Source organism: Escherichia sp. WS33, assembly GCF_046486385.1.
In the GTDB taxonomy this organism is placed as follows: Bacteria; Pseudomonadota; Gammaproteobacteria; order Enterobacterales; family Enterobacteriaceae; genus ECMA0423.
Genome location: NZ_JBJQLJ010000009.1, coordinates 1 through 57,671, shown reverse-complemented (window position 1 = coordinate 57,671; position 57,671 = coordinate 1). Strand labels below are relative to the sequence as shown.

At 48.0% G+C, this 57,671-nt stretch carries 45 protein-coding genes, 7 tRNA genes and 1 pseudogene (1 of these 53 running past the window's edge); 24 read left to right on the top strand and 29 right to left on the bottom strand.

The window, feature by feature from the left end; all coding sequences use genetic code 11:
- From ACJHXA_RS09875 to ACJHXA_RS09855, 5 genes are all read right to left on the bottom strand, one after another.
- Positions 1 to 283, bottom strand: partial view of a fimbrial protein gene (locus ACJHXA_RS09875; RefSeq protein WP_000033328.1) — the 5' portion only. 281 nt of this gene lie to the left of the window's left edge; the window shows 283 of its 564 coding nt (coding positions 1-283); it begins with the start codon at positions 281 to 283; its stop codon lies off the left edge, out of view.
- 674 nt (positions 284 to 957) lie between these two features.
- Complete coding sequence (sixA, locus tag ACJHXA_RS09870; RefSeq protein ID WP_001195819.1) at positions 958 to 1,443, bottom strand: phosphohistidine phosphatase SixA; 486 nt, start codon at positions 1,441 to 1,443, stop codon at positions 958 to 960.
- A 202-nt stretch (positions 1,444 to 1,645) separates the two neighbouring features.
- Entirely contained in the window at positions 1,646 to 3,790 is a 2,145-nt protein-coding gene (gene fadJ / locus ACJHXA_RS09865) for a fatty acid oxidation complex subunit alpha FadJ (RefSeq protein WP_000426154.1), read from the bottom strand.
- Positions 3,790 to 5,100: an acetyl-CoA C-acyltransferase FadI gene (fadI, locus tag ACJHXA_RS09860; RefSeq protein ID WP_000531990.1), complete on the bottom strand. Its 1,311-nt coding sequence runs from the start codon at positions 5,098 to 5,100 to the stop codon at positions 3,790 to 3,792. Before fadI ends, fadJ begins: the two co-directional genes overlap by 1 nt.
- A gap of 179 nt (positions 5,101 to 5,279) precedes the next feature.
- Complete coding sequence (locus ACJHXA_RS09855) at positions 5,280 to 5,564, bottom strand: YfcZ/YiiS family protein (protein WP_000030901.1); 285 nt, start codon at positions 5,562 to 5,564, stop codon at positions 5,280 to 5,282.
- 371 nt (positions 5,565 to 5,935) lie between these two features.
- On the opposite strand from ACJHXA_RS09855, the gene fadL reads away from it, so the two are divergent.
- Complete coding sequence (fadL, locus tag ACJHXA_RS09850) at positions 5,936 to 7,276, top strand: long-chain fatty acid transporter FadL (protein ID WP_001296861.1); 1,341 nt, start codon at positions 5,936 to 5,938, stop codon at positions 7,274 to 7,276.
- A gap of 366 nt (positions 7,277 to 7,642) precedes the next feature.
- Entirely contained in the window at positions 7,643 to 8,701 is a 1,059-nt protein-coding gene (gene yfdF / locus ACJHXA_RS09845) for a protein YfdF (RefSeq protein WP_000937838.1), read from the top strand.
- 181 nt (positions 8,702 to 8,882) lie between these two features.
- Here yfdF and mlaA read toward each other — a convergent pair whose 3' ends face one another.
- On the bottom strand, positions 8,883 to 9,638 hold the full coding sequence (gene mlaA / locus ACJHXA_RS09840; RefSeq protein ID WP_000776768.1) for a phospholipid-binding lipoprotein MlaA: 756 nt from the start codon (positions 9,636 to 9,638) through the stop codon (positions 8,883 to 8,885).
- A gap of 293 nt (positions 9,639 to 9,931) precedes the next feature.
- Between mlaA and ACJHXA_RS09835 the strand changes: the two genes are divergently transcribed.
- A complete protein-coding gene (locus ACJHXA_RS09835) occupies positions 9,932 to 10,864 on the top strand; it encodes a formate/nitrite transporter family protein (RefSeq protein ID WP_160523144.1) in 933 nt (310 codons plus the stop codon).
- Positions 10,865 to 10,939: 75 nt separating this feature from the next.
- Positions 10,940 to 11,014: transfer RNA gene (locus ACJHXA_RS09830), tRNA-Arg, on the top strand.
- A gap of 441 nt (positions 11,015 to 11,455) precedes the next feature.
- Here ACJHXA_RS09830 and ACJHXA_RS09825 read toward each other — a convergent pair.
- A complete protein-coding gene (locus tag ACJHXA_RS09825; protein WP_001197023.1) occupies positions 11,456 to 12,703 on the bottom strand; it encodes an oligosaccharide MFS transporter in 1,248 nt (415 codons plus the stop codon).
- A 71-nt stretch (positions 12,704 to 12,774) separates the two neighbouring features.
- Complete coding sequence (locus ACJHXA_RS09820; RefSeq protein WP_001274887.1) at positions 12,775 to 13,689, bottom strand: aminoimidazole riboside kinase; 915 nt, start codon at positions 13,687 to 13,689, stop codon at positions 12,775 to 12,777.
- A gap of 215 nt (positions 13,690 to 13,904) precedes the next feature.
- Here ACJHXA_RS09820 and cscA point away from each other — a divergent pair, with 215 nt between their 5' ends.
- Positions 13,905 to 15,338, top strand: a complete 1,434-nt coding sequence (gene cscA / locus ACJHXA_RS09815) for a sucrose-6-phosphate hydrolase (RefSeq protein ID WP_000194515.1) — start codon at positions 13,905 to 13,907, stop codon at positions 15,336 to 15,338.
- Positions 15,339 to 15,345: 7 nt separating this feature from the next.
- Here the strand turns inward: cscA and ACJHXA_RS09810 are convergent, their stop codons facing one another.
- Complete coding sequence (locus ACJHXA_RS09810; RefSeq protein WP_001315771.1) at positions 15,346 to 16,341, bottom strand: LacI family DNA-binding transcriptional regulator; 996 nt, start codon at positions 16,339 to 16,341, stop codon at positions 15,346 to 15,348.
- A gap of 230 nt (positions 16,342 to 16,571) precedes the next feature.
- Here ACJHXA_RS09810 and ACJHXA_RS09805 point away from each other — a divergent pair.
- Positions 16,572 to 16,790 (top strand): annotated as a pseudogene (locus ACJHXA_RS09805) (D-serine transporter DsdX); the annotation flags it as partial.
- Positions 16,791 to 16,807: 17 nt separating this feature from the next.
- Complete coding sequence (dsdA, locus tag ACJHXA_RS09800) at positions 16,808 to 18,136, top strand: D-serine ammonia-lyase (protein ID WP_000426426.1); 1,329 nt, start codon at positions 16,808 to 16,810, stop codon at positions 18,134 to 18,136.
- Between the two features lie 107 nt (positions 18,137 to 18,243).
- On the opposite strand, the gene emrY is transcribed toward dsdA, so the two are convergent.
- Both emrY and emrK read right to left on the bottom strand, forming a co-directional pair.
- On the bottom strand, positions 18,244 to 19,782 hold the full coding sequence (gene emrY, locus ACJHXA_RS09795) for a multidrug efflux MFS transporter permease subunit EmrY (protein WP_001018713.1): 1,539 nt from the start codon (positions 19,780 to 19,782) through the stop codon (positions 18,244 to 18,246).
- A complete protein-coding gene (gene emrK, locus ACJHXA_RS09790; RefSeq protein ID WP_000435166.1) occupies positions 19,782 to 20,945 on the bottom strand; it encodes a multidrug efflux MFS transporter periplasmic adaptor subunit EmrK in 1,164 nt (387 codons plus the stop codon). Before emrK ends, emrY begins: the two co-directional genes overlap by 1 nt.
- 415 nt (positions 20,946 to 21,360) lie before the next feature.
- Between emrK and evgA the strand changes: the two genes are divergently transcribed.
- Positions 21,361 to 21,975 carry an acid-sensing system DNA-binding response regulator EvgA gene (gene evgA / locus ACJHXA_RS09785; RefSeq protein ID WP_000991370.1) on the top strand — a complete coding sequence of 205 codons (615 nt, stop codon included), beginning with the start codon at positions 21,361 to 21,363 and terminating at the stop codon, positions 21,973 to 21,975.
- A gap of 4 nt (positions 21,976 to 21,979) precedes the next feature.
- Entirely contained in the window at positions 21,980 to 25,573 is a 3,594-nt protein-coding gene (gene evgS / locus ACJHXA_RS09780; protein ID WP_001317243.1) for an acid-sensing system histidine kinase EvgS, read from the top strand.
- 55 nt (positions 25,574 to 25,628) lie between these two features.
- Here the strand turns inward: evgS and yfdE are convergent, their stop codons facing one another.
- The 5 genes from yfdE to ACJHXA_RS09755 all read right to left on the bottom strand — a co-directional run bounded on the left by yfdE (position 25,629) and on the right by ACJHXA_RS09755 (position 32,005).
- Positions 25,629 to 26,774: a CoA:oxalate CoA-transferase gene (yfdE, locus tag ACJHXA_RS09775; RefSeq protein ID WP_001296867.1), complete on the bottom strand. Its 1,146-nt coding sequence runs from the start codon at positions 26,772 to 26,774 to the stop codon at positions 25,629 to 25,631.
- A gap of 73 nt (positions 26,775 to 26,847) precedes the next feature.
- A complete protein-coding gene (yfdV, locus tag ACJHXA_RS09770) occupies positions 26,848 to 27,792 on the bottom strand; it encodes a transporter YfdV (RefSeq protein ID WP_000955028.1) in 945 nt (314 codons plus the stop codon).
- Positions 27,793 to 27,861: 69 nt separating this feature from the next.
- Entirely contained in the window at positions 27,862 to 29,556 is a 1,695-nt protein-coding gene (gene oxc / locus ACJHXA_RS09765; RefSeq protein WP_001283499.1) for an oxalyl-CoA decarboxylase, read from the bottom strand.
- 53 nt (positions 29,557 to 29,609) lie between these two features.
- Positions 29,610 to 30,860, bottom strand: coding sequence for a formyl-CoA transferase (frc, locus tag ACJHXA_RS09760; RefSeq protein ID WP_000106759.1), 1,251 nt, complete (start codon positions 30,858 to 30,860; stop codon positions 29,610 to 29,612).
- A 512-nt stretch (positions 30,861 to 31,372) separates the two neighbouring features.
- Positions 31,373 to 32,005 (bottom strand): YfdX family protein, encoded by a 633-nt coding sequence (locus ACJHXA_RS09755; protein WP_000825604.1) that lies wholly within the window; start codon positions 32,003 to 32,005, stop codon positions 31,373 to 31,375.
- A 333-nt stretch (positions 32,006 to 32,338) separates the two neighbouring features.
- On the opposite strand from ACJHXA_RS09755, the gene ypdI reads away from it, so the two are divergent.
- Positions 32,339 to 32,614, top strand: a complete 276-nt coding sequence (gene ypdI, locus ACJHXA_RS09750) for a colanic acid biosynthesis lipoprotein YpdI (RefSeq protein WP_000867637.1) — start codon at positions 32,339 to 32,341, stop codon at positions 32,612 to 32,614.
- Between the two features lie 76 nt (positions 32,615 to 32,690).
- On the opposite strand, the gene ACJHXA_RS09745 is transcribed toward ypdI, so the two are convergent.
- Complete coding sequence (locus tag ACJHXA_RS09745; protein ID WP_000639883.1) at positions 32,691 to 32,933, bottom strand: YfdY family protein; 243 nt, start codon at positions 32,931 to 32,933, stop codon at positions 32,691 to 32,693.
- A 352-nt stretch (positions 32,934 to 33,285) separates the two neighbouring features.
- On the opposite strand from ACJHXA_RS09745, the gene lpxP reads away from it, so the two are divergent.
- Positions 33,286 to 34,206 carry a kdo(2)-lipid IV(A) palmitoleoyltransferase gene (lpxP, locus tag ACJHXA_RS09740; protein WP_000484404.1) on the top strand — a complete coding sequence of 307 codons (921 nt, stop codon included), beginning with the start codon at positions 33,286 to 33,288 and terminating at the stop codon, positions 34,204 to 34,206.
- 355 nt (positions 34,207 to 34,561) lie between these two features.
- Positions 34,562 to 34,633, top strand: coding sequence for a membrane protein YpdK (ypdK, locus tag ACJHXA_RS09735; RefSeq protein ID WP_010723117.1), 72 nt, complete (start codon positions 34,562 to 34,564; stop codon positions 34,631 to 34,633).
- A 64-nt stretch (positions 34,634 to 34,697) separates the two neighbouring features.
- On the opposite strand, the gene alaC is transcribed toward ypdK, so the two are convergent.
- Entirely contained in the window at positions 34,698 to 35,936 is a 1,239-nt protein-coding gene (gene alaC, locus ACJHXA_RS09730; protein ID WP_000785931.1) for an alanine transaminase, read from the bottom strand.
- Between the two features lie 376 nt (positions 35,937 to 36,312).
- Between alaC and ypdA the strand changes: the two genes are divergently transcribed.
- From ypdA to ACJHXA_RS09715, 3 genes are read left to right on the top strand one after another with little or no spacing between them, the layout of a single operon-like run.
- On the top strand, positions 36,313 to 38,010 hold the full coding sequence (gene ypdA / locus ACJHXA_RS09725) for a two-component system sensor histidine kinase YpdA (RefSeq protein ID WP_000544359.1): 1,698 nt from the start codon (positions 36,313 to 36,315) through the stop codon (positions 38,008 to 38,010).
- Between the two features lie 14 nt (positions 38,011 to 38,024).
- Complete coding sequence (gene ypdB, locus ACJHXA_RS09720; RefSeq protein WP_001295458.1) at positions 38,025 to 38,759, top strand: two-component system response regulator YpdB; 735 nt, start codon at positions 38,025 to 38,027, stop codon at positions 38,757 to 38,759.
- Between the two features lie 12 nt (positions 38,760 to 38,771).
- A complete protein-coding gene (locus tag ACJHXA_RS09715) occupies positions 38,772 to 39,629 on the top strand; it encodes an AraC family transcriptional regulator (RefSeq protein ID WP_000646844.1) in 858 nt (285 codons plus the stop codon).
- 2 nt (positions 39,630 to 39,631) lie between these two features.
- Here ACJHXA_RS09715 and ptsP read toward each other — a convergent pair whose 3' ends face one another.
- The 6 genes from ptsP to glk all read right to left on the bottom strand — a co-directional run bounded on the left by ptsP (position 39,632) and on the right by glk (position 47,068).
- Positions 39,632 to 42,127, bottom strand: coding sequence for a phosphoenolpyruvate--protein phosphotransferase (gene ptsP / locus ACJHXA_RS09710; RefSeq protein WP_000955938.1), 2,496 nt, complete (start codon positions 42,125 to 42,127; stop codon positions 39,632 to 39,634).
- A 24-nt stretch (positions 42,128 to 42,151) separates the two neighbouring features.
- Complete coding sequence (gene ypdE, locus ACJHXA_RS09705; RefSeq protein WP_000366033.1) at positions 42,152 to 43,189, bottom strand: aminopeptidase; 1,038 nt, start codon at positions 43,187 to 43,189, stop codon at positions 42,152 to 42,154.
- Positions 43,189 to 44,274, bottom strand: a complete 1,086-nt coding sequence (ypdF, locus tag ACJHXA_RS09700) for an aminopeptidase (RefSeq protein WP_000173281.1) — start codon at positions 44,272 to 44,274, stop codon at positions 43,189 to 43,191. The genes ypdE and ypdF overlap by 1 nt, the downstream gene beginning before the upstream one ends.
- A gap of 14 nt (positions 44,275 to 44,288) precedes the next feature.
- Positions 44,289 to 45,536 carry a PTS fructose transporter subunit IIC gene (locus tag ACJHXA_RS09695; protein ID WP_000985336.1) on the bottom strand — a complete coding sequence of 416 codons (1,248 nt, stop codon included), beginning with the start codon at positions 45,534 to 45,536 and terminating at the stop codon, positions 44,289 to 44,291.
- Positions 45,537 to 45,557: 21 nt separating this feature from the next.
- Positions 45,558 to 45,884, bottom strand: a complete 327-nt coding sequence (locus tag ACJHXA_RS09690) for a PTS fructose transporter subunit IIB (RefSeq protein WP_000038456.1) — start codon at positions 45,882 to 45,884, stop codon at positions 45,558 to 45,560.
- Between the two features lie 218 nt (positions 45,885 to 46,102).
- On the bottom strand, positions 46,103 to 47,068 hold the full coding sequence (gene glk / locus ACJHXA_RS09685; RefSeq protein WP_000170349.1) for a glucokinase: 966 nt from the start codon (positions 47,066 to 47,068) through the stop codon (positions 46,103 to 46,105).
- 203 nt (positions 47,069 to 47,271) lie between these two features.
- Between glk and ACJHXA_RS09680 the strand changes: the two genes are divergently transcribed.
- On the top strand, positions 47,272 to 48,528 hold the full coding sequence (locus tag ACJHXA_RS09680; RefSeq protein ID WP_000903148.1) for an ion channel protein: 1,257 nt from the start codon (positions 47,272 to 47,274) through the stop codon (positions 48,526 to 48,528).
- Positions 48,529 to 48,642: 114 nt separating this feature from the next.
- The gene (gene ypeC, locus ACJHXA_RS09675; RefSeq protein ID WP_000490072.1) at positions 48,643 to 48,969 is read left to right on the top strand and encodes a DUF2502 domain-containing protein YpeC; all 327 of its coding nucleotides are present in this window, start codon (positions 48,643 to 48,645) and stop codon (positions 48,967 to 48,969) included.
- 140 nt (positions 48,970 to 49,109) lie between these two features.
- On the opposite strand, the gene ACJHXA_RS09670 is transcribed toward ypeC, so the two are convergent.
- Positions 49,110 to 50,348 (bottom strand): Nramp family divalent metal transporter, encoded by a 1,239-nt coding sequence (locus ACJHXA_RS09670; protein ID WP_000186369.1) that lies wholly within the window; start codon positions 50,346 to 50,348, stop codon positions 49,110 to 49,112.
- A 335-nt stretch (positions 50,349 to 50,683) separates the two neighbouring features.
- On the opposite strand from ACJHXA_RS09670, the gene nupC reads away from it, so the two are divergent.
- Positions 50,684 to 51,886 carry a nucleoside permease NupC gene (gene nupC, locus ACJHXA_RS09665; RefSeq protein ID WP_000376337.1) on the top strand — a complete coding sequence of 401 codons (1,203 nt, stop codon included), beginning with the start codon at positions 50,684 to 50,686 and terminating at the stop codon, positions 51,884 to 51,886.
- Positions 51,887 to 51,934: 48 nt separating this feature from the next.
- Here the strand turns inward: nupC and ACJHXA_RS09660 are convergent, their stop codons facing one another.
- From ACJHXA_RS09660 to ACJHXA_RS09650, 3 genes are all read right to left on the bottom strand, one after another.
- Entirely contained in the window at positions 51,935 to 54,124 is a 2,190-nt protein-coding gene (locus ACJHXA_RS09660; protein ID WP_283512299.1) for a sensor domain-containing phosphodiesterase, read from the bottom strand.
- 208 nt (positions 54,125 to 54,332) lie between these two features.
- Positions 54,333 to 54,408: transfer RNA gene (locus ACJHXA_RS09655), tRNA-Ala, on the bottom strand.
- A 39-nt stretch (positions 54,409 to 54,447) separates the two neighbouring features.
- Positions 54,448 to 54,523: transfer RNA gene (locus ACJHXA_RS09650), tRNA-Ala, on the bottom strand.
- 220 nt (positions 54,524 to 54,743) lie between these two features.
- On the opposite strand from ACJHXA_RS09650, the gene ACJHXA_RS09645 reads away from it, so the two are divergent.
- Together ACJHXA_RS09645 and ACJHXA_RS09640 are read left to right on the top strand one after the other, a co-directional pair.
- On the top strand, positions 54,744 to 55,103 hold the full coding sequence (locus ACJHXA_RS09645) for a YfeC-like transcriptional regulator (protein ID WP_000472021.1): 360 nt from the start codon (positions 54,744 to 54,746) through the stop codon (positions 55,101 to 55,103).
- Position 55,104: 1 nt separating this feature from the next.
- Positions 55,105 to 55,497, top strand: coding sequence for a MerR family transcriptional regulator (locus tag ACJHXA_RS09640; protein ID WP_000826503.1), 393 nt, complete (start codon positions 55,105 to 55,107; stop codon positions 55,495 to 55,497).
- Positions 55,498 to 55,548: 51 nt separating this feature from the next.
- Here ACJHXA_RS09640 and gltX read toward each other — a convergent pair whose 3' ends face one another.
- Positions 55,549 to 56,964, bottom strand: a complete 1,416-nt coding sequence (gene gltX, locus ACJHXA_RS09635; RefSeq protein WP_000695655.1) for a glutamate--tRNA ligase — start codon at positions 56,962 to 56,964, stop codon at positions 55,549 to 55,551.
- Positions 56,965 to 57,222: 258 nt separating this feature from the next.
- Between gltX and ACJHXA_RS09630 the strand changes: the two genes are divergently transcribed.
- The 4 genes from ACJHXA_RS09630 (at position 57,223) to ACJHXA_RS09615 (ending at position 57,620) form a co-directional block, all read left to right on the top strand.
- Positions 57,223 to 57,298 (top strand) — tRNA-Val (locus tag ACJHXA_RS09630).
- Positions 57,299 to 57,342: 44 nt separating this feature from the next.
- Positions 57,343 to 57,418, top strand: a tRNA-Val gene (locus ACJHXA_RS09625).
- 46 nt (positions 57,419 to 57,464) lie between these two features.
- Positions 57,465 to 57,540: transfer RNA gene (locus ACJHXA_RS09620), tRNA-Val, on the top strand.
- Between the two features lie 4 nt (positions 57,541 to 57,544).
- A tRNA-Lys gene (locus tag ACJHXA_RS09615) sits at positions 57,545 to 57,620 on the top strand.
- Positions 57,621 to 57,671 lie beyond the last annotated feature (51 nt).

The following is a 57,671-nucleotide window of genomic DNA, read 5'->3' as shown; positions in this document are numbered from 1 at the left end:
TAAAGGTAGTGGTCATTGTTTCCTGAGTATCAAATACGCAATCTTGCAGACGAATCTGGAAACTTTTCGGCGTGGTGGTGCCGTTATTTTTCAGTTTTTCGGCACCGATATCACCCATATCAACTTCCAGTTTGTGATCGTCCGGAACGATAGAACACACTGAGTCTTCAATGGTGCCGTAAAAACGTGCAGTACCGTTGTTACCCGCAGCGATTGTTGCCGTAGAGGTGAACACGCCCATCACCATTGCCGCAGCAATAGCTGTTTTAACAAACTTACTCATTATTTGTCCTTAAACTATAAATAATTAAAAATATAAACATTGCAATACATTGATTCAGTCAATAGCCAATGTTTATACCCAGCCATTGAATACGGCATGCGATCCAAAAAGAACAGGTCGTAGAAAATTGTATTCGTTGGTGTGGGGCCGCATAGTGATGTTTCCACACCCCTGATGCAATTTAATTTTACTAAAGAGTAAATGTAGATTTAATTAATATATTGACAGAAGAAAGGTTATCTTAAGGACATCCTTAAAAAATACGGAATAAGTATTTAGAAAAAATAGAAAGTATATCAATAATGAATATCAACAGCTTAAAAAACAAACAATGAACATATAATGCGATTGGCATTTATCCACTTTTGACAATATAATATATAAACACTATAGCCAGAATTTAATCAAGTTTCAATTACATCCTGCCTGATTATTCAACTCTATTATCTGTATTAATAAATGACAATGAGTGTCAAACAGACATTATTCATTTCAACATGTAACTTTGGGCAAAATCAAGATACGCGCAGAAGAATAATTTCCGAATGAATGTAGAAAGTGTTTTATTTATAGATAAGGAGAGTCTTCGATAGTAGTGAGGTTGACAGATATCCGCTGCCTGATGAGCAATTATGCCCAATGAATCTACCTCATTGGGCATAATTTGGAACACATCAGATAGCTTTTGCCATCTTCAGATTACACGGGCTCATCTGCCAGTTGAATGTACCGTTTCCGCTTTCATCAAGCGTTACGCTGGCAATGGCCGAGGTGGTAAACATAGGCGGCGTTTCGCCCGGACATAACTCGGCAACCAGATACCCGACTAACGGTAAGTGAGAGATCACCAGTACCGAAGCAACACCTTCATTGGTCAACGCCTGCAAATAGGCACTGACCAGACCAACATCGCCGCAGGGCGTTAACTCCGGCAGAACTTCTGCACTGGAAGGCAGGTTCAGACAATCCCCTACTTCTTCCAGTGTTTGCTCGGCTCGCAGGAACGGGCTCACCAGAACGCGTTCGATTTCCACTTTTTGACCTTTCAGCCAGTTCGCCATCAGGCGAGATTCGTCACAACCATTAGTGGTCAGAGGACGAACGGAATCACTGGCGGCATCGAGGGCTGCGTCGCCGTGACGCATGATAAAAACTTGCATATTGCACCGCTTTTGTTAACCAGATTCGCCCGTTTTCTTTCATCTGAAACCAGAGAAAGAAAACGGTGGCCGGCATTGTGCCTTATCCATTCACCGAATGAAACGCTGTTTTTTACCTCAATGGCGTAAGTATAGTCAATATGCGTTTACATTTTGACCAACACTCCGCCATTCAGCGCGGATTCATATAGCTTTGACCTTCTTATTGCAGGTCAGTTGCAGTTGTTTTCCAAAAACTTTCCCCACGCGCGCCCATCTCGACCAAACGCTCGCAAGGGGTAAAACGGGAACCATACTGCGTGGCAAGTCGTTGCATTATTGCAACCACTTCGCCCGCGCCGAGAGAATCGATATAGCGGAACGGTCCACCGAGAAATGGCGGAAAACCAATGCCAAATACCGCACCAATATCCCCGTCACGCACGCTACGGATAACCTGCTCATCAACACAACGTACTGCTTCATTCAGCATCAACATCACACACCGTTCAGCAACCTGCGGTGCGGAGAGTCGCCCCTGCCCTTGTGCGCCAATGAGCGGGTAAATGGCGGGATCGACCTGTTTTTTGCTTTTACGCCCTTTCTGACCATAAAGATAGAAACCCCGACCATTTTTTCTGCCTTTGCGATCGTCGTTCAAAATTGAAGAAACAACATTTGCAGGCGCGCTAAAACGTTCTCCATAAGCGGCTTCCAGTACAGGAATAATTTTAGTCCCGGTGTCGATTCCTACCTCATCCAAAAGTTGGATTGGACCTACCGGAAAACCAAATTTCACTAACGCGGCATCAATGTGCTCTACCCGTTCACCTTCGGTCAGCATGCGGATAGCTTCATTAATGTAAGGCGCTAAGATGCGATTGACGTAAAACCCGGCTTTGTCACGCACGACAATGGGCGTTTTGCCCTGTTTTTTCGCCAGTTTTACCGTAGTGGCGATGGTTTGCGCTGATGTACCCGCATGAGGAATAATCTCCACCAGCGGCATTTTTTCCACCGGACTGAAGAAATGCAGGCCGATAACTTGCTCAGGTCGCGTGGCGTGAGCGGCGATATCACCAATCGGTAAAGATGACGTATTCGAAGCAAAGATGGTATGAGCGGCGCTATTTTGCTCAACTTCCGCCACCATCTGTTGTTTCAATTCGAGATTTTCAAACACCGCTTCAATAATCAGATCGCGATGGGCAAAGCCGCGATAGTCCGTCGTTCCGGAGATTAATGCCAGCTGTTTGTCACGTTCGCTGGCTTTGAGATGACGACGGCGAACTTTGCCCTCCAGCTGATCCCAACTGTACTTCAGCGCATGATTTATGCCCTGCGGGTTGATATCTTTAATTCTGACCGGAAGCCCCGCTTTACAAGCAGTGACATAAGCAATACCGCCGCCCATCAAGCCACCACCTAAAATTCCCACGCTGTTTAATGGCGCAGGCGGTGCATCACTACCGGGATCTTTCTTCACGTCCGTACTGGCAAAAAAGATACTACGCAGCGCCTGCGATTGTGGCGTCATCGCCAGTTCGCCAAACGCCCGAGCTTCGGCGTCATAACCGCTGCTGGTGCCCTGCGCTAATCCCGTTTCAACAACCTCCAGGATGCGTTCTGTCGCCGGATAATTGCCTTGAGTTTTGTGTTCTGTTTTCTTGCCGACCATTTTGAACAGCAGCGCACGACCTAACGGCCCCGCCAGAATACGCTCGCGTACAGGTAGAGGGCGGGAAGATGGGCGATCCTTCTTCGCCAGCTCAACAGCGGCTTCCAGCAAAATGGAGTGCGGAACAACGTCATCCACCAGCCCCAGCTTTAATGCCTGTTTCGCCCGAAGTTGTTTTCCGGTGAGAATCATCTCTAATGCTGTACTGACGCCTATCAGACGCGGTAAACGCTGGGTGCCGCCTGAACCGGGTAACAATCCAAGTTGTACTTCAGGCAAACCGAGCACCGTTTTAGGATCGTCAGTACAAACGCGACCGTGGCACGCCAGCGCCAGCTCCAGCCCACCGCCCAGGCAAGCGCCATGAATAGCCGCGATAACCGGAATGGGCAAAGCATGAATCTCCGCCATCAACTGTTGGCCCTGCCGCGCCAGTGCTTCCGCTTCTTGCGCCGTTTTGCAGTTGCCGATCATGTTGATGTCTGCGCCAGCAATGAAGTTGTCCGGTTTAGCGGAGACAAACACCACGCCTCGCAACTCTTTGTTTTCACGGAGTTGCTTAATAATGGCGCGCACCTGCGAGGCAAACTCCGCCTTCAGGGTATTCATTTTCTCACCCGGTACGTCGATGGTGATAACGGCAATGTTGTCCAGACGAACATTAAGGGTAAACGCTGATGTCATTTCCATTATTCCGCCTCCAGAACCATTGCCGCGCCAAGCCCACCGGCAGCACAGGCGGTAACTAAACCAAATCCACCGCCGCGACGGTGAAGTTCATGCAATGTCTGGGTAATCATCCGCGCGCCGGTCGCCGCGAAGGGATGCCCGTAAGCAATCGAACCGCCAAGCACGTTAAATTTGCTATCGTCCACTTCGCCAGTGGCATGTGCACGCCCCAGTACTTCACGAGCAAAACGTTCGCTGCCCAGCAACTGAATATTCGCCAGTGTCTGAGCGGCAAAGGCTTCGTGCATATCGATCAATGTCAGATCGCTCATCGTCAAACCGGCACGCTCCAGCGCCAGCGGTGTTGACCAGGCCGGACCGAGCAACATGTCCTGCCAGACATCAATCGCAGTAAATGCGTAGCTGCGCAGATACCCCAGCGGCACCAGCCCTAATTCTTTCGCTCGGGATTCAGTCATCAGGATCACCGCTGCCGCGCCATCGGTCAGCGGCGTACTGTTTGCCGCCGTTACCGTTCCGTGTTTACGATCAAACGCCGGACGCAGCTTTGCGTAATCGGCAAGCGAGGAATTACCGCGAATATTGTTGTCTTCGACAAGCGGTTGTTTATAAGGAGGGATAAAGGCAGTCATCACCTCTTCTTTGAGTTTTCCGTCTGACCATGCCTGAGCGGCACGCTGATGCGAACGGTGCGCTAATGCATCTTGCTGTTCTCGGGTGATGCCGTAGGTTTTCGCCATTTGTTCGGCGGTGTCGCCCATCCGCAAGCCAGTAGAATATTCTGCTACCGCAGGCGGTACGGGCATTAAGTCGCGCAAACGCAGGCGAGAGAAGAGTTTCAGGCGCTGGCTCATGGTTCGAGCTTTGTTGACATCAACCAGCACGCGCGCCAGTTTTTTACTGACGCCAATTGGCAATACGGAAGAGGAATCTGCCCCACCGGCAATCCCCGCTCGGATAGTTCCCGCCATCAGGCTTTCTGCGACGTTTGCAACCGCCTGGAAACTGGTAGCGCAAGCGCGGCTGACGCTGTAAGCATCGGTATGCACATTCATTCCGGTACCGAGAACAATTTCACGCGCAATGTTGGGGGCTTCAGGCATTTGTACGACCTGACCAAAGACCAGCTGTTCAATCACTTCAGCGGGGATCTCGCTGCGTGCCAGCAGTTCGCCTACCACCATCTTCCCTAAATCAACCGCGGGAATGCCATGAAAAGCCGTCCCCTGGCGGGCAAAAGGCGTACGTAAACCGCTAACAATGGCGATACGATCGCCCTGGCGGGTAACCAGCGGTAAAACCTGACCCATAACACTCCCCTGTAAAAAAATAAATAAAGTGGTCTGACCTGATCATAGTCTTAACCATTTTTTTACATTTAGCCAAGCGGAGAAAAAAGAAAGTGGGAGCTATGACACAGTGAAGACAGGAGAAAGAAAAGAAAACGCCCCTGCCAGCAACTGACAGGGGCGAACGTACCCGAGAGGAATTAACGCAGACCCAGCTGGAAGATCAGCATTTCAGCTTCGCAGGCAAAAGTGAAATCGATATCCAGGCGCACACCGTCAGACTCTTCAGTGAAAGTCGGGGAGATTTTGCACGGTTCGGATTCCACGCTACGGGCTTTTTCAGTCAGCGCCGCCAGCGTTTGTTCTGCTTCTGCGCGGTTTGCAAACACGCGGCTGTAAGACGCGGTGCAGTCGGAGTTGTCCATAATGGTGCCAACATCCATACAGCAGCAAACCGGGGTTTCATCAGCACTACATTTACTCATCGTTGATTTCCTCTGTATGTGCACCCAAGGTGCCAGATAAACGTTGTGGATATTTTACGCTTCCGGAAAGTGCTGCTCCAGTTGTTAATTCTGCAAAATCGGATAAGTGACCGAAATCACACTTAAAAATGATCTAAAACAAAATTCACCCGAATCCGCGAGTGCGCAACCTCCAAATTTTGCCAGCTGGATCGCGTTTCTTAGATCATATTTGAAAAAAGATGGAAACATACTTGCAACATTCCAGCTGGTCCGACCTATACTCTCGCCACTGGTCTGATTTCTAAGATGTACCTCAGACCCTACACTTCGCGCTCCTGTTACAGCACGTAACATAGTTTGTATAAAAATAAATCATTGAGGTTATGGTCATGAGCCAGAAAACCCTGTTTACAAAGTCTGCTCTCGCAGTCGCAGTGGCACTTATCTCCACCCAGGCCTGGTCGGCAGGCTTTCAGTTAAACGAATTTTCTTCCTCTGGCCTGGGCCGGGCTTATTCAGGGGAAGGCGCAATTGCCGATGATGCAGGTAACGTTAGCCGTAACCCCGCATTGATTACCATGTTTGACCGCCCGACATTTTCTGCGGGTGCGGTTTATATTGACCCGGATGTGAATATCAGCGGAACGTCTCCGTCTGGTCGTAGCCTGAAAGCCGATAACATCGCGCCTACGGCATGGGTTCCGAACATGCACTTTGTTGCACCGATTAACGACCAATTTGGTTGGGGCGCTTCTATTACCTCTAACTATGGTCTGGCAACAGAGTTTAATGATACTTATGCAGGCGGCTCTGTCGGGGGTACAACTGACCTTGAAACCATGAACCTGAACTTAAGCGGTGCGTATCGCTTAAATAATGCATGGAGCTTTGGTCTTGGTTTCAACGCCGTCTACGCTCGCGCGAAAATTGAACGTTTCGCAGGCGATCTGGGGCAGTTGGTTGCTGGTCAGATTATGCAATCTCCTGCCGGGCAAACTCCTCAAGGGCAAGCATTGGCAGCTACCGCCAACGGTATCGACAGTAATACCAAAATCGCTCATCTGAACGGTAACCAGTGGGGCTTTGGCTGGAACGCCGGAATCCTGTATGAACTGGATAAAAATAACCGCTATGCACTGACCTACCGTTCTGAAGTGAAAATTGACTTCAAAGGTAACTACAGCAGCGATCTTAATCGTGCGTTTAATAACTACGGTTTGCCAATTCCTACCGCGACAGGTGGCGCAACGCAATCGGGTTATCTGACGCTGAACCTGCCTGAAATGTGGGAAGTGTCAGGTTATAACCGTGTTGATCCACAGTGGGCGATTCACTATAGCCTGGCTTACACCAGCTGGAGTCAGTTCCAGCAGCTGAAAGCGACCTCAACCAGTGGCGACACGCTGTTCCAGAAACATGAAGGCTTTAAAGATGCTTACCGCATCGCGTTGGGTACCACTTATTACTACGATGATAACTGGACCTTCCGTACCGGTATCGCCTTTGATGACAGCCCAGTTCCGGCTCAGAATCGTTCTATCTCCATTCCGGACCAGGACCGTTTCTGGCTGAGTGCAGGTACGACTTACGCATTTAATAAAGATGCTTCAGTCGACGTTGGTGTTTCTTATATGCACGGTCAGAGCGTGAAAATTAACGAAGGCCCATACCAGTTCGAGTCTGAAGGTAAAGCCTGGCTGTTCGGTACTAACTTTAACTACGCGTTCTGATAACACGTTCGCCTGGATAAAGTCACCTGCATAGCAGGTGACTTTAACTCCCCCACTTCACCGAAAGTAGTGTCCTCATTGCTTACCTCCTGAGTTTTGCAAACAGCCTGATGGCAGCTTGCCCTTTCAAATCAATAAGCGGTATCCACAGACAAATCTGAAGGGAAAGGCATATTTTCAGGCGTTCTGCTCGTCCTTCTCAAAGAGTTTACTTTTCTGAATTTCCAGGATACTCACCCCCCCCTGGCTATTGTGCGCTCATACACTCAAATTAAAGATAGGTTCTAAATAAATGAGCGTTTTTTGATAGTCTATTTCATTAGGTAATATATATTTGTAACAAATCAATCAAAATGGAATAAAATCATGCTACCATCTATTTCAATCAACAATACCAGCGCAACTTACCCAGAATCCATTAATGAAAATAACAATGATGAAGTTAATGGATTAGTACAAGAGCTCAAAAACCTTTTTAATGGTAAGGAAGGAATAAGCACCTGTATTAAACATCTACTTGAGCTTATAAAAAACGCCATACGAGTAAACGACGATCCTTATAGATTTAATATTAATAATTCCTCAGTTACTTATATTGATATTGGCTCCAATGATACAGACCATATTACTATTGGTATCGACAACCAAGAACCAATAGAATTACCTGCGAACTATAAAGACAAAGAACTCGTCCGTACTATCATTAATGACAACATAGTTGAGAAGACTCATGATATCAATAACAAGGAAATGATCTTCAGCGCATTAAAAGAAATATATGATGGAGATCCTGGTTTTATCTTCGATAAGATATCACACAAACTCAGACATACGGTAACGGAATTTGATGAGAGCGGGAATAGCGAACCAACGGACTTATTTACCTGGTACGGTAAAGATAAAAAAGGCGACTCTCTCGCTATTGTAATTAAAAATAAAAACGGAAATGATTACTTATCTCTCGGTTACTACGATCAGGACGACTACCACATTCAAAGAGGAATTCGTATTAATGGTGATAGTCTCACCCAATATTGTAGTGAAAAAGCCAGGAATGCTTCAGCGTGGTTTGAAAGCAGTAAAGCTATCATGGCAGAATCATTTGCAACAGGTTCCGATCATCAGGTTGTAAACGAGCTCAACGGGGAAAGACTGAGAGAACCTAACGAAGTTTTTAAACGTTTAGGTCGAGCAATAAGATATAATTTTCAAGTGGACGATGCAAAATTTAGACGCGACAATGTAAAAGAAACAATTTCTAATTTATTCGCTAACAAAGTTGACGTTGACCATCCTGAAAATAAATACAAAGACTTTAAGGATCTCGAAGATAACGTTGAAAAAAGACTTCAAAATCGCCAGGCGAAATATCAAAATGAAATTAATCAACTATCTGCGCCAGGTGTTAATTTTGATGATATTTAAAATTATTTTTCCAGTTTTTTGATTTTTCAACGCCTGAATATCGGAAATAGTCAGTGACGAACATCAGTATTTTTACATCATTACGTCCGGGTCATTGTCGGTTTATCTCCTTTTACTTGTGGTAATTGAGGGATAACAACAAAAAAGGTGAGTATTGCGACTCACCTTTTTTATTTGTTTCTTATTCAGAATCAATATCTTTTAAATCATCCTGAATCGCTTGTGCGTTCGGATTTTCCTGCGGTTTGAGTTCGCCGCCATTAGCGATGAAATCATGACGCTGGAAGTACGCTTCGCGCACCATAATATAAGGATCGGACGACTGACGCAGCAGACCATCGGAATCCAGCAGCTGAGCGCGGGTTTCGATCCCTTCAAGCGTCCATTTACCCACAGACATCGGCCAGGTCAGCCAGGAAAGAACCGGGTAAAGACCATCCGCCATATCACCACCGTCATCACGCAGCGTGAAGCTACCGTAGAACGGTAACTGAACGTAAGGCCCATAACCCACGCCATAATGACCAAGCGTACTACCGAAGCGGTGAGGTTCAGTCCGTTGCAGTTTCGGGTTCGCCATCCCTGCAACATCAATAAAGCCGCCCATCCCCAAAATGGTGTTCAGGAAAAAGCGGGTAAAGTGGACCATCCCCTGATAAGGGTCGCCCTGCAAGAAGTAGTTAACCATCACCGCAGGTTCTTCAAGGTTGCCAGTAAAGTTGCTCAAACCATTACGCGCCGGTTGCGGAACATAATCACGCCAGGCGACAGCGACCGGTCGAACAATATACGGGTCTAATACGTTGAAGTTGAAGTTGTACATGGTGCGGTTGAACCCTTCTAACGGGTCAGAACGCCCTTGCTGATCTGTACCGGAACTCGCACACCCCACCAGAAGCGTAGTTCCCAGAGCAAGCGCCGACAGGCGAAGCTTCATAAATGTCTCCCTGTTTTTTTATGGCTTATGCAGTTTGCCATCCATGACGGAACGATACCGTATCCGCCTGTTTAGGTGTGGGCGATTGTAACAGCACGTCAACTGATGTCCAGACGCCCTGATTTGCTGATTTGATCATAGCCTGGTAATCGCCGCCCTGTAGGCTACTTGATTCTATAGAAACAGAAAAAGGCAAACGCAGCCTTTTCTACATTTTCAGAGTAACTCCCGCCAGTTGCGAGCAAAAAAGCCGCTACGCTTTAGCTATACGTGCTAATTCAAGAGAAGAGACCATGGACAACGACAAAATTGCTCAACACAGCGACGAAATTGAAGTTGAGAGCGAAGAAAAAGAGCGCGGCAAAAAAATAGAAATAGATGAAGATCGACTCCCCTCCCGGGCGATGGCAATTCATGAGCATATCCGCCAGGATGGTGAAAAAGAGCTGGAACGCGACGCAATGGCGCTACTGTGGTCAGCCATTGCGGCGGGTCTGTCGATGGGCGCTTCGCTACTGGCAAAAGGGATATTTCATGTCGAACTGGAAGGAGTGCCAGGCAGCTTCTTACTGGAGAATCTCGGTTATACCTTTGGTTTTATTATCGTCATTATGGCCCGCCAGCAATTATTTACCGAAAACACCGTGACTGCGGTACTACCCGTCATGCAAAAACCGACAATGAGCAACGTCGGCTTACTTATGCGATTATGGGGCGTCGTGCTGCTGGGTAATATTCTCGGGACAGGTATTGCTGCATGGGCATTTGAATATATGCCTATCTTCAATGAAGAAACTCGCGATGCATTTGTCAAAATCGGCATGGATGTGATGAAGAACACCCCCAGCGAGATGTTTGCCAACGCGATCATTTCCGGCTGGCTGATCGCCACTATGGTTTGGATGTTTCCTGCTGCGGGTGCGGCAAAGATTGTGGTGATTATATTGATGACCTGGCTTATTGCACTGGGTGACACCACCCACATCGTTGTCGGTTCTGTTGAAATCCTCTATCTGGTGTTTAACGGCACGCTGCACTGGAGCGATTTCATCTGGCCCTTCGCACTACCTACTTTAGCGGGGAACATCTGCGGCGGCACCTTTATCTTCGCGTTAATGAGTCATGCACAGATTCGTAACGACATGAGCAACAAGCGTAAAGCAGAAGCACGCCAAAAAGCAGAACGTGCGGAAAACATTAAGAAAAATGATAAAAACCCAGCATAAATGGCGAGGGTTTAAGCAATCGAGCGGCAGCGTACTTACCCCGCAGTCCATTAGCGGGTATACTCATGCCGCATTGTCCTCTTAGTTAAATGGATATAACGAGCCCCTCCTAAGGGCTAATTGCAGGTTCGATTCCTGCAGGGGACACCAGATACCCTTCAAACGAAATCTACCTTCACCCCGTAAAAGATGGGTTTGGCAGCACACTTGCCTTATATCTACTCATTTTTACTGCAACAGGTTGAAATCTCAGCACTGTCAGAAAGCGCTGATGACTAAACAGCCCTGGGCCGGGCGATGTAACCATCACACAGAATCCTGATAGCGAAATATGGCGTGACTCGATACTTCACTCCGCAATGCATTCCTTGATGAATTCGCAGGACCGTGATACACGGGACAGGTCACTGAATGACGACAATGTCCTGGAAATCAGCGAACCGCGCATCTGAAGTACATTTGAGCGACTGTACCAGAACATGAATGAGGCGTTTGGATTAGGCGATTATTAGCAGGGCTAAGCATTTTACTATTATTATTTTCCGGTTGAGGGATATAGAGCTATCGACAACAACCGGAAAAAGTTTACGTCTATATTGCTGAAGGTACAGGCGTTTCCATAACTATTTGCTCGCGTTTTTTACTCAAGAAGAAAATGCCAAATAGCAACATCAGGCAGACAATACCCGAAATTGCGAAGAAAACTGTCTGGTAGCCTGCGTGGTCAAAGAGTATCCCAGTCGGCGTTGAAAGCAGCACAATCCCAAGCGAACTGGCAATTTGAAAACCAATCAGAAAGATCGTCGACGACAGGCGCTTATCAAAGTTTGCCACGCTGTATTTGAAGACGGATATGACACAAAGTGGAACCTCAATGGCATGTAACAACTTCACTAATGAAATAATCCAGGGGTTAACGAACAGCGCGCAGGAAAGGATACGCAACGCCATAATCACAACTCCGATAAGTAATGCATTTTTTGGCCCTACCCGATTCACAAAGAAAGGAATAATCGCCATGCACAGCGCTTCGAGTACCACCTGGAATGAGTTGAGATAACCATACAGGCGCGTTCCTACATCGTGTGATTCGAATAAACCTGCATAAAAGACAGGAAAAAGTTGTTGATCAAAAATGTTATAGAAAGACCACGTCCCCACAATAAATATGACGAAAACCCAGAAGTTTCGATCCTTGAAAACTGCGATAAAATCCTCTTTTTTTACCCCTCCCGCATCTGCCGCTACGCACTGGTGATCCTTATCTTTAAAACGCATGTTGATCATCATAAATACAGCGCCAAATAGCGAGACCAACCAGAAGTTGATATGGGGACTGATACTAAAAAATATGCCGGCAAAGAACGCGCCAATAGCATAGCCAAAAGATCCCCAGGCGCGCGCTGTTCCATATTCGAAATGAAAATTTCGCGCCATTTTTTCGGTGAAGCTATCAAGCAAACCGCATCCCGCCAGATACCCCAAGCCAAAAAATAGCGCCCCCAGAATTAGACCTACAGAAAAATTGCTTTGCAGTAACGGTTCATAAACGTAAATCATAAACGGTCCGGTCAAGACCAGGATGAAACTCATACACCAGATGAGCGGTTTCTTCAGACCGAGTTTATCCTGAACGATGCCGTAGAACATCATAAATAGAATGCTGGTAAACTGGTTGACCGAATAAAGTGTACCTAATTCCGTCCCTGTCAACCCTAGATGTCCTTTCAGCCAAATAGCGTATAACGACCACCACAGCGACCAGGAAATAAAAAAGAGAAATGAGTAACTGGATGCAAAACGATAGTACGCATTTCTGAATGGAATATTCAGTGCCATAATTACCTGCCTGTCGTTAAAAAATTCACGTCCTATTTAGAGATAAGAGCGACTTCGCCGTTTACTTCTCACTATTCCAGTTCTTGTCGACATGGCAGCGCTGTCATTGCCCCTTTCGCCGTTACTGCAAGCGCTCCGCAACGTTGAGCGAGATCGATAATTCGTCGCATTTCTCTCTCATCTGTAGATAATCCCGTAGAGGACAGACCTGTGAGTAACCCGGCAACGAACGCATCTCCCGCCCCCGTGCTATCGACACAATTCACAGACATTCCAGCAAAATGGTGAACTTGTCCTCGATAACAGACCACCACACCTTCTGCACCTTTAGTCACCAACAGCATGGCGATCTCATACTCTTTTGCCAGGGCGCATATATCCCGATCGTTCTGTGTTTTTCCACTGATAAGTCGCCATTCTTCTTCCGAGAGCTTGACGACATCCGCCAGTTGTAGCGCCTGCCGCAAACACAAGCGGAGCAAATGCTCGTCTTGCCATAGATCTTCACGAATATTAGGATCGAAGCTGACAAAACCTCCGGCATGCCGGATCGCCGTCATCGCAGTAAATGCGCTGGTACGCGAAGGCTCGGCAGACAACGCAATTGAACAGAGATGTAACCATTCGCCATGTCGCCAGCAGGGCAAGTCTGTCGTCTCTAAAAAAAGATCGGCACTGGGGCGGACCATAAACGTAAATGAACGTTCCCCTTGATCGTTCAGATCGACAAGCACCGTGGATGTCCGGTGCCATTCATCTTGCTTCAGATACGTGATATCGACTCCCTCAGTTAGCAGCGTTCTTTGCATTAACGCACCAAAAGGATCATCCCCCACCCGACCTATAAACCCACTTGTTCCGCCTAATCTGGCGATTCCCACCGCAACGTTAGCTGGCGCGCCGCCAGGACAAGGCAGTAGGCGCCCGTCTGATTCTGGCAAGAGATCTACGACCGCATCCCCTAAAACCCATACTTTGGCTGACATTTTTTTCCCTTAAATTCATCTGAGTTACGCATAGTGATAAACCTCTTTTTCGCAAAATCGTCATGGATTTACTAAAACATGCATATTCGATCACAAAACGTCATAGTTAACGTTAACATTTGTGATATTCATCGCATTTATGAAAGTAAGGGACTTTATTTTTATAAAAGTTAACGTTAACAATTCACCAAAATTGCTTAACCAGGATGATTAAAATGACGCAATCTCGATTGCATGCGGCGCAAAACGCCCTAGCAAAACTTCATGAGCACCGGGGTAACACTTTCTATCCCCATTTTCACCTCGCGCCTCCTGCCGGGTGGATGAACGATCCAAACGGCCTGATCTGGTTTAACGATCGTTATCACGCGTTTTATCAACATCATCCGATGAGCGAACACTGGGGGCCAATGCACTGGGGACATGCCACCAGCGACGATATGATCCACTGGCAGCATGAGCCTATTGCGTTAGCGCCAGGAGACGATAATGACAAAGACGGGTGTTTTTCAGGTAGTGCTGTCGATGACAATGGTGTCCTCTCACTTATCTACACCGGACACGTCTGGCTCGATGGTGCAGGTAATGACGATGCAATTCGCGAAGTACAATGTCTGGCTACCAGTCGGGATGGTATTCATTTCGAGAAACAGGGTGTGATCCTCACTCCACCAGAAGGAATCATGCACTTCCGCGATCCTAAAGTGTGGCGTGAAGCCGACACATGGTGGATGGTAGTCGGGGCGAAAGATCCAGGCAACACGGGGCAGATCCTGCTTTATCGCGGCAGTTCGTTGCGTGAATGGACCTTCGATCGCGTACTGGCCCACGCTGATGCGGGTGAAAGCTATATGTGGGAATGTCCGGACTTTTTCAGCCTTGGCGATCAGCATTATCTGATGTTTTCCCCGCAGGGAATGAATGCCGAGGGATACAGTTACCGAAATCGCTTTCAAAGTGGCGTAATACCCGGAATGTGGTCGCCAGGACGACTTTTTGCACAATCCGGGCATTTTACTGAACTTGATAACGGGCATGACTTTTATGCACCACAAAGCTTTTTAGCGAAGGATGGTCGGCGTATTGTTATCGGCTGGATGGATATGTGGGAATCGCCAATGCCCTCAAAACGTGAAGGATGGGCAGGCTGCATGACGCTGGCGCGCGAGCTATCAGAGAGCAATGGCAAACTTCTACAACGCCCGGTACACGAAGCTGAGTCGTTACGCCAGCAGCATCAATCTGTCTCTCCCCGCACAATCAGCAATAAATATGTTTTGCAGGAAAACGCGCAAGCAGTTGAGATTCAGTTGCAGTGGGCGCTGAAGAACAGTGATGCCGAACATTACGGATTACAGCTCGGCACTGGAATGCGGCTGTATATTGATAACCAATCTGAGCGACTTGTTTTGTGGCGGTATTACCCACACGAGAATTTAGACGGCTACCGTAGTATTCCCCTCCCGCAGCGTGACACGCTCGCCCTAAGGATATTTATCGATACATCATCCGTGGAAGTATTTATTAACGACGGGGAAGCGGTGATGAGTAGTCGAATCTATCCGCAGCCAGAAGAACGGGAACTGTCGCTTTATGCCTCCCACGGAGTGGCTGTGCTGCAACATGGAGCACTCTGGCTACTGGGTTAACATAATATCAGGTGGAACAACGGATCAACAGCGGGCAAGGGATCCGCGTCACTCTTCCCCCTTCACGACCTTCAATAATATGCAATGCAGCTTCCCGCCCGATAATGTCATGTGGAAGCTGAATTGTGGTCAGCGGCGGTAAAAACAGATGCCCGACGCCAACCAGATTATCAAAGCCCATTACGGCGACATCCTGCGGGATTCGTACCCCCTTCGCCAGAAGAACCTGATAAGCCACAAAGGCTGCGCGATCGTTACCACATATCAGAACATCAAAATCTGGTTTGCCCGATTTGAAGTGGTCATTGAGTAAACTTGCGAGATCGGTGTAGTGATCATCACCTGTTGCCATGTGAAATTGTTTCACCTCAGCCAGATCTCGTCCAGCATCACGCCAGGCCTGCTCAAATCCCTGCCGACGATACCCTGTTGCCAACGCACTTTCCGGTAGCCAGAAGCATAACGGTTGACGATAGCCCGCCGCGAGCAAATGCTGTGTTGATTCATATTGTGCAGTGTAATCATCAGGGATATAACTGGGTAACGCTGGGTCATCCGCCACACAGTTCGCCAATACAATATTTTCACCATACAGAGACTCAGGCAGCGTGATATGTCGCAGCCCCATTGTAGTATAGATAATGCCATCCGGACGGTGGGCAAGCAGCTGACGTGCCGCGCGGGCAGCGTCATCTTCAGAAAAAATATTGATTAAAAAACTATTCCAGCCGAACTCGCTGGCGGTTTGCTCAATGGCAAGCAGAATATCAACAGAGAAAGGAGTGGTAGCCGTGTCCTGCGCCAGCACGGCGAGAGTCGACGGCTTACGTCCTTGAGCGCGCATCTTACGGGCGGAAAGATCAGGAACATAATTCAGGGTCTGGATTGCCTGCAATACGCGGTCACGCGTTGCAGGACGCACAGATTCTGCATTATGCATCACCCGGGAGACTGTCATCATCGACACTCCCGCCAGGCGTGCGACATCCTTTAATGAAGCCATACCCAAGCCGTTTGCCGTAAAACGGGCACTGTAGCAGAAACAGACGTCACTGGCGAGATCCAACGCCCTATCACCTGACACAGCAATACAATAAAAAATAACAATAATTCCCGGACAATTGTCCCCAATTCCGCCTCTGTTCTCGCCAACGAGTAACCATATAGGCAAGTAAGTAAAACATGCCAACTGGCATCGCCAACCTGGAGAAGAAAATATAAATATGGATCATTGTGCTGCCGCTGTATCCCGACATCAGCCCGGAAATTATTGCGATTGCTATCGGTTCAGGTGCAATTGGCTGCACGATCGTTACGGACTCGCTTTTCTGGCTAGTGAAGCAATATTGCGGCGCTACGCTCAATGAAACATTTAAATACTATACGACAGCGACATTTATCGCTTCAGTCGTCGCTCTGGCGGGCACATTCCTGCTGTCATTTATCATCTAAGCGCAAAGAGACGTACTATGGAAAACGCTAAAATGAACTCGCTCATCGCCCAGTATCCGTTGGTAAAGGATCTGGTTGCTCTTAAAGAAACCACCTGGTTTAATCCTGGCACGACCTCATTGGCTGAAGGTTTACCTTATGTTGGCCTGACCGAACAGGATGTTCAGGACGCCCATGCGCGCTTATCCCGTTTTGCACCCTATCTGGCAAAAGCATTTCCTGAAACTGCTGCCACTGGGGGGATTATTGAATCAGAACTGGTTGCCATTCCAGCTATGCAAAAACGGCTGGAAAAAGAATATCAGCAACCGATCAGCGGGCAACTGTTACTGAAAAAAGATAGCCATTTGCCCATTTCCGGCTCCATAAAAGCACGCGGCGGGATTTATGAAGTCCTGGCACACGCAGAAAAACTGGCTCTGGAAGCGGGGTTGCTGACGCTTGATGATGACTACAGCAAACTGCTTTCTCCGGAGTTTAAACAGTTCTTTAGCCAATACAGCATTGCTGTGGGCTCAACCGGAAATCTGGGGTTATCAATCGGCATTATGAGCGCCCGCATTGGCTTTAAGGTGACAGTTCATATGTCTGCTGATGCCCGGGCATGGAAAAAAGCGAAACTGCGCAGCCATGGCGTTACGGTCGTGGAATATGAGCAAGATTATGGTGTTGCCGTCGAGGAAGGACGTAAAGCAGCGCAGTCTGACCCGAACTGTTTCTTTATTGATGACGAAAATTCCCGCACGTTGTTCCTTGGGTATTCCGTCGCTGGCCAGCGTCTTAAAGCGCAATTTGCCCAGCAAGGCCGTATCGTCGATGCTGATAACCCTCTGTTTGTCTATCTGCCGTGTGGTGTTGGCGGTGGTCCTGGTGGCGTCGCATTCGGGCTTAAACTGGCGTTTGGCGATCATGTTCACTGCTTTTTTGCCGAACCAACGCACTCCCCTTGTATGTTGTTAGGCGTCCATACAGGATTACACGATCAGATTTCTGTTCAGGATATTGGTATCGACAACCTTACCGCAGCGGATGGCCTTGCAGTTGGTCGCGCATCAGGCTTTGTCGGGCGGGCAATGGAGCGTCTGCTGGATGGCTTCTATACCCTTAGCGATCAAACCATGTATGACATGCTTGGCTGGCTGGCGCAGGAAGAAGGTATTCGTCTTGAACCTTCAGCACTGGCGGGTATGGCCGGACCTCAGCGCGTGTGTGCATCAGTAAGTTACCAACAGATGCACGGTTTCAGCGCAGAACAATTGCGTAATGCCACTCATCTGGTGTGGGCGACGGGAGGTGGAATGGTGCCGGAAGAAGAGATGAATCAATATCTGGCAAAAGGCCGTTAATAACGTTTCAACGCAGCATCGCAATCCTTTCCCTGGGTGAGCGATGCTGCCGATGGCGCAGACTTAAGATCCCCGGTCTTACCCGCTATAACCCCCTCCTTTTATCATCACCCAATGCCTTTCGCTGTAAACGGCGGTTTCGCAAACCAAACCAAAACCGTAAGTAAGATAAAAGCAATAGCCGCCATACGGAAAATCTCATTTGCAGAAATAGAAAGTGACTGCTGGGTTATTTCATTATTAATTTCATTAAGAACTCCTGAAAGCGAACCATAATATTTATCCATAATTTGTGACGATGAATTAAACACGGGGTTAAATTGATCGATGGTTGCTGTCAACTGACTATGGTGTAACGATTCGCGTCGTCCCCACAGCGTCATTGTCAACGACGTACCAACTGATCCTGACAAGGTACGAAAAAAATTACTCATACTCGAGGCATTGGCAAATTTATTATCTGGCAAGCCTGAAAACGAAATCGTTGTTAAGGGTAAAAAGAAACAGGCAACGGCGAATCCCTGGAAAAACTGTGGCAAAATGATGCCTGTAAAATCAATCGTTGGCATAAATGTCACAGAACGCCAGTAATAGCAAACCGCATACATCAAAAAACTAAATGTCACTAACAACCGCATGTCTATTTTGTTGCCATAACGTCCTATCAAAGGTGAAATTAATAGTGGCATGATGCCGATGGGCGCATAAGCAAGTCCGGCCCATATCGCATTATACCCCATCGTTTCCTGGAGTAACTGCGGCATAAGGACGATCGCTCCAGAGTAAAATAAATACGCGCATGTGATACTCACAATACCAATGGTGAAGTTACGGGACTTAAACAAACTGAGATCAAGAATCGGGTTCTCTGAGGTCGACTCCCAAATGACTAAAGAGATCAGAGAAATAACTGATACTACTGTTAATATTATTATTGTACTCGAGTTGAACCAATCCAGATCGCGCCCTTTATCAAGCATAATTTGCAAGCCACCAACACCGAGCACTAACAGGGTCAGTCCTGGTAGATTCATTTTGACCGGTGAAGTTTCAGTTTCTCTTCCTTTAAGTAAGGTTAAGCATAATGTCAGGACGATAATCCCCATAGGGACATTGATTAAAAATATCCAACCCCAGCTAAAGTTATCGCAAATATAACCGCCCAATATCGGCCCACATATCGGAGCGATAATCACGGTCATTGACCATAATGCCAGAGCAAATGTTCTTTTTTCTGGTGGATAATTCCTTAATAATAAACTCTGTGACAGTGGAATTAACGGCCCCGCCATTAATCCCTGAACGACTCTAAAAAATATCAGCACATCAAGATTGGTCGATAAACTACACATTAAGGAAGACAGCGAAAAAAAAGTGACTGAAAGTAAAAATAACCTTAATTCGCCTATTCTTTGTGCCAGCCTGCCGGTAACAGGGATCGCAATGGCATTTGCTACGCCAAACGAGGTGATAACCCAGGTGCCTTCGTCTGTTGATGCTCCCAGAAAGCCAGATATTGTCGGTATTGCGACGTTAGAAATAGTGGAATCCAACATTTGCATAAACGTCGCTAATGACAATGCAATAGTAACGCACCATAACGTCCCACCGGTTAATGGTGCCGGAGTCGATTTAGTGATTGCCATTAAAATTGTCCATTATGCGAAATAATGTTGCTAATTTCTTTTTCTATCGGACTGGTATCGATAACTAAAGCCTTACTGGTATAAGCCGGCATGGAGGTCACGGTTGAAGCCAGCTCAGGCATCTCGGCAATGTCTTCGTTCTTCGTATCAATAGTTGCTGTCATCGATAAACCAATACGCAAGGGATGTTCCATGAGTTCTTTTGGATCAAGAGAAACTTCAACCGGTACACGCTGAACGATTTTGATCCAGTTCCCTGTCGCATTTTGTGCAGGTAATAAGGAGAACGCATTGCCGGTTCCCATATTGATCCCTGTCACCCGACCATGAAACACAACATTTTCACCATAAAGATCGCTGATAATATTGACCGATTGACCAATCCGTACATCCGTGAGTTGTGTTTCTTTAAAGTTGGCATTAACCCACATTTGACGTGCCGGTACGACAGCCATTAACGATTGTCCGGGGCTCACTGTTTCGCCGACCTGAACACTTCGCTGGGCAATATAGCCGGTAACCGGACTCTTAATATCCGTACGTTTAAGCGCCAACCAGGCTTCTTTAGTTGCATCCGCCGCTTCAACGACTTGTGGCTGACGGTTTAATGGTGTGTTCATTACTAAAGCTTTATTCGCTTTATAAGCCTGGATAGCGGCATTCAATGCCGCTTTGCTACTTATTAACGTATCTTTGGTATGCTCCAGCGTTTCTTTTGAAATAACCCCCTGCTTCGCTAACGGCACTCGACGGTTATAATCTTCTAAAGATTGTTGATACTGAATACGTGCTGAAGCGACTTCGGCACTGTATTGTTTATCCTGTAAGTATAGTTTATTCGTTTGCCGAACAATATTTGCCAGATTATTTTTAGCTTTATTGAGTGCGATAGTGGCATCAGTTTTATCCAGTGAAACTAAAATGTCACCTTGTCGAACGTAGTTCGTATCTTTATGATTAACGACAGTGACACTACCTGAGACTTGTGCAGAAATTGGATCTGCATTCCCCGTGACATAGGCGTCATCTGTACTAATCATGTCTTCTAATTCCATTGACCAATAGGCATAGGCACCTGAAAACGCAATAAATAAAACTACCGCCAATAAAGAAAAGTATTTTCTTCTGTTAGAATGTTTTTTATTTGAATTAATCTGTTCCACTATTATCTCTCATTTCTCATAGATGAAATTTATGAATTGAATGAAAAGAGCATTCATTCTTCATATCAAACACAGTGCATGTGTTGCACATTATCCCAGGAACGTTGGAGGCCTAATTTAAATGAGGTGCAAAAAAAACAACAGAGGACTAAACCGTGGCTTTTGCAATACAATTCTTACGCCTGTAGGATTAGTGAGAAGACTTATAGTGCTAACTTGAAACTATAAATCATCGGTATAATCCCTGATTTTATTGTTGACATTTCATTTATGCCGACTATTTATATGGTATACTTGTCGAATTATCTTAAAGGAAGCTCAGATTTTCTTATTTTTATTGAGAAAATGAGATGACGCCTTATGTCTGTATTACTACAGGGAGAAGGGAGATGCTTCATTGCAAAGGGAATAATCTATGAACGCAATAATTATTGATGACCATCCTCTTGCTATCGCAGCAATTCGTAATTTATTGATCAAAAACGATATTGAAATCTTAGCGGAGTTGACTGAAGGGGGAAGCGCCGTTCAGCGGGTGGAAACACTTAAGCCTGATATCGTCATCATTGATGTCGATATCCCCGGAGTTAACGGTATCCAGGTGTTAGAAACGCTGAGGAAGCGCCAATATAGCGGAATTATTATTATTGTCTCCGCTAAAAATGACCATTTTTACGGGAAACATTGTGCTGATGCTGGCGCTAATGGATTCGTGAGTAAAAAAGAAGGCATGAACAATATCATTGCGGCTATTGAAGCTGCAAAAAATGGCTACTGCTATTTCCCCTTCTCTCTCAACCGGTTTGTTGGAAGTTTAACGTCCGACCAGCAAAAACTCGACTCCTTATCGAAACAAGAAATTAGTGTCATGCGGTATATTCTTGATGGCAAGGATAATAATGACATTGCTGAAAAAATGTTCATCAGCAACAAAACTGTCAGCACTTATAAAAGTCGCCTGATGGAAAAATTAGAATGTAAATCACTGATGGATCTTTACACATTCGCGCAACGTAACAAAATCGGCTAATCACATGAAGTTTTTACCCTATTTTTTTCTTCTCTGTTGTGGTCTTTGGTCGACCATAAGTTTCGCAGACGAAGATTACATCGAATATCGTGGCATCAGTAGTAACAACCGTGTCACACTTGATCCAGTACGTCTGAGCAACAAGGAATTACGTTGGTTAGCGAGCAAAAAAAATCTTGTGATTGCAGTACACAAGTCCCAAACGGCTACCTTGTTGCATACCGATTCGCAGCAACAGGTTCGTGGTATTAATGCTGATTATTTAAATCTTTTAAAAAGAGCGTTAAATATCAAATTAACACTCCGGGAATACGCCGATCATCAAAAAGCAATGGACGCGCTTGCAGAAGGTGAAGTCGATATAGTGTTATCACATTTAGTTACTTCGCCGCCTCTTAATAGTGACATTGCTGCAACCAAACCATTGATAATTACCTTTCCGGCGCTGGTAACCACCCTTCACGACTCAATGCGACCGCTTACCTCACCAAAACCAGTAAATATTGCTCGGGTAGCAAATTACCCCCCAGACGAGGTAATTCATCAATCGTTTCCAAAAGCAACAATTATCTCTTTTACAAATTTATATCAGGCATTAGCATCCGTATCAGCCGGACAGAATGATTACTTTATTGGTAGTAACATCATTACCAGCAGTATGATTTCCCGCTATTTCACTCACTCCTTAAATGTAGTGAAATATTATAACTCGCCGCGTCAATATAATTTTTTCTTGACCAGAAAAGAATCCGTCATTCTTAATGAAGTACTCAATAGATTTGTTGATGCTTTAACAAATGAAGTTCGCTATGAAGTTTCACAAAATTGGCTTGATACAGGAAACCTGGCCTTTCTGAACAAACCATTAGAACTCACTGAACATGAAAAACAGTGGATTAAGCAACATCCCGATTTAAAGGTGCTGGAAAATCCTTACTCTCCTCCCTATTCTATGACGGATGAAAATGGCTCGGTTCGGGGCGTTATGGGGGATATTCTTAATATTATTACCTTGCAAACAGGTTTAAATTTTTCTCCGATCACCGTTTCACACAATATCCATGCCGGAACACAGCTTAACCCCGGTGGATGGGATATAATACCTGGCGCTATTTATAGTGAAGATCGAGAAAATAATGTTTCATTTGCAGAAGCTTTCATAACAACGCCATACGTTTTTGTCATGCAAAAAGCACCTGACAGTGAACAAACATTAAAAAAAGGAATGAAAGTTGCCATTCCATATTATTATGAGCTGCATTCGCAATTAAAAGAGATGTATCCGGAGGTTGAATGGATACAGGTCGATAATGCCAGCGCTGCATTTCACAAGGTTAAGGAAGGTGAACTTGATGCTCTGGTCGCGACACAGTTAAATTCGCGTTACATGATCGATCATTACTATCCTAATGAACTTTATCATTTTCTTATTCCTGGCGTTCCGAATGCATCGCTTTCGTTCGCTTTTCCTCGCGGAGAACCGGAACTTAAGGATATTATTAATAAAGCACTGAATGCAATTCCCCCAAGCGAAGTTCTGCGCCTGACGGAAAAATGGATTAAAATGCCCAATGTGACCATTGACACATGGGACCTATATAGCGAGCAATTTTATATTGTTACGACATTATCCGTTTTATTAGTTGGCAGTAGCCTTTTATGGGGATTCTACCTGTTACGCTCAGTTCGTCGTCGTAAAGTCATTCAGGGTGATTTAGAAAACCAAATATCATTCCGAAAAGCACTCTCGGATTCCTTACCGAATCCAACTTATGTTGTAAACTGGCAAGGTAATGTCATTAGTCATAATAGTGCTTTTGAACATTATTTCACTGCGGATTACTACAAAAATGCAATGTTACCATTAGAAAACAGTGACTCACCCTTTAAAGATGTTTTTTCTAATGCGCATGAAGTCACAGCAGAAACGAAAGAAAATCGAACAATATACACACAGGTATTTGAAATTGATAATGGCATCGAGAAAAGATGCATTAATCACTGGCATACATTATGCAATCTTCCTGCAAGTGACAATGCAGTATATATTTGTGGTTGGCAAGATATTACTGAAACGCGTGATCTAATTAATGCACTCGAGGTAGAAAAAAATAAAGCGATAAAGGCTACCGTAGCAAAAAGTCAGTTTCTGGCAACGATGAGTCACGAAATAAGAACACCAATAAGCTCTATTATGGGCTTCCTGGAACTTCTGTCGGGTTCTGGTCTTAGCAAGGAGCAACGGGTGGAGGCGATTTCACTTGCCTACGCCACCGGACAATCACTCCTCGGCTTAATTGGTGAAATCCTTGATGTCGACAAAATTGAATCGGGTAACTATCAACTTCAACCACAATGGGTCGATATCCCTACTTTAGTCCAGAACACTTGTCACTCTTTCGGTGCGATTGCTGCAAGCAAATCGATCGCATTAAGTTGCAGCAGTACATTTCCTGATCATTACCTGGTTAAGATCGACCCTCAGGCGTTTAAGCAGGTCTTATCAAATTTACTGAGCAATGCTCTCAAATTTACCACCGAGGGGGCAGTAAAAATTACGACCTCCCTGGTTCACATTGATGACAACCACGCTGTTATCAAAATGACGATTATGGATTCTGGAAGTGGATTATCGCAGGAAGAACAACAACAACTCTTTAAACGCTACAGCCAAACAAGTGCAGGTCGCCAGCAAACAGGATCTGGCTTAGGCTTAATGATCTGCAAAGAATTAATTAAAAATATGCAGGGCGATTTGTCATTAGAAAGTCATCCAGGCATAGGAACAACATTTACGATCACAATCCCGGTAGAAATTAGCCAGCAAGTGGCGACTATCGAGGCAAAAGCAGAACACCCCATCACACTACCTGAAAAGTTGAGCATATTAATCGCGGATGATCATCCGACCAACAGGCTATTACTCAAACGCCAGCTAAATCTATTAGGATATGATGTTGATGAAGCCACTGATGGTGTGCAAGCGCTACACAAAGTCAGTATGCAACATTATGATCTGCTTATTACTGACGTTAATATGCCGAATATGGATGGTTTTGAGTTGACTCGCAAACTCCGTGAGCAAAATTCTTCCTTACCCATCTGGGGGCTTACAGCCAACGCACAGGCTAACGAACGTGAAAAAGGGTTAAGTTGCGGCATGAACTTATGTTTGTTCAAACCGTTGACCCTGGATGTACTGAAAACACATTTAAGTCAGTTACACCAGGTTGCGCATATTGCACCTCAGTATCGCCACCTTGATATCGAAGCCCTGAAAAATAATACGGCGAACGATCTACAACTGATGCAGGAGATTCTCATGACTTTCCAGCATGAAACGCATAAAGATCTACCCGCTGCGTTTCAAGCACTAGAAGCTGGCGATAACAGAACTTTCCATCAGTGTATTCATCGCATCCACGGTGCGGCTAACATCCTGAATTTGCAAAAGTTGATTAATATTAGCCATCAGTTAGAAATAACACCTGTTTCAGATGACAGTAAGCCTGAAATTCTTCAGTTGCTGAACTCTGTAAAAGAACACATTGCAGAGCTGGACCAGGAGATTGCTGTTTTCTGTCAGAAAAATGACTAAATAGCGGCTCCCACAATGTTCAAATGTGGGAGCTATTTACCAGCACATCTTACATTTATGATGAGAACTCCTGGCGAATTTGTTCCCCATGCTGGTCGAGCGTTGCCGCTCCCGGCATAACATGCGGGTCCGCGCAGCCGCTGATTTTTATCGGATTACCCGGCATCATTATTCCCCCGGCTTCAATCAACATATTTCTTGCCTGAGTTTGTGGCAATTTAATGGCCTCAGCCACACTTAATAACGGCGCGACGGGTACACCAACTTCATGTATTCTGGCTAACCAAACTTCAGCTGCCTGCGTTTTTAACGTCCGCTCAATATATTGTTTAAGAATAGCCTGGTTTTGTACGCGTAAAATATTGCTGCTAAATCGGGGATCATTAACCAGTTCCGTAAGCTCCAGTGCCTGGCATAACGCAGAAAAAAGCTTGTCATTACCACAACAAATCGTAATCGGCTTATCCTGAGTATTGAAAACATCAAAAGGTGCCATGTAGGGATGGCGATTTCCCAGACGTTGTGGTGACTTCCCTGTCGCGATATATGCCATCAGACCATGCTCCAGAAAACTCAGCGTGGCATCAAACATCGCTATATCGACATGCGCCCCTCTCTGGCTCTTTTCGCGGCCATAAAGTGCACTCACTATTCCGCTGAATAAATAGACACCGCCGCATAGATCCGCAAGAGATGTACCAACGCGCACTGGCGGAGCATCAGGATATCCTGTTTCCATCATTATCCCGCTCATTGCCTGAATGATGGTATCGTAGGCAGGAGCATCTTTTAGCGGACCGGTATGTCCGAAACCTGACGATGAAGCATATATGAGGCGCGGGTTGATTTCTTGAAGCGTTTCCCATGAAAACCCCAGTTTTTCCATTGTACCTGGGCGAAAATTCTCAGCTAATACATCAGCTTGTTTGAGCATATTTATAAATATACTTTTATCGTGATCATTCTTTAAATCAAGAACCACACTCTCTTTGCCATGATTAATAAAACTGTAATAGAGTGACTGTCCATCCACATAGGGACCAAATGTGCGGGTATCATCACCATGACCTGGTGGCTCAACTTTAATTACCCTTGCGCCCATATTACAAAGAAGTTGAGTTCCGAAAGGTCCATTAAGGACATGTGTCATATCGATAACTAATAAGCCTTCAAACGGCCCTTTGCTTTCATTATTTGTCATTTGCTTATGCCTTGAAAAAAGCCGAAGGTGAAAAGACACTTCGGCATTTATGTAAAATCAATAACATGATTAATTATGAAACCAGTCGACTGACATAAATCCACAAGGGAGCCGTGACGACAAAACCCAGTACGCTCACAGCCAATGACGCTGTACCAGTGCGGGTGTAGACATTAAACCGGCTGGCAATAATGATTCCGGAGAATGCCGGCGGTAATGCGCCTGCCAGTACCATCATCTGCAAATGTTCGCTGTTCAAATGACATGCCATACCAACGAGAAGCAGCGCCAGTGGCATCAGAATCAGCTTCAGGAAGGTGTTATAAGCAATTTCGGCACTGAACTCGAATTTATGTGCAGCCAGAGTCAACCCCGCAGCGAATACCGCTACCCCTGAGTTAGCCTTCGCAATCAGATTAAAGGTTGGGTCCCATGCTGCCGGAATTTTTACCCCAACCAACACCAGGATCGTTGCCAGAACAGGTGCCCATACAACTGGCTCCTTTGCCGCAGAAATTAATGCGCTCAGATTACTATTCTTCTTACCATCCGCTCCTGAGGAAGGATTCAGCAAATACAGACCAATAGGAATAGTAATTGCGTTAACAATAATAGAAATAATTGCTACCACTAAACCTGTTGATACGGAATCACCATAAATAGGATCGAGAACTGCAAACCCCAGGAATCCAATGGTAGGTGAACCTGCAATTAATGCACATACAGCTGCTTCTGCATGGGTACGTTTAAAAAATTTGTAGCAACCGAACCAGGAGAAAAAGAAACATCCGACAATAACCACAAGTGATACAAGGGTCAGACGAGTGTCCGCAAAAATCATTTCCCTGTTTGCCCGAGTAATAGATACAAATAGAGCCGCAGGAAGCGCGTAGTTTAATACCAGTTTATTAAATGCCCGAGCTTGATCTTCTGAAAATGTTTCTCGTCTGCCGCTAAAATAACCCAACAGCATGATTACGATAATAGGCAATAAATCGCCAATAAAAAATGTTAGCATAATAGTATTTCCGATAAGGGTCCCCTCACCATCGCATAATGAGTTGGCAAGAGGAGACGATGTCAGTATTTAATTACCAGCGACTTGTTTTGGGTTAAGTTTGGTAATATGGCCACTTTCAGTTCCTGCTGCAGGGTCGATGACCACATTAATAATGGTCGGTTTGCGCGACTGAATACCGGTGGTTAAAGCATGACGAAGTTCATCTGTCGTGGTGACGTTATAGCCAACGCCACGAAACGCATCCATTAATTTGTCATACCTTGCATGGTGCAACAGATCCGTTGGTGATGGTGCACCAGCGCCACTGAGATCAACACCGTCTCCTCTGTAGATGCCGCCATTATTAAAAATAACGATCGTCACCGGCAGGTTATATCGACAAATCGTTTCAATTTCCATCCCACTGAAACCAAAAGCACTATCACCTTCAATGGCGACAACCGGAGAACCAGAAGTCACGCTAGCACCGATGGCATAGCCCATACCGATGCCCATGACACCCCAGGTACCACAATCCAGACGACGACGTGGTTTATACATATCAATAATATTTCGTGCATTATCCAGGGTATTTGCACCTTCATTAACTAAATAAATATCCTGGTTCTCGCGCAATACGTCGCGCACAGCACTTAATGCATTAAAGTAATTTAATGGTTGAGTATCTGTACTTAATTTTTCATGCATTTTTTGTGCATTTTGCTGCTTGTGGATATTTAAAATATCGCGCCATACCAGTGGAGTCGTAAATGTGTTTTGTTTCAGTTCTGCCAGCATACCTTGCATACTGGATGCAATATCACCAACGACTGGCACAGCAATGGGGCGGTTGCTGTCAATTTCCTGCGGTTCAATATCCAGTTGAATAAACTGTGTATCTGCCGCCCATCCTTTTTTACCGTGTGCCAATAACCAATTCAGTCGTGCACCAACAAGCATGACAACGTCAGCATTTGCCAGGGCAAACGAACGCGCAGCTGCCGCAGAAAGTGGATGCGTATCTTCAAGGATCCCTTTCGCCATAGACATTGGCAGGAATGGAATCTGAGTACTTTCAATAAATTCACGAAGCTGTTCATCAGCTTGTGAATACGCCGCGCCTTTGCCAAGGATAATTAATGGCCGTTCAGCTTTTGCTAAAAGCGAAATTGCGCTAGTGACTGACTTCGGGCATGGCAATAATGCTGGCGATGGATTTTCAACTTTAACAATCGTGGTTAACGCTTCGTCTTTTTCCATCGTCGCGGCCAGGACATTTGCTGGCAAATCAAGATAAACTCCGCCAGGGCGACCCGATACAGAGACCCGGATAGCGCGTGCCAATGCAATGCCAAGATCCTGCGGCTGATTAACGCGAAATGCTGCTTTGGCATACGGTTTTGCCGCATTCATTTGGTCCAGCTCTTCATAATCACCTTGCTGTAGGTCGACGATCGCGCGGTCGCTGGAGCCGCTAATCATGATCATCGGAAAACCATTTACCGTTGCGTTGGCCAATGCGGTCAAACCATTGAGGAATCCTGGCGCAGAAACTGTCAGGCAGATCCCCGGTTTTTGGGTAAGAAAACCGCTTGCCGCAGCGGCATAGCCTGCCGACTGCTCATGACGAAAACCAATATAACGAATGCCTTCCGCCTGGGCATGGCGTGCCATATCCGTCACAGGAATACCTACAACACCATAAATAGTGTCAATATTATTCTGTTTTAATGCTTCAACGATGATATGCATACCATCTGTCATTTGAAGTTGATCTGACATGATTAATAACCTCGAAATTTTTATAAATTGGGAGCCAGAAGCCCCCGTTAATATCAGATGGCGTGGTTTTGCTTCATTGCAGCAATTTCATCGTCGCTATAACCTAGCTCCTGCAATACAGCAGCGGTATGTTCACCTAATAGCGGCGCAGCTTTAATATCCGGCGTAAAGGCAGAGAATTTCATTGGACAACCAACGGTCAGATATTTTCCACGCAACGGTTGTTCCACTTCAACAACACTGCCACTTTGGCGCAAAGAGGGATCAAGTGAAATTTCTTTCATACTTAAAACCGGTGCACAAGGAATATCAAACTGAGTCAAATAGGCCACCGCTTCATGTTTATCAATAGTGACAGTGTATTTTTCGATTTCAGCAAAAATATCGAAAATATGTGGCTGTCGTGCATGGGCTGTACTGTATGCCGGATCGGTAATCCATTCTGGTTTGCCGATGGCTTTACAGGTGTTTTCCCAGTTTTGCTCCTGAATAGTGAAATAAATATAGGCGTTAGGATCGGTTTCCCAGCCTTTACATTTCAGGATCCAGCCAGGCTGACCGCCACCACCTGCATTACCACCGCGGGGAACTGCATCACCAAATGTACCATTCGGATACTGCGGGTATTCTTCCAGATAACCCAATTTATCGAGACGCTGCTGGTCACGTAATTTCACGCGGCAAAGGTTCAATACGGCATCCTGCATTGACATGGTGACTCGTTGCCCACGCCCCGTTTTTTCGCGATGCAGCAAAGCAGCAAGTAAACCGATCAGCAAATGCATTCCGGTGTTGCTGTCACCCAACGCTGCAGCGCTTACCAGCGGCGGACCATCCCAAAAACCCGTAGTGGATGCCGCGCCACCCGCTGCCTGAGCAACGTTTTCATAGGCTTTTACATTCACATAAGGCGAACACTCATCAAACCCTTTGATCGAACCAAAAATCAGACGTGGATTGATTTCTTGAATATGCTCCCAGGTGAAGCCCATGTGATCAATGGCCCCTGGATGAAAGTTCTCGACTAAGATATCAGCTTCGCGGATCAGCTTTTCCATTACCTCTTTGCCTTCCGCTGTTTTGGTATTTAACTCAATAGAACGTTTGTTACTGTTAAGCATGGTGAAGTAAAGCGCATCGATATCAGGAATATCTCGCAGCTGGTGACGCGTTACGTCACCAACGCCGGGACGTTCAATTTTAATAACGTCAGCGCCAAACCAGGCCAGCATTTGAGTACAAGATGGGCCAGATTGCACACCGGTGAAATCGAGAACTTTAATTCCTTGAAGTGGAGTTGACATAGCAATACCTATTAGTTAATTAAATATGTGTTAATTTAGCGTTTATTTAAGGCGTAATATCTTCTATAAATAACCCGCAAAATATCGTCGTAGCTGCACTCGATATTTTTAAAATCCTGTATCAAGTGCTGAAAATCATTTCATCGCCACTTCCAATTCCTTTCTGCATGGTAAGTAGTGAGGACGAAAAGAAGAATATGATAAATATTGATTCGTGGTAATCAGAGAGAGTCGCGACATTTGTGATGTTATTCTTACAACTGTAAGAAGCGCCGGTGATTTACAAGTAAGGGTATGATTACGCTTTTTAAAGCGTACCATAAAACATAACATAATAAATGATTTGTGATGACACGGGATTATTGGGATTTACTTTGAGGAAGATAAAATGCGTGTTTATAGAACCGCGAGCGCCAAATAATTTTATGACCACAACCTGTCGTATTGTGGTCATAAAAAATTGTCGGCTGGAGGGAGTTAAATCCTTTACCTCAATATACTGCCTGTCAGCATTAGTTCACAAACAGTGCTTCGCTGTCGACGATGATTCCATCTTCCGCACCTTTAAGCGCCAGGTTTGCCTCGTAGTATTGCTTTTTATCAAGCAGTTTCTGCGCATCAGCAAGTGCATTACGAGTCTGTTTAAGCGGCATCAGATATTGGTTTTCCATTACGCCAACACCGGCCAGGCGAAGTTCTTCCATTGCGCCCTTTTTATCCCCTTTCGCCATTTTTTCATTGGCAATTTTTATCGCGGCTTCTTTTTCGGGAGTTGCTACATAACTCTCAGAAATTCCGACAGATGCATTAATGACAATATATTGGTCATCATTGAGATTGGTCTTTTTACCTGGCTTAGCGAACTTTGCCCATTCGGTACTGTCATCTGACAGCAAAGCGGAAGCTTCATTGGTCAGTTCTTTTGCCTTTTCTGGATCGCCATGAAACAGAGCCAGGCGCGCTACCTGCACGTCACGCATCGCATATAAACCTTGTTCAGAGATACGCTCTGCTGCTGCCGTTTTCTGGGTTTGCTGAACTTGCTGAGTTTGCTGTTGTGCCGCTACCGGTGCATTATCAGCAGCCCATACAGTTGAAGATGCCAGAATTGCTGTGACCATCGTAGCCATAATTAAACGTTTCATACTTACCTCATTCTTTAACAGTTTTAGAAAACGCCGCCATCATATTGGGTGAGCATGAAATGAGAAATCAGAGAGCAACGGTCATTTTGAAAGGGTTATCTTACAGTTGTAGTTATTATCGCAAGAAGTATTTTAGTCTTACAATTGTAGTTATTATCGCAAGAAGTATTTTAGTCTTACAATTGTAGGAATCTGCTTCCTGTCGCAGAGAACTATTCTTATGTACCACAAAGAGATGTCATTTATTATATCGATGTAAATATTGATTAATTATATGTAAATACAGCCATAACATCGTAGGTTCTCAGTGAACCATTTTCAGGATAACTTTCTATGAAAGTAAACTTAATACTTTTCAGCTTATTTTTATTGGTCTCTATTATGGCATGCAATGTTTTTGCATTTTCCATTTCTGGTGGTGTAAGTGAGAGGAGCTATAAAGAGACTGAAAAAACATCAGCGATGACAACCACACACTCTACAAAACTTCAGCCATCACAGGCGATTTTGTTTAAGATGAGAGAAGATGCGCCACCATTAAACCTCACAGAAGAAATCACGCCTACTTATCCGACAAAGGCGAATTATCTTATTCATCCTGTGCGATAGCGTCTGTCACATGGCAGGTGAACAATCATGTCTGATGCTGATGTGAACACCTGCCCAAATGAGCCATCCTGACCCACTATCGCCTGCCATACCCCACCATAAAGCGAATCATCAAGCCACAAGCCGGGGCAAGAAACATAAATATCCCCGTCACTAGTTCATTACCGCCAGTTAACCACATGGTGAAGTAATAAATGAGTGCAGCGAGGATCACCATGCCGAAGAAAGAAGAGACCGCCGATACCACGTTCAGTACCTGACCGATGTAGCCGCTTACGCAGACAATACACAGGGCGAGAAACATCCATAAATAAATCATAGCTCAACCTCCTGCCGCGCTAAAAAACCTGTAACTTCAGTCACTTTAATAGTAAGACAATCCTTAACCTCTGGCAATTTTTGCTAAGCATCAATGAAAACAGCATGTTAAATGCAAGACTGTTGTGTACGGAAAAATATTTACTTTGCACGATTAATAATCAGTAGCTGAAAGCAGTCAGCGAGTGATAAAGTACAGATACCGCATTCATGCTCCTCGTGGTTATGTCCTGACTAGTCTTTACACTCTTTACAGGAACCATTGTCGTACATGATGGCCCAACCAATTGAGTGTACCGCTGTCGACATGGAATCTTCTGCGATACAACAATTCGTATCTACAGAAGGTAACTATGTTTCCACAATGCAAATTTTCCCGCGAGTTTCTACATCCTCGCTACTGGCTCACATGGTTTGGGCTTGGTGTACTCTGGCTTTGGGTACAGCTTCCTTATCCTGTTCTCTGCTTTCTCGGCACGCGCATTGGCGCAATGGCGCGACCATTCCTGAAACGTCGTGAATCTATCGCCCGTAAAAACCTGGAACTTTGTTTCCCGCAGCATTCTGCGGAAGAACGCGAGAAGATGATTGCCGAAAACTTTCGTTCACTCGGCATGGCGCTGGTAGAAACCGGCATGGCATGGTTCTGGCCCGACAGTCGCGTACGTAAATGGTTTGATGTTGAAGGGTTGGATAACCTTAAACGCGCACAAATGCAAAATCGCGGCGTAATGGTTGTCGGCGTCCATTTTATGTCGCTGGAACTGGGCGGCCGCGTGATGGGACTGTGCCAACCAATGATGGCTACCTATCGTCCACATAATAATCAGCTGATGGAATGGGTGCAGACCCGTGGGCGCATGCGCTCTAACAAAGCGATGATCGGCAGAAATAATCTGCGCGGCATTGTCGGTGCACTGAAGAAAGGTGAAGCGGTATGGTTTGCTCCCGATCAGGATTATGGTCGTAAAGGCAGCTCCTTCGCGCCGTTCTTTGCGGTGGAAAATGTCGCCACAACCAATGGCACCTATGTTCTCTCCCGTCTCTCTGGCGCAGCCATGTTGACCGTAACGATGGTAAGAAAAGCGGATTACAGCGGATATCGTTTGTTCATCACCCCAGAGATGGAAGGCTACCCGACAGATGAAAATCAAGCCGCTGCCTATATGAACAAGATTATCGAGAAAGAGATCATGCGCGCACCGGAGCAGTACCTCTGGATCCACCGTCGCTTTAAAACGCGCCCGGTGGGAGAATCGTCGTTGTACATTTAACAAACTGCTCTTACTCTTTCCCTCCTCAAATCGGCCATAATAACCTCATGGTTTTTATGGCTTTTTTCTTAAGGTTTTTTCCTTCGCTGAATATCTAATTATTACCGTCAGAAATTAAACTGTCGCCGATATGAGACACTTGTAAGTTACTAAAAGTAAATAAGAAAATGCCTCTTGTCTCGTTTCAGTTTTAGGCGTACATTAGCGCCGTCTCGAGCAGTTTAGCTCAGAATTCTGGGGTGATGCCCACGGTAAAATACAGGGCTTTTAAGGTCGCTTTGCCCGGTGTCAACTCACTGTATCAGGTGTAATGAAGTCATTCAGGCGTAACAGTAATTACGCGGAGAGATGTAAAGTGAAATATTTCTTTATGGGCATTTCTTTTATGGTCATCGTTTGGGCCGGTACTTTTGCCCTGATGATCTAAAAGCAAACTGTGCAATGAAAAACAGGAGCCATCAGGCTCCTGTTTGCATTTCTGACGACGGTGTTTATTCCGCGTTTTCGTGAATATGTTTGCTGCTGGCGGGTAGTAAACCGTCGGCACGGAACATCGCTTTAATCCCACGAATCGCCTGACGAATACGGTCGCGGTTTTCAATCAGTGCAAAGCGAACATGCGTATCACCATAGTCGCCAAAGCCAATCCCCGGCGAGACACAAACCTTCGCTTCGTTAAGGAGCTTCTTGGCAAATTCCAGCGATCCCATGGCCGCATATGGTTCCGGGATTTTCGCCCAGACATACATCGAAGCCTTCGGCATTTCAACCATCCAGCCCGCTTCATGCAGCCCTTTAACCAATACATCACGGCGGCGTTTGTACTGTTCGGCAATGTCGCGCACGCACTGTTGATCGCCCTCCAGCGCCGCAATCGCCGCCACCTGCAACGGCGTAAAGGTGCCGTAATCGTGATAGCTTTTAATACGAGCCAGGGCGCTGACCAGCGTTTTGTTGCCAACCATAAAGCCGATACGCCAGCCCGCCATGTTGTAGCTTTTCGACAGCGTAAAGAACTCGACTGCCACATCGCGTGCACCCGGTACCTGCATGATTGACGGCGCTTTCCAGCCATCGTAGACGATATCGGCATAGGCCAGGTCGTGGACCACCAGCACATCGTAGCGTTTCGCCAGCGCCACAACCTTTTCGAAGAACTCCAGCTCCACGCATTGCGCGGTTGGATTCGACGGGAAGCCGAGGATCATCATCTTCGGTTTCGGATAACTTTCACGAATGGCGCGCTCCAGTTCGTTGAAGAAATCGACACCTTCCACCAGCGGCACTGAGCGTACCTGCGCCCCGGCAATCACCGCGCCATAAATATGGATCGGGTAACTTGGATTCGGCACCAGCACCGTGTCACCATGATCCAGCGTCGCCAGCATCAGATGCGCCAGGCCCTCTTTCGAACCAATAGTGACGATGGCTTCTGATTCCGGGTCGATTTCAACGTCGTAGCGATCCTGATACCAGCGGGAAATGGCGCGACGTAACCGCGGAATGCCGCGTGAAGTGGAGTAACCATGCGTGTCCGGGCGCTGGGCCACAGTACATAATTTTTCGACGATATGCGGCGGAGTCGCACCGTCCGGGTTACCCATGCTGAAATCGATAATATCTTCGCCGCGCCGACGCGCAGCCATTTTCAGTTCAGCGGTGATGTTAAAAACGTAGGGCGGGAGACGATCAATGCGCGTAAAGCGACGTTCAGGGCGAGTGTCAGCCATAATTTCCTCAGATTAACGTTAGCGCCCGGACCGTCCGAGCGACGCTGCCACAATGGTGGCTGTTTTGAAAATAGCCTGATTAATTTCTGTCTGTCCAGCGTTTTAGAACATTTTTATCAATGGCTTTAAATGAGGAACTCCACTTCAAAAACAGGAAATTTTTCTACGCTAACAAGAAAATTACCACCAATTTTATTAACATTATAATTTCAATAAATTTACCAGCCAGAAGTGCATTATCAAGAGATACATTGCTAATACACCATTTATCTTTCAATCCCCTTTTAAATTTATGGTTTTTCCTCAAAAACGGCCTGCTGGTCATCAGCCTTCAGGTTACCTATCATAGAGGTTTAATCCTTATTCAGAGTCACCCGTGCACGAAATATTCAACATGCTGCTGGCGGTCTTCGATCGGGCAGCGTTAATGCTTATCTGCCTGTTCTTTCTCATCCGTATCCGCCTGTTTCGCGAACTGTTGCACAAGTCGGCGCACTCCCCAAAAGAATTGCTCGCCGTTACCGCCATTTTCTCGCTGTTCGCCCTGTTCAGCACCTGGTCCGGCGTTCCCGTAGAAGGCTCGCTGGTGAACGTACGTATTATCGCGGTGATGTCCGGCGGGATTCTGTTTGGCCCGTGGGTAGGCATCATTACCGGCGTGATTGCGGGTATTCACCGGTATTTAATTGATATCGGCGGCGTGACGGCGATCCCCTGCTTTATCACCAGCATTCTGGCGGGTTGTATATCAGGCTGGATAAACCTGAAAATCCCCAAAGCACAGCGCTGGCGCGTCGGTATTCTCGGCGGCATGTTGTGTGAGACGTTGACCATGATTCTGGTAATTGTCTGGGCACCAACTACCGCGTTGGGGATCGATATCGTCTCTAAAATCGGCATTCCAATGATCCTCGGTAGCGTCTGTATCGGCTTTATTGTGCTTCTGGTGCAAAGCGTTGAGGGCGAAAAAGAGGCCAGCGCCGCGCGGCAGGCCAAGCTGGCGCTGGATATCGCCAACAAAACGCTACCTCTGTTTCGCCATGTCAATAGCGAGTCATTACGCAAAGTTTGTGAAATTATTCGCGATGACATTCACGCCGATGCGGTGGCGATTACCAATACCGATCATGTGCTGGCCTATGTTGGCGTGGGTGAACATAACTATCAGAATGGCGATGACTTCATTAGCCCGACTACCCGTCAGGCGATGAATTACGGAAAAATCATCATTAAAAACAATGATGAAGCCCACCGCACACCAGAGATTCATTCCATGCTGGTGATCCCATTGTGGGAGAAAGGCGTTGTGACCGGAACGCTGAAAATTTACTACTGCCACGCGCATCAGATCACCTCGTCATTACAGGAAATGGCGGTCGGTCTGTCGCAAATCATCTCCACCCAACTGGAGGTTTCACGCGCCGAGCAGCTACGTGAAATGGCAAATAAGGCAGAGCTTCGCGCCCTGCAAAGCAAAATTAATCCCCATTTCCTGTTTAACGCTTTGAACGCTATTTCATCATCAATCCGTCTGAATCCGGATACTGCTCGCCAGCTGATCTTTAATCTGTCGCGTTATCTGCGCTATAACATTGAATTAAAAGACGATGAGCAAATCGATATCAAAAAAGAGCTGTATCAAATTAAAGACTATATTGCCATTGAGCAGGCCCGCTTTGGTGACAAGCTGACGGTTATCTATGATATTGATGAAGAGGTGAATTGCTGCATTCCCAGCCTGCTGATCCAGCCGTTGGTGGAGAACGCCATTGTCCACGGTATTCAGCCTTGCAAAGGTAAAGGCGTTGTCACCATCAGCGTTGCAGAGTGCGGAAATCGGGTACGCATTGCGGTGCGAGATACCGGGCACGGCATCGATCCAAAGGTGATTGAGCGGGTCGAAGCGAATGAAATGCCGGGCAATAAAATTGGCCTGCTGAATGTCCATCATCGCGTGAAGTTATTGTATGGCGAGGGGCTGCATATCCGCCGCCTGGAGCCGGGGACGGAAATTGCGTTTTACATTCCTAACCAACGCACCCCAGTCGCCTCACAGGCTACGTTATTGCTTTGAGCCGGAGTGATATTGTGAAAGTCATCATTGTTGAAGACGAATTCCTGGCACAACAGGAACTGAGCTGGCTAATTAAAGAGCACAGCCAGATGGAGATTGTCGGCACCTTTGACGACGGTCTGGACGTGTTGAAGTTTTTGCAGCATAACCGCGTCGACGCCATTTTTCTGGATATCAATATTCCGTCGCTGGATGGCGTGTTGCTGGCGCAAAACATCAGCCAGTTCGCCCATAAACCGTTTATTGTGTTCATCACCGCGTGGAAAGAACATGCGGTAGAAGCGTTTGAACTGGAGGCGTTTGACTACATTCTCAAACCGTATCAGGAGTCACGTATTACCGGGATGCTGCAAAAACTGGAAGCGGCCTGGCAACAACAGCAGACCAGCAGTACGCCTGCCGCGACGGTAACGCGTGAGAATGACACCATTAATCTGGTGAAAGATGAGCGAATAATCGTCACGCCAATTAACGATATCTATTACGCCGAAGCGCACGAGAAAATGACCTTTGTCTATACGCGGCGTGAATCCTACGTAATGCCGATGAACATTACCGAATTTTGCAGCAAACTGCCGCCGTCGCATTTTTTCCGCTGCCATCGCTCATTTTGTGTCAATCTGAACAAAATACGCGAAATCGAACCGTGGTTTAATAACACCTACATTCTGCGACTGAAAGATCTGGATTTTGAAGTGCCGGTCAGTCGCAGCAAAGTGAAAGAATTTCGCCAGTTAATGCATCTTTAATCGGGAACTTTCATGAAAGCACCAGGCTTGCCCGCCGATCAACAATTTTTCGCCGATCTGTTCAGCGGCCTGGTGCTTAACCCGCAACTACTGGGGCGCGTCTGGTTTGCCAGCCAGCCTGCCTCGTTACCGGTGGGCAGTTTATGTATTGATTTTCCCCGTCTGGATATCGTGCTGCGCGGCGAATACGGCAACCTGCTGGAAGCAAAGCAGCAGCGAATGGTGGAAGGAGAAATGCTGTTTATTCCGGCACGCGCGGCTAATTTACCGATCAACAACAAACCGGTGATGCTGTTAAGCCTGGTGTTCGCACCGACCTGGCTTGGGTTATCGTTTTACGATAGCCGCACCACGTCGTTGTTGCATCCTGCTCGCCAGATCCAGCTTCCCAGCCTGCAACGCGGTGAAGGTGAAGCGATGCTTACCGCCCTCACCCATCTTAGCCGTTCGCCGCTGGAGCAGAATATCATTCAGCCACTGGTGTTAAGTTTGCTGCATCTTTGCCGCAACGTGGTGAATATGCCGCCGGGTAATTCGCAACCGCGCGGCGATTTTCTCTATCACAGCATTTGTAACTGGGTTCAGGATAATTATGCCCAGCCGCTCACCCGCGAGAGCGTGGCGCAGTTTTTTAATATCACGCCCAATCATCTGTCAAAACTGTTTGCTCAGCATGGAACGATGCGTTTTATCGAGTATGTGCGTTGGGTGCGAATGGCGAAGGCGAGGATGATTTTGCAGAAATATCATCTGTCAATTCATGAAGTGGCACAGCGTTGCGGTTTTCCGGATAGCGACTATTTTTGTCGCGTTTTCCGGCGTCAGTTTGGTCTGACGCCGGGAGAGTACAGCGCCCGTTTTCAGGGCTAACGTCAGAAGGTTAATTCTGTTTCCAGCAGCGTCAGGATACTTTGTGCATCTTGCGCGGCAAACAACGACTGGCGGAAGTTTTTATTCACCAGTTTACGCGCCAGCTGCGAGAAGACTTTCACATGATTCATCCCTTCGTTAGCACCCAGCGTCAGCATGATCACCAGTTCGACTTCGCCCATTTCTGACTGCCAGTCAATCGGTTTCGCCAGCCGGGCAATGCTGATACTGGAATGACGGATCCACTGAGATTTGGTGTGCGGGATCGCTACGCCAAAACCAACGCCGGTGGTAACAATCTCTTCCCGCTGCCAGACATCTTCTTCCAGCTCAAACGGATGTTCAGTGCGCCCGTTAACGCCGAGGTTGCCGCACAGGAACTGGATCGCCTGCTCTTTATTGCTAAAATCCTGATCAACAAAGATATTCTCCAGCGCCAGCAGTGGGCGAACGTCTTCTTCCGGCGTAAAGGCGGTGAGTAACGCTTCAATTTCCTGCGCACTGCGGCATTCACATGCCTGACGCGCCAGTTCCCGACACGCCTCGCTATCCAGTTGACGAAGCTGGCTTTTCACCGCCGGAATACGCGGGCTACTCATACTCAGCTCATCCAGGCCCAGCCCAAGCAGTAGCGGCAGATAACGGCTTTCACCGCCCAGTTCACCGCAAATGCCTACCCATTTGCCCCGCTGATGCGCAGTGGTAACAATCTGCTGCAACATGCGCAGGAACGATGGCGTAATCGGGTTATACAGCGGCGATACGCGCGGGTTATTACGATCGACCGCATACAGATACTGGGTCATATCGTTAGAACCGATACTGAAGAAATCGACCTCATCGCAGAAGTGGTCGATGATGTAACACACCGACGGCACTTCCACCATGATACCCAGAGTAATCGTCTCTGCATGACGCAGGCCATCGCGCTTAAGCTCAACGATCGCTTTTTGGATCTCGCCCTTCACCCATAAGATCTGATCGAGGCTGTGAACCATCGGGATCATCAACTGGGCGTTGCCAAAACTGGCAGCGCGCAAAATCGCCCGTAGTTGAGTGCGGAACAGGCCAGCAAATTCCGGGTAAATACGTACCGCGCGATAGCCGAGGAACGGGTTCTCTTCCTGGGGAATATTCAGATAAGGAATGCTTTTATCGCCTCCGATGTCCATTGTGCGGAAGATAATCGGCTTGTCGCCCGCTGCCAGTAGCACCTGCTGGTAGGCTTCAAATTGCTCCTGCTCGTCCGGCGCGCTGTCACGATCCATATACAGCATTTCGGTACGGAACAGCCCGACGCCTTCCGCGCCGTTGGCAAACGCGCCTGGTGCTTCCAGAGCGGTGCCAATATTCGCCGCGATATCAATACGCTTGTTATCACGGGAATAGGCCAGCTGCGCGGCAGCCTGCGCCTGTTGTTTTTGGCGTTTATCCGCCAGCGTCTGCGCAACCTGATAATAACCGCTCACCGCGTCATTCGGGTTAATCGCCAGCACGCCGCACTGGGCGTCAAGCACCGCCGGTTGCCCGGCATAACGGGCAATCGCATCCAGCGGCAGGCCGCTCAGTACCGGGATCGCCGAGGCGCGGGCCAGAATCAGGGTATGCGAGGTGCGCCCGGTTTTCTCCAGAATCATGCCCGCAAGATTTTTCAAATCAAGGCTCAAAAACTGGCTTGGGGTTAAATCTTCAGCCACCAGAATGGTCGGTTTTTCCAGCACCAGATTGTTGCGCGGCTTCAGTTCCGGCCAGGTGATATGCAGCAACTGTTCGCTAATATCGCGAATGTCGCTAACACGTTCGCGCAGATAATCGCTGGCAGAAGCAGAAAGCTTGGCGCAAACCTGCTCCATATTGCTGATGATCGCCGCCCCCAGTCCCTGATGCTGTTCTGTCATCAGGCGACGGATATTGCCTGCAAATTCATCATCCTGAATCAGCGACAAATGGGCGCTGAGGATAGTTTTGCTTTCGCCGTCACGCTCACGCAATTGCTGGTTCAGTTGCTCGGCAAGCGTTGCCAGGCTGTGCTCCAGCCGGGTGGAATCTTGCACACTGGCGGGGATTGCCCGATAACTGTCGAGGCTGTCGCTTTGTAACAGGGTCAGCGTACCCACGCCGACGCCGCTTGCCAGCACATTGCCGTACAGTAAATCCGGGTTAAGGCGGCTTAATGAACGCGGCAGCGGATGCGCCGTCAGTTCTGCCTGCGTAGGCTGGACGCTGTCGCTGTCGATAAAGCGCACCTGGATGTACTCTTCCAGCACGCGCCGCGCCTGCTCTTCATCGCTGCCGCTAATGTTCAGGCTGCAACTGTCATTAAATAGGGTGCCGGTGCCAATCAGCGCCAGCGAACTTTTCGCATCGGCCTTTGCGTTCTGGCGATGGTTAATAAAGGTGACTTCACTTTGCCACTGGCTGCACTGTTCTTTAAGTTCCCACGCCGGACGAGCATGCAGACCGTTAGGCAAAGGACAGAGAAATTGAATCGTTAACATAACCGCTCCGGGTTAATCAGGAGATCATCTGAAATCCGTCAGTTGAACAACCGTCTCACGGGTAAGACGTTGAATAAGGGCAGATAAAAGTTGCTGCATCTGCAAAATGTCGCGGCAATCGGCAATCGATGCCGCACAATGTCCGTGGCGCGTCGCTGGCCCCATCACCACCGTGGGCACGCCGGTGCCGGTTAAATGCACCGCTCCGCCGTCCGTGCCGCCGTTGCTGAACATATCCGCCTGCAACGGCACGCCAATTTCTGCCGCCACGGTTTCGATCCAGGCGGTAAGTTTTGGCGGCGCAATCAGCGACTTGTCGCTTAACACCAGCATCGGCCCGTTACCAATCTGGCGATGGTTAGCCGCGCTATAATCAAAGTTTTTCGCCCAGCAGGCGGTATCAAGCACAATGGCGACATCCGGCGACACCGCGCGGGTGGCAGTTTGCCCGCCGCGTAATCCCACCTCTTCGCTGGAACTTGCCACCAGCCACACCTCCGCAGGCAGTTCGGCGTCGTGCAGCTCACGTAGTAACGTCACCAGCAGATAGCAACCGAGGCGGTCATCAAAGGCTTTCCCCATCACCCGCTGGTGAGGGAGAACCTGAAAAGTTGTATCAAAGGTGACGCGATCGCCTGGACGAATTCCCGCCTGCATCACTTCGTCATAGGAGCGCGCACCAATGTCCACGCGCATGGCGCTGACGTCATTCCCCTGCCGGTCGCCGTCAAGCAGGCCTGGAATTTTGCACTCTTCACGGGTGGTGATGCGCACCGGCTGCAGCTGGCGGGCAGCCATGCGCACGTTGCCAACCGGCAGCACGTCAATAGCGCCTTCGCGGGAGATGCTGCGCACCATAAATCCCACTTCGTCCATATGGGCGCAGATCATCACCTTCGGACCTGTCGATTCATTGAGGCGGATCAGCACCGATCCCAGACCATCAAATCGCACTTCTTTTTGCAGGCGATCCGCTTCTTCCAGTAGGATCTGCCGCACTTCCTGTTCCGAGGAGGCGATCGCATCTGCCTCGCTCAACGCTTTTAATAGCGATAAATCCATTATGCCTCTCCCGTGAGCAACACTGTTTTCGGCATGGCGTAGAGCACTTCTGCGCCTTGCGGGGTAACCAGCACAACATCTTCGATGCGCACGCCCCCTTGCCCTGGCAAATAAATCCCCGGCTCCACGGTCAGCAACATGCCTGGCTGTAGCGTCGTGGTGTCCCGCGGTGAAAAACGCGGATCTTCATGGACTTCAATGCCGATAGCGTGACCAGTGTTATGACCGAAATAGTCGCCAAATCCAGCCTCGGTAATGACCCGGCGCGCGGCGTCGTCAATCTGCTGGCAGCGCACGCCGGGGCGAATTGCAGAGATTGCCGCGAGCTGTGCCTGTAGGACAATCTGATAGACGTCAAACAGCGGGTGAGATTCGGCGCTCACCCCTTCGCCATTCACCAGCAAGGTGCGCGTCATATCAGAGCAGTAGCCCTGATACAGCGCACCAAAATCGAGAGTGACAAACTCGCCCGCTGCAACAATCTTGTCGCTGGCTTTGCCGTGCGGCAGCGCCCCGCGCCAGCCGCTGGCGACAATGGTGTCAAAAGAGGCTTTTTCTGCGCCCTGCTGGCGCATAAACCACTCCAGTTCAGCGGCTATCTCGCGCTCGCTCATCCCCGCCTGAATAAAGCGGCGAATATGCTCCGCTCCGCGATCGGCAATCCCACAGGCGAGGCGGATTATCTCCACCTCCTCTGGCGTTTTGATTTGCCGCAGCACATCCGGCGTGGCGCTAACCAGTTTCGCATTGAGTTCAGACTTCCAGCGGTGCGCGGTTTCCCAACTCACCTGCTGGCCTTCAAAACCGAGCGTTTGCAACTGCTCATCGGCAATGATTTGATTGACGATAGTGGTAAGCGTGTTCGTCGCGTCAAGCAAATGCAGCTGGTAGCCTTGCGCACGGGCTTCCACCTCAACGTAATAGCGCGAATCCACCAGAATGTGCGCACTTTCACGGCTAATCACCACATAACCTGATCCGGTGGAGATCCCCAGATGCGGCTGTTTGTTCTGCCGTGAGGAGAGAAGCACTGCATCCAGTTGTTGCGCCTTAAGCCAGTCGCGCAGCGAAGCGAGTAATGTCATCTGGATTTTCCTTCTTACAGGCTATCGATTAACAATTTGCCTTTACGGAACATCATCAGACGCAGGAACACCACCATCAGCGCAGTTATGACTGCCCCCAGCGCGATCCCCGCCATATAGACGCCCAGGTTAGTGACCAGCGGCCATGCCCAGATAGCGGACTCCGGGAACCATTGCACTGCGCCCAGCCAGACAGCGGCGGTTGAGCCGACAATAGCGCCGACCATATACGACGGAATGGCGGTGATGGGGCTTTCCAGCGCAAACGGAATCGCACCCTCACTGATCCCCATAAAGGCAAGGAACATCGCGGTCTTACCCTGCGGATAAAGTTGAGCGTTGAACAGGCGTTTGCCGGTTAAACGACGGTCAATAATGGTCGCCAGACCCAGACCAATCGGAGGAATAACGATAGCGATAGAACGAGCGGTGACCGGTAATACGTGGTCAGTGGTAAAGCTGAAGGCAACGAAACCTGCGGCTTTGTTGATCGGGCCACCAAGGTCGATTGCTGTCGCCGCGGCGATCCCCATTGCGTACATCAGCGCGCCCTTCTCACCTGCGGCAGTCAGCACAGTACGGATACCGCCGTTGATCCAGCCGCCAAACGGGGTGATGACGTAGTACATCGCCAGCATGACAAAAATGGCGGAAAGAATCGGTAGCAAAAATGTGGTTTTGAACGCTAACAGGAAATCCGGTAACTGGATTTTCTGGTTCATCCATTTCACAAGGTAACCGGCAACGATAGAAATAATCAGCGCGCCAATGAAGGTGGACGGCACCGGCGAAGAGGTCGCCCATTGCATAGTGCTGGGATCGAAGTTCAGCAGTTGCGTCGGCTGGGTAGACATCAAGCCGCCGATAAAACCAGCCGGGAACGCCAGTTTGCCACCGATAGAGTTCGCCACAAAAGCAGCAAACATCGGAATGGCAAAACCAAACAACACGCCGCCGAAGGACTGCGACAGCCAGGCAAATTTCAGTAAGGAGAGGTCGAAACCGGAGAATTTCCCGCTATTAAGAGCATCCATGATGCCGATCTCAGCAGGAATTTTAAGCCAGCTATAAGCAATCAGCTGGCTGAAAGCGAGGATCACACCGCCCATAATTAAGGTCGGCACCATGCGTGAAATCCCTGACATCACATGCTGCGGGAGTTCACCCCAGAAGCTGCTTTTAGAGGCCTGCGGATTCTTAACTGCCGCTGCCGCACCGGATGCGCCAGGCACAACGGTTGCACTGCGTTTTTTAATGGCCATAACAATTATCCCTGTCGAATATTACTGTTGTTCAGAGGCAATCATCTCTTCGATTTCTTTGATGATGCCCGCAGCGTTTTTAATTGCGTCCTGCAAAGTGATTTCATAAACGTCGCGTGATTCGAAACGCTCATTATCTTCCGGGGTAACTGCCACGGAGTGGATGATGATGGTTGCTTCGGCGATATCCTGCGCCGTCAGGCGATTCTGGATACCGTCCGCGCCCTGGGTTTCAATTTTCACTTCATAACCGGCTTCTACCGCCGCTTCTTCCAGCGCCTGAGCGGCCATAAAAGTGTGAGCCAGGCCCATTGGGCAGGCACATAAGGCAATTAGTTTCTTACTCATCGTTAATTCCTCATTCAGTGATAGTTGACGAGTGAAATTATGAACGTGCAAAACAAATCGCCGTTACCAGACAAATAATGCATTTACTGGAGAATTAATCCCGCTGTACGGAAGTGTGACGCAGGTCGGTCTTGTGAGGGGACACAAAGAAAAATTGAATTAACTGTATGATTTAAAAGATTATCGGGAGAGTTACCTCCCGATATAACAGGAAGGATTTACAGAATGTGACCTAAGGTCTGGCGTAAATGTGCACCGGAACCGAGAAGACCCGGATTGTCATGGACGATGAGATACACCGGAATATCATAGACATATTCTTTAAAGCGCCCTTTATCTTCAAATGCGGCACGGAAACCAGAGGCTTTGAAGAACTCAAGGAAGCGCGGCACGATACCGCCCGCAATAAACACGCCGCCAAATGTCCCGAGATTGAGCGCCAGATTGCCGCCAAAACGGCCCATAATGACGCAAAACAGCGACAACGCGCGGCGGCAATCGGTGCAGCTGTCAGCCAGCGCACGTTCGGTAATATCTTTTGGCTTGAGATTTTCTGGCAGGCGGTTGTCAGCTTTCACAATTGCGCGATACAAATTCACCAGCCCAGGGCCAGAAAGCACGCGTTCCGCCGAAACATGGCCAATTTCCGCACGCAGTATTTCGAGGATAATGGCCTCTTCTTCACTATTCGGCGCAAAATCAACGTGACCGCCTTCGCCCGGCAAGCTTACCCAACGCTTATCGACATGGACCAGATGCGCAACCCCAAGCCCTGTTCCGGCACCGTAAACCGCAATAGGCTTACCTTCTACCGGTTCTGCGCCACCAAACTGAATCAGATGCTCTTTTTTCAGCATCGGGATCGCCATCGATACAGCGGTAAAATCGTTAATAATTTCCAGATGGCTAAAACCGAGATTCTTTTTCATTTCGGCAATTGAGAACGCCCAGGTATGGTTGGTCATTGCCACCCAGTCACCGGTAATTGGGCAAGCGATGGCAATACAGCCGTCTTTCACCTCGACCTTATGTTCTTCAAGATAAACGCGAATGACCGCTTCGAGGCTGGGGTAATCAAGCCCTGAATAGGTCTTAGCCTGCGAGATTTCACCACTGGCAATATCACACAGAGCAAGACGTGCGTTGGTGCCGCCCACATCACCGACTAATGCATACTTTGTCATTCTTCAACTGCTCCGCTAAAGTCAAAATAATTCTTTCTCACACTGTAAATACCTGGGGGCATAACAACAACGCCGGAAAGGCAGGCTCCCTGTAAATATCGATCTGGGTCACACATTTACTTTATCGTTTCAGCACCAATTGCAGCGATGCCTTTTTGCAAGCTGGGCAAACTAAGTATCTGACCCCGCATAAGGAATAGAACATGCTCCATCCGCGAGCCAGAACCATGTTGTTATTATCGCTCCCCGCCGTGGCAATTGGGATTGCGTCCAGTCTTATTCTGATTGTGGTGATGAAAATCGCCTCGGTATTACAGAATTTGCTCTGGCAACGACTGCCGGGAACTCTGGGGATAGCCCAGGATTCACCTCTCTGGATCATCGGTGTATTAACGCTAACGGGTATTGCGGTGGGGTTGGTTATCCGTTTCAGCCAGGGTCATGCCGGACCAGACCCCGCCTGTGAACCGCTGATCGGCGCACCAGTTCCGCCCTCTGCGCTACCAGGACTTATCGTAGCATTAATTCTCGGTCTTGCTGGCGGCGTCAGCCTGGGGCCGGAACATCCGATCATGACCGTCAATATCGCCCTTGCGGTTGCCATTGGCGCTCGTCTGTTACCGCGCGTCAACCGAATGGAGTGGACTATTTTAGCCTCTGCCGGAACCATCGGCGCGCTGTTTGGTACACCTGTTGCGGCGGCGTTGATATTTTCGCAAACCTTAAATGGCAGTAGTGAAGTTCCGCTATGGGATCGTCTTTTTGCGCCATTAATGGCGGCAGCAGCTGGTGCACTTACTACCGGATTATTTTTCCATCCCCATTTTTCACTGCCCATTGCGCATTACGGACAGATGGAAATGACCGATATTCTCAGCGGTGCAATTGTCGCGGCGATTGCCATCGCAGCAGGAATGGTCGCCGTATGGTGCTTACCACGGTTGCACGCGATGATGCATCAAATGAAAAATCCGGTGCTCGTGCTAGGTATTGGCGGATTTATTCTCGGTATTCTGGGAGTTATTGGTGGGCCGGTTTCGCTGTTTAAAGGGCTGGATGAGATGCAGCAGATGGTGGCAAATCAGGCTTTCAGCACCAGCGATTACTTTTTGCTGGCGGTAATTAAACTTGCCGCCCTGGTCGTTGCTGCCGCCAGTGGCTTTCGCGGTGGGCGAATCTTCCCGGCAGTGTTTGTCGGCGTGGCATTAGGGTTGATGCTGCATGAGCACGTTCCCGCCGTTCCAGCGGCAATAACCGTTTCCTGCGCTATTCTCGGCATCGTGCTGGTGGTAACACGCGATGGCTGGTTAAGTCTTTTTATGGCGGCAGTCGTTGTACCCAATACCACATTGCTACCGCTGCTCTGTATCGTCATGCTTCCGGCATGGCTGTTATTAGCAGGTAAGCCGATGATGATGGTCAATCGTCCGAAGCAACAGCCACCCCACGATAATGTTTAGCAAAAAATGCTCTCCTTTATGATTTAAGAGTTATGGCGATGATACGGGGCTTTACCTCCCCGTAATATTGCGTTAACAGGCCGCTGACGGCTTCGATCGTGAAGGAGAATAACAATGTTCAGGTCACTGTTTCTGGCGGCCGCCCTGATGGCATTTACCCCGCTTGCAGCAAATGCAGGTGAAATCACCCTACTGCCATCGATCAAATTACAAATTGGCGATCGCGATCATTACGGTAATTACTGGGACGGTGGTCACTGGCGAGATCGTGATTACTGGCATCGTAATTATGAATGGCGCAAAAACCGCTGGTGGCGTCATGATAATGGCTATCATCGTGGCTGGGATAAGCGTAAAGCATATGAGCGTGGCTATCGTGAAGGCTGGCGCGATCGTGACGATCATCGCGGAAAAGGCCGCGGACATGGGCACCGCCATTAAACGCGTCCTCCAATGGAGCACAATGCCTGATGCGACGCTAGCGCGTCTTATCAGGCCTACAAACCGGCTCTTTAACGCGTAGGGCGGATAAGGCGTTTACGCCGCATCCGCCAATAGTGCCAGATGCGACGCTCATTCAACTACAATCCCAGCGCCGTCCCCACCAACAACCAGATATTCAGCGCCACGACCAGCACTACAATCACCCAGCCTGTCTGTTTTACGCGTTTGCTGTTCACCAGATCGCCCATCAACTTGCTGTCACTGGTGAAAATCAGCAGTGGAACCAGCGCCAGGGCGATACCAAAACTTAACAGCACCTGACTCATAACCAGAATCCGTGTCGGATCTAATCCCATCAGAATGACAATAAATGACGGCAACATGGTGACTGTACGACGCACCCACAGCGGGATATGGAAGCGAATGAATCCCTGCATCACCACCTGCCCCGCCAGTGTCCCCACCACCGTTGAGGACAGTCCGGCAGCAACCAGACTTAACCCAAAGACCGTTGCCGCAGCATGGCTTAACAGCGGTTGCAGCGTCAGATAAGCCTCATCAAGATCGGCAACACCAGTATGACCAGAAAAGTGGAACGCCGCCGCAGCTGTAGCCATCATCGCCAGATTGACAAAACCGGCAATCGTCATGGCGATAGCCACATCCCATTTGGTGGCGGAATAACGTTGTTGACGCGAACCGCCATGTAAATGCTGAGTGAGCGAAGAGTGCAAATAAATCACATGCGGCATAATCGTCGCCCCTAACACGCCTGCTGCCAGGAAGACCGCTTCCGAAGTAGGTAAACTCGGGATCACCATTCCTTTACCCAGCTGCGCCAGGTTAGGCTGGGAAAAAATCAACTCGACAATGTAAGCCGCGGCAACAAACAACAGTAACCCACCAATCACTTTCTCCAGCGGTTTTTGCCCGCGACGTTGCAGCATTAAAATCAGGAAAGTCGCGATCCCCGTCAGCACCGCGCCCTGCAACAACGAAACACCAAGAATGAGTTTAAAACCGATCGCCGCACCAATAAATTCCGCCAGGTCGGTTGCCATCGCAATAATTTCTGCCTGAACCCAATAGAACCACACTACGGGACGCGGATAGTGATCACGAATCTGCTCCGCCAGATTTTTACCGGTGGCAATCCCTAGTTTGGCAGAGAGGATCTGAATCAGCATCGCCATCAGGTTGGCCCAAACGACAACCCACAGTAGCTGATAGCCGAAGCTAGCACCCGCCTGAATATTGGTCGCAAAGTTACCGGGATCGATATAACCAATCGCCGCAATGAACGCAGGTCCCATTAATGCGAGCCTCATCTTGCGCGCCGCCCGTCCGCTGCTACTCTCAACGCGATAGTTCGTCATCTTGTGCCTCTAAAACATAGCCTTTGCTATGTTTCATGCTATGCCAAACGAGAATGATTATCAAATTCATTTGAATGGGTTGTGGTGATTTCTTTGATAGACCAGGATTATGACTACGAAAAGATTGATGACTTGAATGTTATGGTTATGTTTAATGTTAGCACATTTACATAACTTTCAGCTTCCATACACAACATAGCAGAAATGTATGACAGATCACTATTTTTGAAGCTTGTCACAGGACGTCATTATAGTGTGTGTCAGATCTCGTTTTCCTTAACCATGTTACATAGAATGTGCACGGAAATTTAACCTGCCTCATATTTGGAGCAAATATGGACCGCGTCCTTCATTTTGTACTGGCACTTGCCGTTGTTGCGATTCTCGCACTGCTGGTAAGCAGCGACCGCAAAAAAATTCGTATCCGTTATGTTATTCAACTGCTTGTTATCGAAGTGTTACTGGCGTGGTTCTTCCTGAACTCCGACGTTGGTTTAGGCTTCGTGAAAGGCTTCTCCGAAATGTTCGAAAAACTGCTCGGATTTGCCAACGAAGGGACTAACTTCGTCTTTGGTAGCATGAATGATCAAGGCCTGGCATTCTTCTTCCTGAAAGTGCTGTGCCCAATCGTCTTTATCTCTGCACTGATCGGTATTCTCCAGCACATTCGCGTGTTGCCGGTGATCATCCGCGCAATTGGTTTCCTGCTCTCCAAAGTCAACGGCATGGGCAAACTGGAATCCTTTAACGCCGTCAGCTCCCTGATTCTGGGTCAGTCTGAAAACTTTATTGCCTATAAAGATATCCTCGGCAAAATCTCCCGTAATCGTATGTACACCATGGCTGCCACGGCAATGTCCACCGTGTCGATGTCCATCGTTGGTGCATACATGACCATGCTGGAACCGAAATACGTCGTTGCTGCGCTGGTACTGAACATGTTCAGCACCTTTATCGTGCTGTCGCTGATCAATCCTTACCGTGTTGATGCCAGTGAAGAAAACATCCAGATGTCCAACCTGCACGAAGGTCAGAGCTTCTTCGAAATGCTGGGTGAATACATTCTGGCAGGTTTCAAAGTTGCCATTATCGTTGCCGCGATGCTGATCGGCTTTATCGCCCTGATCGCCGCGCTGAACGCACTGTTTGCCACCGTTACTGGCTGGTTTGGCTACAGCATCTCCTTCCAGGGCATCCTGGGCTACATCTTCTATCCGATTGCATGGGTGATGGGTGTTCCTTCCAGTGAAGCACTGCAAGTGGGCAGTATCATGGCGACCAAACTGGTTTCCAACGAGTTCGTTGCGATGATGGATCTGCAGAAAATTGCTTCCACGCTCTCTCCGCGTGCTGAAGGCATAATCTCTGTGTTCCTGGTTTCCTTCGCTAACTTCTCTTCAATCGGGATTATCGCAGGTGCAGTTAAAGGCCTGAATGAAGAGCAAGGTAACGTGGTTTCTCGCTTCGGTCTGAAACTGGTTTACGGCTCTACCCTGGTGAGTGTGCTGTCTGCGTCAATCGCAGCACTGGTGCTGTAAAACCATACATAAAAAAGCCGGGGATCATTCCCGGCTTTTTTACGCCTGTTAATCAGCTAATGGCTGCGGGCGACCAATCAAATACCCTTGCAGATATTGCACCCCGAGCTTATGCAATAGCGCCTGCTGCTGTTGCGTCTCGACAAACTCCGCGACCACACTCAATGACTTCGCTTTCGCCAGATCGGTAATTGATCTCACAATCATCGCATCCAGCGTGTTCGTGACAATATCTTTCACAAAGACGTCATCAATTTTGATGATATCAGCCTGCAAACGCTTTAACCGTTCGTAGTTGGCATATCCGGTGCCAAAGTCATCAATCGCAATCCGGAAACCAAACTTATGCAGCTGCTCGATGTTGTACATGCTGCTTTCTGCGTTAGAAAACGCCTGCTCCTCGGTGATCTCAAGAATGACCGCCTGCGGGGAGATGTGATAACGCTTAAACAGACGAATAATCCGCCCGGCAATATTCTTTTGCAGCAGCGTGAGCGGCATTAAATTGACTGAAAAGCGCGGTCCTTTTTTGTCGCAAGGGTGTGTTGCCAGCCACTTCAACAAGGATTCCAGCACTTGCAAATCAAAACGCGCGCTAAGGTTAAACTGAGCAATAAGGGGCAGAAACTTATCCGGGGTCATAATGCCGCCGTCATATTTCAGTCGCGCGAGGATCTCATCATAACCTTCACCCTCTTTGTTGCGAATTGGCTGGGCGTAGAGCAGCAAATCACCCTGATCTAACGCCGTGCGAATGGTATTCAGCAATAGCACCTGTTTAGTGGTCTGCCCGGAAACCATCTCCTCTCTGCTATCCAGCGCCAGCACATGATGATGTGCGCAGGATTGCTCCGCCAGCCAGCTTAACTGCCCCAACAAGGGTTGCAGGGTTTCCTGATTTCCATCAAAACGCCCCCAGGCAGCACCATAGCCCATATCCAGCCCGGTATTGTTCCAGTGAATTTGCCGACTATTCAGGATGTTAACCATATGCTGGAGTCGCCCTTCCGTTTCCGGCCCGCTCAGCACTAACAGCAGTTCACTACCCGGCAATTGATACAACTTTTCGTTTTCCTGCATCAACGGCAGCAGCGTACGGCAAATTGAGCGGATACAGTGAACGCGCATCATTAAGCCGTAATGACGACTCATAAACTCAAGATTATCAATGCGCAGGCAGCAAAAACTCTTGCCCGCCTCTTGCTCCGGCGCTTGTTCCAACGCACGAAAGTTGGGTAGGAGCGTTAACGGATCTGTCAGCGCCTGCAAATGCCAGCGGCGATTAAGCCATTCACTGCGATGATAAATGCGCACCATATAGAGCAGGCAAACGCTAAAGGAAATCAGCACCGCAAGAATAAATGCCAGCGAATATTCGGTTTCCACCCCTTGCAAAAAGTTCTGGTTGTAATTCAGCAGGCAAAGCGTTGAAACAGCCCAGGTGAGATTTAAAAACGGATAGCGAAGCTTACCGACCCCGAGGGTAAAGATGATGAAGAAAACGGGTACCAAGTAACCGGCAATAAAGTCGTTTTCATAAGGTGTGCACAACAGAAGTAGCAGCACGCTTAACGCTGCCAGCCAGCTTAAGGTAAATGCGCGTTTCTCTTTGCCCAACGACGGAGCGATATCCCTGCGCCACAATATCTGCGCAAAGTGGGGACTTACAATCATGCGAGTGAGATAGTAGAAAAGCATGTTGTAAATCAGCACAGCGGTGAAAAGGCTTAGCAAATCAACGACCGTGAAAATGGCATCCGCATCGCCGAAAAAGGTGGATATCTTTAGCGGGAAATCAAAGAAGCTCCCCACAAGATACATGCTGCATTTGATGCCGATCGGCGTCACCAAACCAAGCCAGAACAGACGTTGCCAGACATATCGGCTGGTCAATCCATAACGCCAACGCGTCCCCAGCTGCCAGCGTAATATTGCGCAGGCACACAACACGACAAACGTCTGGCTACCGAGCATGACCGCAGTCTGTAAAAAAGAGAGATGAAAGTTCCACAGATTGGTGCAAAACATCCCGCATAAAACGGGAACGACACCGCGCCAGCCAAAGATAAACAAGATTGACAGCATTACGCACAGTGGCATCCACGCCAGAAAGATATAACTGGAATGGATAATGGCAAGTGGCGAAATAAAACGGGATAGCTGAATAAGTACCACGGTGAGCGTAAACGCTAGTGTGAATATCTTGATATTTTTTATCAGGTTATGCTCCACAAACATGAGTACACTACTCTCACTGATCGGGGTTTTCAGGCACACAAATAATAAGTTTATTCGCATCGCGAAGCAAACAGGGGGCCAGCCTGTTGCCGATTTTTCATCCAATGATGCTTTCACCAGGCGGCACTAACCCGGACGTAGACTGTATTACAAAAGCGGCAAAAAGCAGAGACAAAAAACCCCCGCTTTGCAGCGAGGGTTGGAAATTTGGTGGAGCTAAGCGGGATCGAACCGCTGACCTCTTGCATGCCATGCAAGCGCTCTCCCAGCTGAGCTATAGCCCCACGATGCGTTTACGTACCAAGTTTGCTGGGTGCAAAATTTGGTGGAGCTAAGCGGGATCGAACCGCTGACCTCTTGCATGCCATGCAAGCGCTCTCCCAGCTGAGCTATAGCCCCGTCACGTAAAGCTTGTCGAGTTGACGGGCGGCATCATATGAATTCCGCCCGAATGTGTCAACGGCAAATTGCAACGTGTAGTTTCAATCGCTGAAAAATCAGGCAAATGAACAATTTTGGAAAACCGCTCGCATTCAGTAGTTATTCATGTCACGGTTTCCTGTAAAGTGGTGTTATAAAATGAACTACTAATAGACCCACATACATTCAGGGAATTGTTATGTTCAAGGAGAGGATGACACCAGATGAACTTGCCAGACTGACCGGCTATAGCCGCCAGACCATTAATAAATGGGTACGCAAGGAAGGCTGGACAACGTCACCAAAACCTGGCGTCCAGGGTGGCAAAGCCCGACTGGTTCACGTCAATGAACAGGTTCGTGAATATATTCGCAATGCTGAACGTCCAGAAGGTCAGGGAGAAGCGCCTGCCCTTTCTGGTGATGCGCCGCTTGAAGTATTGCTGGTGACACTGGCGAAAGAGATGACGCCAGTTGAACAAAAACAGTTTACATCCTTGCTTCTGCGGGAAGGGATTATCGGATTGTTACAACGCTTAGGGATTCGCGATAGCAAATAATATGAAAAGATTACGCAACAAAATGACCACCGAAGAACTGGCTGAATGCCTCGGTGTGGCTAAACAAACTGTTAACCGTTGGATCAGAGAAAAAGGCTGGAAAACGGAAAAATTTCCCGGCGTGAAAGGCGGTCGTGCCAGACTTATTCTGGTCGATACGCAAGTTTGCGAGTTTATTCAGAACACGCCAGCCTTCCATAACACACCAATGTTGATGGAAGCTGAAGAGAGAATTGCTGAATACGCTCCTGGAGCACGCGCCCCGGCGTATCGACAAATCATCAACGCGATAGATAATATGACAGACATTGAGCAGGAAAAAGTCGCGCAATTTTTGTCACGTGAAGGAATTCGCAATTTCCTCGCCCGTCTCGATATTGACGAATCAGCATAAATAAAAAACGGCAGGATATTATCTCCTGCCGTTTATCTTTTTACACGCTAATTACTGCTGATTTTCGCGTTCAGCAATAAAATCCAGCGCTTTGTTGATACGCTCGATACTGCGGGTCTTACCAATTGCGTGAACGGTAACATCCAGTGCTGGAGACTGCCCCGCACCGGTTACGGCGACACGCAGCGGCATACCAACTTTACCCATACCCACTTCCAGCTCATCCGCCGTCGCCTGAATAGCGTGATGAACGTTTTCAGCGGTCCAGTCAGTAATCGCGGCCAGTTTGTCACGAACCACTTCCAGCGGCTGACGCGCTACCGGACGCAGATGTTTTTTCGCCGCATCGGCATCGAACTCAGCAAAATCTTCGTAGAAATAACGGCAGCTCTGTGCCATCTCTTTCAGCGTCTTGCAGCGTTCGCCCAGCAGTTTCACCAGATCAGCCAGCTGCGGGCCGTTACGGGTATCGATATTTTCCTGCTCAATGTGCCACTGTAAGTGAGTAGCAACATACTCCGGCGGCAGCGCGTTAATGTAGTGATGGTTCAGCCACAGCAGCTTGTCGGTGTTGAACGCACTGGCAGATTTGCTGACGGCATTCAAAGTGAAGTATTTGATCATCTCTTCACGAGTGAAGATTTCCTGATCGCCGTGGGACCAGCCCAGACGCACCAGATAGTTCAGCAGTGCTTCTGGCAAATAACCGTCATCACGATACTGCATTACGCTGACTGCCCCGTGACGTTTGGACAGTTTTTTACCGTCATCGCCATTGATCATAGAAACGTGCGCGTAAACCGGCACCGGCGCTTTCAGGGCCTTAAGAATGTTGATCTGGCGCGGCGTGTTGTTGATATGGTCTTCGCCACGGATAACGTGGGTGATTTCCATATCCCAGTCATCGACAACCACACAGAAGTTATAGGTTGGGGAACCATCGGTACGGCGGATAATCAGATCATCCAGCTCCTGGTTGCTGAACTCGATCGGACCACGGATCTGATCGTCAAAAACAACAGAACCTTCCTGCGGATTAGCAAAACGCACGACACACGGTTCATCATCAGCATGATGCTCATGGCTGTGGCGGCAGCGACCGTCATAACGCGGCTTCTCACCTTTCGCCATTTGCTCTTCGCGCAGCGCTTCCAGGCGCTCTTTAGAGCAATAGCATTTATAAGCAGTGCCCTCTTCCAGCATCTGATCGATCACCGCATTGTAGCGATCAAAACGTTTGGTCTGGTAGTACGGACCTTCATCCCACTCCAGGCTCAGCCAGTTCATGCCATCCATAATGGCTTCGATAGCTTCCGGCGTGGAACGCTCAAGATCGGTGTCTTCAATACGCAGCACGAACTCACCGCCGTGGTTACGTGCAAAAAGCCAGGAGTAAAGAGCAGTACGCGCGCCGCCAACGTGCAGATAGCCTGTTGGGCTTGGCGCGAAGCGAGTTTTGATTTTCATGAAATGGCCTTACGTTTAGAAAGATGCCGACAACCGGCAAATCCTGGAAAAATTGAGTGGGCGATATTCTATCACTCCCGCCTGATTCCTCAATGTAGTTCGGGTTTCTACCTTACGCATTATTGTTTTCGTTGACAAATTGCGCAACACGGTCTGTTTTGCGATCATCTTGCTTAAATTTACGACGAACGAACAATTTCTTTAGAAAATGCGTTGACTCATTTTGAACTCTCCCTATAATGCGACTCCACACAGCGGGGGTGATTAGCTCAGCTGGGAGAGCACCTCCCTTACAAGGAGGGGGTCGGCGGTTCGATCCCGTCATCACCCACCAACTACTTTATGTAGTCTCCGCCGTGTAGCAAGAAATTGAGAAGTGGGTGATTAGCTCAGCTGGGAGAGCACCTCCCTTACAAGGAGGGGGTCGGCGGTTCGATCCCGTCATCACCCACCACTTTCTCGCCAGCTAAATTTCTTGTAAAAATGTGAAGTACCGAAGTGGGTGATTAGCTCAGCTGGGAGAGCACCTCCCTTACAAGGAGGGGGTCGGCGGTTCGATCCCGTCATCACCCACCACTTCGGGTCGTTAGCTCAGTTGGTAGAGCAGTTGACTTTTAATCAATTGGTCGCAGGTTCGAATCCTGCACGACCCACCAATGTAAAAAAGCGCCCTAAAGGCGCTTTTTTGCTATCTGCGATACTCAAAG

Bases quoted from the DNA above. Each gene is read 5' to 3' on its own strand.
- ACJHXA_RS09715 (WP_000646844.1), top strand. From the start codon at position 38,772: ATGAAAGCACCAGGCTTGCCCGCCGATCAACAATTTTTCGCCGATCTG.
- fadI (WP_000531990.1), bottom strand. From the start codon at position 5,100: ATGGGTCAGGTTTTACCGCTGGTTACCCGCCAGGGCGATCGTATCGCC.
- ACJHXA_RS09855 (WP_000030901.1), bottom strand. From the start codon at position 5,564: ATGAGTAAATGTAGTGCTGATGAAACCCCGGTTTGCTGCTGTATGGAT.
- glk (WP_000170349.1), bottom strand. From the start codon at position 47,068: ATGACAAAGTATGCATTAGTCGGTGATGTGGGCGGCACCAACGCACGT.
- cscA (WP_000194515.1), top strand. From the start codon at position 13,905: ATGACGCAATCTCGATTGCATGCGGCGCAAAACGCCCTAGCAAAACTT.
- ACJHXA_RS09645 (WP_000472021.1), top strand. From the start codon at position 54,744: ATGTTCAAGGAGAGGATGACACCAGATGAACTTGCCAGACTGACCGGC.
- ACJHXA_RS09810 (WP_001315771.1), bottom strand. From the start codon at position 16,341: ATGGCTTCATTAAAGGATGTCGCACGCCTGGCGGGAGTGTCGATGATG.
- ACJHXA_RS09695 (WP_000985336.1), bottom strand. From the start codon at position 45,536: ATGGCCATTAAAAAACGCAGTGCAACCGTTGTGCCTGGCGCATCCGGT.
- ACJHXA_RS09680 (WP_000903148.1), top strand. From the start codon at position 47,272: ATGCTCCATCCGCGAGCCAGAACCATGTTGTTATTATCGCTCCCCGCC.
- ypdE (WP_000366033.1), bottom strand. From the start codon at position 43,189: ATGGATTTATCGCTATTAAAAGCGTTGAGCGAGGCAGATGCGATCGCC.
- ypeC (WP_000490072.1), top strand. From the start codon at position 48,643: ATGTTCAGGTCACTGTTTCTGGCGGCCGCCCTGATGGCATTTACCCCG.
- dsdA (WP_000426426.1), top strand. From the start codon at position 16,808: ATGGAAAACGCTAAAATGAACTCGCTCATCGCCCAGTATCCGTTGGTA.
- ACJHXA_RS09825 (WP_001197023.1), bottom strand. From the start codon at position 12,703: ATGGCACTGAATATTCCATTCAGAAATGCGTACTATCGTTTTGCATCC.
- sixA (WP_001195819.1), bottom strand. From the start codon at position 1,443: ATGCAAGTTTTTATCATGCGTCACGGCGACGCAGCCCTCGATGCCGCC.
- yfdF (WP_000937838.1), top strand. From the start codon at position 7,643: ATGCTACCATCTATTTCAATCAACAATACCAGCGCAACTTACCCAGAA.
- ypdI (WP_000867637.1), top strand. From the start codon at position 32,339: ATGAAAGTAAACTTAATACTTTTCAGCTTATTTTTATTGGTCTCTATT.
- oxc (WP_001283499.1), bottom strand. From the start codon at position 29,556: ATGTCAGATCAACTTCAAATGACAGATGGTATGCATATCATCGTTGAA.
- ACJHXA_RS09755 (WP_000825604.1), bottom strand. From the start codon at position 32,005: ATGAAACGTTTAATTATGGCTACGATGGTCACAGCAATTCTGGCATCT.
- ACJHXA_RS09670 (WP_000186369.1), bottom strand. From the start codon at position 50,348: ATGACGAACTATCGCGTTGAGAGTAGCAGCGGACGGGCGGCGCGCAAG.
- ACJHXA_RS09745 (WP_000639883.1), bottom strand. From the start codon at position 32,933: ATGATTTATTTATGGATGTTTCTCGCCCTGTGTATTGTCTGCGTAAGC.
- mlaA (WP_000776768.1), bottom strand. From the start codon at position 9,638: ATGAAGCTTCGCCTGTCGGCGCTTGCTCTGGGAACTACGCTTCTGGTG.
- yfdE (WP_001296867.1), bottom strand. From the start codon at position 26,774: ATGACAAATAATGAAAGCAAAGGGCCGTTTGAAGGCTTATTAGTTATC.
- fadL (WP_001296861.1), top strand. From the start codon at position 5,936: ATGAGCCAGAAAACCCTGTTTACAAAGTCTGCTCTCGCAGTCGCAGTG.
- ptsP (WP_000955938.1), bottom strand. From the start codon at position 42,127: ATGTTAACGATTCAATTTCTCTGTCCTTTGCCTAACGGTCTGCATGCT.
- ACJHXA_RS09690 (WP_000038456.1), bottom strand. From the start codon at position 45,884: ATGAGTAAGAAACTAATTGCCTTATGTGCCTGCCCAATGGGCCTGGCT.
- ACJHXA_RS09820 (WP_001274887.1), bottom strand. From the start codon at position 13,689: ATGTCAGCCAAAGTATGGGTTTTAGGGGATGCGGTCGTAGATCTCTTG.
- nupC (WP_000376337.1), top strand. From the start codon at position 50,684: ATGGACCGCGTCCTTCATTTTGTACTGGCACTTGCCGTTGTTGCGATT.
- emrY (WP_001018713.1), bottom strand. From the start codon at position 19,782: ATGGCAATCACTAAATCGACTCCGGCACCATTAACCGGTGGGACGTTA.
- lpxP (WP_000484404.1), top strand. From the start codon at position 33,286: ATGTTTCCACAATGCAAATTTTCCCGCGAGTTTCTACATCCTCGCTAC.
- evgS (WP_001317243.1), top strand. From the start codon at position 21,980: ATGAAGTTTTTACCCTATTTTTTTCTTCTCTGTTGTGGTCTTTGGTCG.
- ACJHXA_RS09660 (WP_283512299.1), bottom strand. From the start codon at position 54,124: ATGTTTGTGGAGCATAACCTGATAAAAAATATCAAGATATTCACACTA.
- ACJHXA_RS09835 (WP_160523144.1), top strand. From the start codon at position 9,932: ATGGACAACGACAAAATTGCTCAACACAGCGACGAAATTGAAGTTGAG.
- alaC (WP_000785931.1), bottom strand. From the start codon at position 35,936: ATGGCTGACACTCGCCCTGAACGTCGCTTTACGCGCATTGATCGTCTC.
- gltX (WP_000695655.1), bottom strand. From the start codon at position 56,964: ATGAAAATCAAAACTCGCTTCGCGCCAAGCCCAACAGGCTATCTGCAC.
- frc (WP_000106759.1), bottom strand. From the start codon at position 30,860: ATGTCAACTCCACTTCAAGGAATTAAAGTTCTCGATTTCACCGGTGTG.
- fadJ (WP_000426154.1), bottom strand. From the start codon at position 3,790: ATGGAAATGACATCAGCGTTTACCCTTAATGTTCGTCTGGACAACATT.
- ACJHXA_RS09640 (WP_000826503.1), top strand. From the start codon at position 55,105: ATGAAAAGATTACGCAACAAAATGACCACCGAAGAACTGGCTGAATGC.
- evgA (WP_000991370.1), top strand. From the start codon at position 21,361: ATGAACGCAATAATTATTGATGACCATCCTCTTGCTATCGCAGCAATT.
- ypdF (WP_000173281.1), bottom strand. From the start codon at position 44,274: ATGACATTACTCGCTTCGCTGCGCGACTGGCTTAAGGCGCAACAACTG.
- yfdV (WP_000955028.1), bottom strand. From the start codon at position 27,792: ATGCTAACATTTTTTATTGGCGATTTATTGCCTATTATCGTAATCATG.